This window comes from Streptomyces sp. SP18BB07 (assembly GCF_036322545.1).
Taxonomy (GTDB): Bacteria; Actinomycetota; Actinomycetes; order Streptomycetales; family Streptomycetaceae; genus Streptomyces; species Streptomyces deccanensis.
In genome coordinates this window covers 1-55,904 of sequence record NZ_JAQYWT010000297.1, presented here as the reverse complement: position 1 = coordinate 55,904, position 55,904 = coordinate 1, and the positions used below count along the sequence as shown (strand labels likewise).

At 72.1% G+C, this 55,904-nt stretch carries 51 protein-coding genes, 2 pseudogenes and 1 riboswitch; of the genes and pseudogenes, 25 read left to right on the top strand and 28 right to left on the bottom strand.

The features are described 5' to 3' along the window. From PUR53_RS18645 to PUR53_RS18635, 3 genes are all read left to right on the top strand, one after another. Positions 1-414 (top strand): hypothetical protein (locus PUR53_RS18645; protein ID WP_329908966.1); only part of this gene is annotated, 414 nt, incomplete at its 5' end. 159 nt (positions 415-573) lie between these two features. Then, the gene (locus PUR53_RS18640) at positions 574-1,230 is read left to right on the top strand and encodes a M15 family metallopeptidase (protein WP_329901050.1); all 657 of its coding nucleotides are present in this window, start codon (positions 574-576) and stop codon (positions 1,228-1,230) included. Positions 1,231-1,366: 136 nt separating this feature from the next. After that, positions 1,367-4,915 (top strand): AfsR/SARP family transcriptional regulator, encoded by a 3,549-nt coding sequence (locus PUR53_RS18635; RefSeq protein ID WP_329908965.1) that lies wholly within the window; start codon positions 1,367-1,369, stop codon positions 4,913-4,915. 17 nt (positions 4,916-4,932) lie between these two features. Here PUR53_RS18635 and PUR53_RS18630 read toward each other — a convergent pair whose 3' ends face one another. Together PUR53_RS18630 and PUR53_RS18625 are read right to left on the bottom strand one after the other, a co-directional pair. After that, positions 4,933-5,904 carry an alpha/beta fold hydrolase gene (locus PUR53_RS18630; protein WP_329901048.1) on the bottom strand — a complete coding sequence of 324 codons (972 nt, stop codon included), beginning with the start codon at positions 5,902-5,904 and terminating at the stop codon, positions 4,933-4,935. 66 nt (positions 5,905-5,970) lie between these two features. After that, complete coding sequence (locus tag PUR53_RS18625) at positions 5,971-6,468, bottom strand: PaaI family thioesterase (RefSeq protein WP_329908964.1); 498 nt, start codon at positions 6,466-6,468, stop codon at positions 5,971-5,973. 89 nt (positions 6,469-6,557) lie between these two features. Here PUR53_RS18625 and PUR53_RS18620 point away from each other — a divergent pair, with 89 nt between their 5' ends. Next, a complete protein-coding gene (locus PUR53_RS18620; protein WP_329901046.1) occupies positions 6,558-7,043 on the top strand; it encodes a winged helix-turn-helix transcriptional regulator in 486 nt (161 codons plus the stop codon). A gap of 51 nt (positions 7,044-7,094) precedes the next feature. On the opposite strand, the gene PUR53_RS18615 is transcribed toward PUR53_RS18620, so the two are convergent. From PUR53_RS18615 to PUR53_RS18570, 10 genes are all read right to left on the bottom strand, one after another. Next, positions 7,095-7,883 (bottom strand): class I SAM-dependent methyltransferase, encoded by a 789-nt coding sequence (locus PUR53_RS18615; RefSeq protein WP_329908963.1) that lies wholly within the window; start codon positions 7,881-7,883, stop codon positions 7,095-7,097. Next, entirely contained in the window at positions 7,880-8,071 is a 192-nt protein-coding gene (locus PUR53_RS18610) for a hypothetical protein (protein WP_329901044.1), read from the bottom strand. Before PUR53_RS18610 ends, PUR53_RS18615 begins: the two co-directional genes overlap by 4 nt. 38 nt (positions 8,072-8,109) lie before the next feature. Further along, positions 8,110-9,945 (bottom strand): ABC transporter ATP-binding protein, encoded by a 1,836-nt coding sequence (locus PUR53_RS18605; protein ID WP_329908962.1) that lies wholly within the window; start codon positions 9,943-9,945, stop codon positions 8,110-8,112. Further along, positions 9,942-10,067, bottom strand: coding sequence for a hypothetical protein (locus PUR53_RS18600; RefSeq protein WP_329901042.1), 126 nt, complete (start codon positions 10,065-10,067; stop codon positions 9,942-9,944). Before PUR53_RS18600 ends, PUR53_RS18605 begins: the two co-directional genes overlap by 4 nt. A gap of 2 nt (positions 10,068-10,069) precedes the next feature. After that, positions 10,070-10,699, bottom strand: coding sequence for a hypothetical protein (locus PUR53_RS18595; protein WP_329901041.1), 630 nt, complete (start codon positions 10,697-10,699; stop codon positions 10,070-10,072). Next, complete coding sequence (locus tag PUR53_RS18590) at positions 10,696-12,588, bottom strand: alpha/beta fold hydrolase (protein ID WP_329908960.1); 1,893 nt, start codon at positions 12,586-12,588, stop codon at positions 10,696-10,698. The genes PUR53_RS18595 and PUR53_RS18590 overlap by 4 nt, the downstream gene beginning before the upstream one ends. A 154-nt stretch (positions 12,589-12,742) precedes the next feature. Then, the gene (locus tag PUR53_RS18585; RefSeq protein ID WP_329901039.1) at positions 12,743-13,030 is read right to left on the bottom strand and encodes a hypothetical protein; all 288 of its coding nucleotides are present in this window, start codon (positions 13,028-13,030) and stop codon (positions 12,743-12,745) included. Positions 13,031-13,232: 202 nt separating this feature from the next. Further along, positions 13,233-14,657, bottom strand: a complete 1,425-nt coding sequence (locus PUR53_RS18580; protein WP_329908959.1) for a phytoene desaturase family protein — start codon at positions 14,655-14,657, stop codon at positions 13,233-13,235. 226 nt (positions 14,658-14,883) lie between these two features. Continuing rightward, a complete protein-coding gene (locus PUR53_RS18575; protein ID WP_329908958.1) occupies positions 14,884-16,236 on the bottom strand; it encodes a sensor histidine kinase in 1,353 nt (450 codons plus the stop codon). 99 nt (positions 16,237-16,335) lie between these two features. Beyond that, positions 16,336-17,025, bottom strand: a complete 690-nt coding sequence (locus PUR53_RS18570; protein ID WP_329901036.1) for a response regulator transcription factor — start codon at positions 17,023-17,025, stop codon at positions 16,336-16,338. A 254-nt stretch (positions 17,026-17,279) separates the two neighbouring features. Between PUR53_RS18570 and PUR53_RS18565 the strand changes: the two genes are divergently transcribed. Then, positions 17,280-17,615, top strand: coding sequence for a response regulator transcription factor (locus tag PUR53_RS18565; RefSeq protein WP_329908957.1), 336 nt, complete (start codon positions 17,280-17,282; stop codon positions 17,613-17,615). Between the two features lie 49 nt (positions 17,616-17,664). Here the strand turns inward: PUR53_RS18565 and PUR53_RS18560 are convergent, their stop codons facing one another. The 4 genes from PUR53_RS18560 to PUR53_RS18545 all read right to left on the bottom strand — a co-directional run bounded on the left by PUR53_RS18560 (position 17,665) and on the right by PUR53_RS18545 (position 21,549). Next, the gene (locus PUR53_RS18560; RefSeq protein WP_329908955.1) at positions 17,665-19,017 is read right to left on the bottom strand and encodes an outer membrane protein assembly factor BamB family protein; all 1,353 of its coding nucleotides are present in this window, start codon (positions 19,015-19,017) and stop codon (positions 17,665-17,667) included. Further along, positions 19,014-19,592: a SigE family RNA polymerase sigma factor gene (locus PUR53_RS18555; RefSeq protein ID WP_329908954.1), complete on the bottom strand. Its 579-nt coding sequence runs from the start codon at positions 19,590-19,592 to the stop codon at positions 19,014-19,016. Before PUR53_RS18555 ends, PUR53_RS18560 begins: the two co-directional genes overlap by 4 nt. A gap of 161 nt (positions 19,593-19,753) precedes the next feature. Continuing rightward, positions 19,754-20,875: a sensor histidine kinase gene (locus PUR53_RS18550; protein WP_329908953.1), complete on the bottom strand. Its 1,122-nt coding sequence runs from the start codon at positions 20,873-20,875 to the stop codon at positions 19,754-19,756. Beyond that, the gene (locus PUR53_RS18545; RefSeq protein WP_329908952.1) at positions 20,872-21,549 is read right to left on the bottom strand and encodes a response regulator transcription factor; all 678 of its coding nucleotides are present in this window, start codon (positions 21,547-21,549) and stop codon (positions 20,872-20,874) included. The genes PUR53_RS18550 and PUR53_RS18545 overlap by 4 nt, the downstream gene beginning before the upstream one ends. 191 nt (positions 21,550-21,740) lie before the next feature. Between PUR53_RS18545 and PUR53_RS18540 the strand changes: the two genes are divergently transcribed. Both PUR53_RS18540 and PUR53_RS18535 read left to right on the top strand, forming a co-directional pair. Beyond that, the gene (locus PUR53_RS18540) at positions 21,741-23,015 is read left to right on the top strand and encodes a DUF418 domain-containing protein (protein WP_329908951.1); all 1,275 of its coding nucleotides are present in this window, start codon (positions 21,741-21,743) and stop codon (positions 23,013-23,015) included. A 231-nt stretch (positions 23,016-23,246) separates the two neighbouring features. Continuing rightward, positions 23,247-24,563: a phytase gene (locus PUR53_RS18535; RefSeq protein WP_443078291.1), complete on the top strand. Its 1,317-nt coding sequence runs from the start codon at positions 23,247-23,249 to the stop codon at positions 24,561-24,563. An 8-nt stretch (positions 24,564-24,571) separates the two neighbouring features. Here PUR53_RS18535 and PUR53_RS18530 read toward each other — a convergent pair whose 3' ends face one another. From PUR53_RS18530 to PUR53_RS18515, 4 genes are all read right to left on the bottom strand, one after another. After that, positions 24,572-25,276 (bottom strand): FadR/GntR family transcriptional regulator, encoded by a 705-nt coding sequence (locus PUR53_RS18530; protein ID WP_329901030.1) that lies wholly within the window; start codon positions 25,274-25,276, stop codon positions 24,572-24,574. 22 nt (positions 25,277-25,298) lie between these two features. Continuing rightward, on the bottom strand, positions 25,299-26,339 hold the full coding sequence (locus tag PUR53_RS18525; protein WP_329901029.1) for an ABC transporter permease: 1,041 nt from the start codon (positions 26,337-26,339) through the stop codon (positions 25,299-25,301). Positions 26,340-26,341: 2 nt separating this feature from the next. Beyond that, positions 26,342-27,982 carry a sugar ABC transporter ATP-binding protein gene (locus tag PUR53_RS18520; protein ID WP_329901028.1) on the bottom strand — a complete coding sequence of 547 codons (1,641 nt, stop codon included), beginning with the start codon at positions 27,980-27,982 and terminating at the stop codon, positions 26,342-26,344. 142 nt (positions 27,983-28,124) lie between these two features. Continuing rightward, a complete protein-coding gene (locus PUR53_RS18515) occupies positions 28,125-29,174 on the bottom strand; it encodes a sugar ABC transporter substrate-binding protein (RefSeq protein WP_329901027.1) in 1,050 nt (349 codons plus the stop codon). 431 nt (positions 29,175-29,605) lie between these two features. On the opposite strand from PUR53_RS18515, the gene PUR53_RS18510 reads away from it, so the two are divergent. The 6 genes from PUR53_RS18510 to PUR53_RS18485 are packed head-to-tail and all read left to right on the top strand — an operon-like array spanning position 29,606 to position 34,742. Next, the gene (locus tag PUR53_RS18510; protein ID WP_329901026.1) at positions 29,606-30,457 is read left to right on the top strand and encodes a fumarylacetoacetate hydrolase family protein; all 852 of its coding nucleotides are present in this window, start codon (positions 29,606-29,608) and stop codon (positions 30,455-30,457) included. Between the two features lie 11 nt (positions 30,458-30,468). Beyond that, positions 30,469-31,806, top strand: a complete 1,338-nt coding sequence (locus PUR53_RS18505; RefSeq protein WP_329901025.1) for an L-fuconate dehydratase — start codon at positions 30,469-30,471, stop codon at positions 31,804-31,806. Then, complete coding sequence (locus PUR53_RS18500) at positions 31,803-32,570, top strand: SDR family NAD(P)-dependent oxidoreductase (protein ID WP_329908950.1); 768 nt, start codon at positions 31,803-31,805, stop codon at positions 32,568-32,570. The genes PUR53_RS18505 and PUR53_RS18500 overlap by 4 nt, the downstream gene beginning before the upstream one ends. After that, entirely contained in the window at positions 32,567-33,565 is a 999-nt protein-coding gene (locus tag PUR53_RS18495) for an aldo/keto reductase (RefSeq protein WP_329908949.1), read from the top strand. The genes PUR53_RS18500 and PUR53_RS18495 overlap by 4 nt, the downstream gene beginning before the upstream one ends. Further along, positions 33,562-33,873 (top strand): L-rhamnose mutarotase, encoded by a 312-nt coding sequence (locus tag PUR53_RS18490; RefSeq protein WP_329901022.1) that lies wholly within the window; start codon positions 33,562-33,564, stop codon positions 33,871-33,873. Before PUR53_RS18495 ends, PUR53_RS18490 begins: the two co-directional genes overlap by 4 nt. Next, a complete protein-coding gene (locus PUR53_RS18485; protein ID WP_329901021.1) occupies positions 33,870-34,742 on the top strand; it encodes an amidohydrolase family protein in 873 nt (290 codons plus the stop codon). Before PUR53_RS18490 ends, PUR53_RS18485 begins: the two co-directional genes overlap by 4 nt. Here the strand turns inward: PUR53_RS18485 and PUR53_RS18480 are convergent. The 4 genes from PUR53_RS18480 to PUR53_RS18465 are packed head-to-tail and all read right to left on the bottom strand — an operon-like array spanning position 34,724 to position 37,543. Next, positions 34,724-35,605 (bottom strand): energy-coupling factor ABC transporter ATP-binding protein, encoded by an 882-nt coding sequence (locus tag PUR53_RS18480; protein WP_329901020.1) that lies wholly within the window; start codon positions 35,603-35,605, stop codon positions 34,724-34,726. The two genes, PUR53_RS18485 and PUR53_RS18480, sit on opposite strands and share 19 nt — an antisense overlap. Further along, the gene (gene cbiQ / locus PUR53_RS18475) at positions 35,602-36,351 is read right to left on the bottom strand and encodes a cobalt ECF transporter T component CbiQ (protein ID WP_329901019.1); all 750 of its coding nucleotides are present in this window, start codon (positions 36,349-36,351) and stop codon (positions 35,602-35,604) included. The genes PUR53_RS18480 and cbiQ overlap by 4 nt, the downstream gene beginning before the upstream one ends. Positions 36,352-36,356: 5 nt before the next feature. Then, positions 36,357-36,827, bottom strand: coding sequence for an energy-coupling factor ABC transporter substrate-binding protein (locus tag PUR53_RS18470; protein ID WP_329908947.1), 471 nt, complete (start codon positions 36,825-36,827; stop codon positions 36,357-36,359). Further along, positions 36,824-37,543, bottom strand: a complete 720-nt coding sequence (locus PUR53_RS18465; RefSeq protein ID WP_329901017.1) for an energy-coupling factor ABC transporter permease — start codon at positions 37,541-37,543, stop codon at positions 36,824-36,826. The genes PUR53_RS18470 and PUR53_RS18465 overlap by 4 nt, the downstream gene beginning before the upstream one ends. Positions 37,544-37,573: 30 nt before the next feature. Further along, positions 37,574-37,756: riboswitch (cobalamin riboswitch) on the bottom strand. 222 nt (positions 37,757-37,978) lie between these two features. Here PUR53_RS18465 and PUR53_RS18460 point away from each other — a divergent pair. Beyond that, on the top strand, positions 37,979-39,103 hold the full coding sequence (locus PUR53_RS18460; RefSeq protein ID WP_329908945.1) for a HoxN/HupN/NixA family nickel/cobalt transporter: 1,125 nt from the start codon (positions 37,979-37,981) through the stop codon (positions 39,101-39,103). On the opposite strand, the gene PUR53_RS18455 is transcribed toward PUR53_RS18460, so the two are convergent. Then, positions 39,100-40,440 (bottom strand): MFS transporter, encoded by a 1,341-nt coding sequence (locus tag PUR53_RS18455; protein ID WP_329908943.1) that lies wholly within the window; start codon positions 40,438-40,440, stop codon positions 39,100-39,102. The two genes, PUR53_RS18460 and PUR53_RS18455, sit on opposite strands and share 4 nt — an antisense overlap. Positions 40,441-40,565: 125 nt before the next feature. Between PUR53_RS18455 and PUR53_RS18450 the strand changes: the two genes are divergently transcribed. Next, positions 40,566-40,925: an ArsR/SmtB family transcription factor gene (locus PUR53_RS18450; protein ID WP_329901014.1), complete on the top strand. Its 360-nt coding sequence runs from the start codon at positions 40,566-40,568 to the stop codon at positions 40,923-40,925. 75 nt (positions 40,926-41,000) lie between these two features. Beyond that, positions 41,001-41,936: an endonuclease/exonuclease/phosphatase family protein gene (locus tag PUR53_RS18445; RefSeq protein WP_443080322.1), complete on the top strand. Its 936-nt coding sequence runs from the start codon at positions 41,001-41,003 to the stop codon at positions 41,934-41,936. On the opposite strand, the gene PUR53_RS18440 is transcribed toward PUR53_RS18445, so the two are convergent. After that, entirely contained in the window at positions 41,923-44,028 is a 2,106-nt protein-coding gene (locus tag PUR53_RS18440; protein WP_329908941.1) for a family 43 glycosylhydrolase, read from the bottom strand. The genes PUR53_RS18445 and PUR53_RS18440 overlap by 14 nt on opposite strands. A gap of 143 nt (positions 44,029-44,171) precedes the next feature. Then, complete coding sequence (locus PUR53_RS18435; protein WP_329908939.1) at positions 44,172-45,017, bottom strand: (2Fe-2S)-binding protein; 846 nt, start codon at positions 45,015-45,017, stop codon at positions 44,172-44,174. A 444-nt stretch (positions 45,018-45,461) separates the two neighbouring features. On the opposite strand from PUR53_RS18435, the gene PUR53_RS18430 reads away from it, so the two are divergent. The 6 genes and pseudogenes from PUR53_RS18430 to PUR53_RS18405 all read left to right on the top strand — a co-directional run bounded on the left by PUR53_RS18430 (position 45,462) and on the right by PUR53_RS18405 (position 53,204). Continuing rightward, positions 45,462-46,661 (top strand): ATP-grasp domain-containing protein, encoded by a 1,200-nt coding sequence (locus PUR53_RS18430; RefSeq protein ID WP_329908938.1) that lies wholly within the window; start codon positions 45,462-45,464, stop codon positions 46,659-46,661. Between the two features lie 5 nt (positions 46,662-46,666). Beyond that, a complete protein-coding gene (locus tag PUR53_RS18425) occupies positions 46,667-48,457 on the top strand; it encodes an IucA/IucC family protein (protein WP_443080323.1) in 1,791 nt (596 codons plus the stop codon). Continuing rightward, positions 48,454-48,726, top strand: a pseudogene (locus PUR53_RS18420) (MFS transporter); the annotation flags it as partial. The gene PUR53_RS18425 and the pseudogene PUR53_RS18420, both read left to right, overlap by 4 nt. A 170-nt stretch (positions 48,727-48,896) precedes the next feature. Then, positions 48,897-50,621, top strand: coding sequence for an IucA/IucC family protein (locus PUR53_RS18415; protein WP_329908937.1), 1,725 nt, complete (start codon positions 48,897-48,899; stop codon positions 50,619-50,621). A gap of 50 nt (positions 50,622-50,671) precedes the next feature. Beyond that, positions 50,672-51,886: a type III PLP-dependent enzyme gene (locus PUR53_RS18410; protein ID WP_329908967.1), complete on the top strand. Its 1,215-nt coding sequence runs from the start codon at positions 50,672-50,674 to the stop codon at positions 51,884-51,886. A gap of 118 nt (positions 51,887-52,004) precedes the next feature. Beyond that, positions 52,005-53,204 (top strand): 4-hydroxybenzoate 3-monooxygenase, encoded by a 1,200-nt coding sequence (locus PUR53_RS18405; protein WP_329908936.1) that lies wholly within the window; start codon positions 52,005-52,007, stop codon positions 53,202-53,204. 70 nt (positions 53,205-53,274) lie between these two features. On the opposite strand, the gene PUR53_RS18400 is transcribed toward PUR53_RS18405, so the two are convergent. Then, positions 53,275-53,637, bottom strand: coding sequence for a DUF6479 family protein (locus PUR53_RS18400; protein WP_045555694.1), 363 nt, complete (start codon positions 53,635-53,637; stop codon positions 53,275-53,277). A 202-nt stretch (positions 53,638-53,839) separates the two neighbouring features. On the opposite strand from PUR53_RS18400, the gene PUR53_RS18395 reads away from it, so the two are divergent. The 3 genes and pseudogenes from PUR53_RS18395 to PUR53_RS18385 all read left to right on the top strand — a co-directional run. After that, positions 53,840-54,217, top strand: coding sequence for a ferredoxin (locus PUR53_RS18395; protein ID WP_329908934.1), 378 nt, complete (start codon positions 53,840-53,842; stop codon positions 54,215-54,217). A 116-nt stretch (positions 54,218-54,333) separates the two neighbouring features. Beyond that, complete coding sequence (locus PUR53_RS18390) at positions 54,334-55,512, top strand: acyl-CoA dehydrogenase family protein (protein WP_329908933.1); 1,179 nt, start codon at positions 54,334-54,336, stop codon at positions 55,510-55,512. Positions 55,513-55,643: 131 nt separating this feature from the next. Next, positions 55,644-55,751: pseudogene (locus tag PUR53_RS18385) on the top strand (IS5/IS1182 family transposase); the annotation flags it as partial. Positions 55,752-55,904 lie beyond the last annotated feature (153 nt).

Genomic DNA, 55,904 nt, shown 5'->3' with positions numbered 1-55,904 from the left:
CGGGTGTACCACAACCTCCGTGCGGCGGACGGTTCGTGGAGTGGTGCGCGGCAGGCGGACGGGAACGGGAGCATCGCGAAGGTGGCTGCCGCGACGACGCCGAACGGTGATCTGCATGTGGCGACGTTGCTGAGTGGCCGGATGTTCCACAACATCCGTCATGCGGACGGTTCGTGGACGGGTGCGGTGCAGGTGGACGGCAACGGTGCGATCGGTGATGTCGCCGTGGCCGGTGGCCCGCGTGGTGAGCTGCACCTGGTGACGCTGTTGAACGGGCGGGTGTACCACAACCTCCGTGCGGCGGACGGTTCTTGGGGCGGGGCCCGAATGTCCGACGGTCACGGCGGCATCATCGGCGTCGCCGCCTCCACCACGCCCGACGGCGGCCTGCACCAGGCCACCCTCACCCCCTGACCCTCGACCCGACACCGGCTTCTCGACCACCCCATGGCGGCGGGCCCTCCCGGAGGGCCCGCCGCCCGTGTCACCTGCTGCAGCGGAACTGAAGCGATCGTGAAGCGTCGCACGCCACCGTGTACCGAGTACGTCAAGACGCGTGAGGAGAGGACGGCCGTGAGCACCCTGGTGCTGATCGACGACGAGCGGATCGCGACCATGCCGGTCAAGGACTGCGGTGAGCCCCTGGTGGACCTGCGCCCGGTGCCCTGGCTGGAGGTGGACGGCCGGCAGGCCGACGCCGGCGGTCACTACGCCCGCGTGCGCACCGGGGTGCGCGAGCGGCTGCGGACCGCGACCCGCGCCCTGCCCGCCGGATACCGGCTGGTGGTCGTGGAGGGATACCGCTCGCCGGAGCTCCAGCGACGGTACTTCGACGAGCACACCGCCCTCCTCGGGGCCCGCCGTCCGACCTGGTCGGCACGGCAGGTCCACGACGCGGCCGTCCGCTACGTGTCCCCGCCCGAGGTCGCCCCCCACACCACCGGCGGCGCCGTCGACGTCACCCTGCGCGGCCCCGACGGCGACCTGTGCTGGATGGGCACCGAGGTGTACGCCTCCCCGGAGGAGAGCGACGGCGCCTGCTACACCGACGCGGGGAACGTGCACGACGAGGGACGCGCGCACCGGCGGGTCCTGGTGGACGCCCTGACCACCGCGGGGTTCGTCAACTACCCCACCGAGTGGTGGCACTGGTCGTACGGCGACCGGTACTGGGCGGTCGTCACGGGCGCCGCGTACGCCGTCAACGGGCCTCTGCCGCACGCGACTTGACGGACGCATCCGACGTACCGGCCACGAACGTCCCGACCGACGTTCCGACACTCCCCGAACGCCTTGCCAACCACCGGGCACTTCCGGAAACTGGTTTCCCACCTCTGCTCGGCATGGTGCGCTCACGGGGGACGCAGTGGAGTTCCGATTACTCGGCACGCCGGAAGTGTGGCTCGACGGCCGACAGCTCCGCCTCACGGCGGGCAAACCGATGTCCCTGCTTGTCGCCGGGCTGCTGCGGGCGGGCCGGGTCGTGTCGGCGGCGAACCTGGTGGACGCCGTCTGGGGCGAGGATCCGCCGACGACCGCCTCCGGACTCCTCCAGACGTACGTCTCCAACCTCCGCCGCGCCCTGCACGTGGACGGCCGGCAGCTCATCGTCACCCGTGCCCCCGGCTATCTCGTCGACGTCGCGCCCGGGGACATCGACCTCGGCCGGTTCGAGGCGCTCGCCGCCGAGGGACGCGCGGCGGCGACGGCGGGTGAGCACGCCCGGGCGGCCGAGACCCTGGGGGCCGCGCTGGCCATCTGGCGAGGGCCCGCGCTGGACGGCCTGGACACCCCCGTGCTCCGGCGGTCCGCCGACAGCCTCGAAGAACACCGGCTCACCGTTCTGGAGGAGCGGATCAGCGCCGAGCTGCGGCTCAACCGGATCGGGCGGCTCGCCGCCGAACTGGCCGAGCTCGTCGCCGCCCACCCGCTGCGCGAGACACTGCGCGCCCACCAGATGCTCGTCCTGTACCGGCTGGGCCGCCAGGCGGACGCGCTGGAGGCGTTCCGCCAGGCCCGCCAGGTGCTCCGCTCCGACCTCGGTGTCGACCCCGGCCCGGAGCTCCGCCGTATGCACCAGGCCATTCTGAACGCCGATCCGGTCCTCGACCCCCCACCGAGCCCGATCCTGACCGCATCCTCCTGGACCGGACCGACGACCCCCGAGGACCCGGCGCCGCGCGGGGACCGGGGCGCGACGACGAACGCGGCCATGGCCGGAGCCAGGGAGCAGGAGGGAACCGGAGGCGGACACGGCACCCCGGGCAGCCTCGACGGGGCGGACCGGGCGGACCGGGCGGACCGGGCGGACCGTGCGGACCGTGCGGACCGTGCGGACCAGGGTGCGCTCGGTGGCTGGGCCGAGGGACGGCCCGGCACCGGGCGGAACGGAGCGGGTGCGGGCGGAGGCGGTGTCGGCACCGGCGGTCGCCCTGGGGACGCGAGCGGTGTCGGCGGTCGTCCACGGGACCTGAGCGGCGTCGGCGTCGATGGCCGTTCCGGGGACGTCGGCGGTCTCGGTGCCGGTGGTCGTTCCGAGGACGTGGGCGCGGGCGGGGGCCGGGCCGATGGCGGTTCGCGGGCCGTACCGTCGGACGGCGCGCCCCGCCAACTGCCCCCGAGGATCGGCGAGCTCATCGGACGTGACGAGGAGACGGCGGAGCTCCGCCTCGCCCTGGAGACCGCCCGCAGGGCGGACCGCGCCGTGGCCTGCCTCGTCACCGGCAAGGCGGGCAGCGGCAAGACGGCCCTGGCCAACGTCGTCGCCCACGCCGTCCGCGACGACTTCCCCGACGGCCAGCTCTACGCCGCCTTCCGCGGCAAGGGCGCCGGAGCCGACACGGCGGAGACCCACGACATCCTCGGCGCGTTCCTGCGGGCCCTCGGCGAGCCCGCCTCCCGGCTCCCGGACACCCTGGAGGAGCGCAGCAACCTGCTGCGCAGCCGGCTCACCGGCCGCCGCGTCCTGATGGTCCTGGACAACGCTGCCACGGAGGCCCAGGTACGGCCCCTGCTGCCGGCCCACGGCGGCGGCGCGGCCCTGGTGACCAGCCGTACCGCCCTGGTGGGCCTGGAGTCCCAGTGCAATCTGGGGCTCGACGTCCTCGAACCCGACGACGCGACCCGGCTGCTGGCCCGGCTCGTCGGCGGCGATCGGGTGGCCGACGAGCCCGCTGCCACCGCCGAGATCGTCGACCTGTGCGGCGGACTGCCCCTGGCCCTGCGCACGGTGGGTGCCCGCCTCGCCGCCCGCCAGCGCTGGCCGCTCAGCGTGCTCGCCGTACGGCTGCGCGACGAGCACCGCCGCCTCGACGAACTCGTCGCCGGCGACCTGGAGGTCCGGGCGAGCCTCCAGCTGAGCTACTCCCGGCTGCCCGACCCCATCCGCCTCGTCTTCCGTCGCCTCGGCGTGGTCGGCCCCGCACAGTTCTCGCCCTGGCTGCTCGCCTCGCTCCTCGACGTCACGGACGCGAAGGCCGACTACTACGCCGAGCAACTCGCCGACGCCCAACTCGTGGACCCCGTCGGCATCAGCCCCGACGGCCAGGTCCGCTACGGCATGCACAACCTCATCCAGCTCTTCGCCCGGGAACGCGCCCGGGCGGAGGAACCACCGGACGACCAGCGGCACACCGTGGAGCGGCTCGGCCGCCACCTGCTGACCGCCATCGCCGCCCTGCGCCCGGCCACCCGGGGCGCCACCGACCCGAACGGTGCCACGCCCGGCCGCACCGCGCCCGCTCCCGTCCTCTCGTCGCCCACCGTCGACGCCCACGCCTGGCTGGACCAGGAGCAGTGGCTCCTCGTGCAGACCGTCGAACGCGCCGCCGACCTGGGCCTGCACGCCCTCGCACGCGAGCTGACCACGGCCCTGTTCGACTGGTTCCGGCTCCGCAACACCTTCGACGCGTGGTGGCGCACCCATGAGTGCGCGCTCCGCGCCGCCCGGGCGGCCGGCGACCGCCCCGGTGAAGCGACCCTGCTGCGCGGTCTCGGCCAACTCCGTTACAACCAGGACCGGTTGGACGACGCGGCCGAGTTCTACCACGCCGCGCTGGAGGTCTTCCGCGACCTGGACGAGCCCCGCGGTCAGGCCGACTGTCTGATCGGCGAGGCATCCGCCCGCCGAGAACAGGGCCGTTTCCCCGAGGCGTTGAAGCTCCTCGAAGAGGCCGACACGATCTGTACCCGCCTCGACGACACCGCCGGGCTCGCCGAATGCGCCTACGGCATCGGCTACATCCACCGCGAGGTCGGCGCGCTCACCGAGGCCGAGGACGCCCTGCGAACCGCCCTGGCCGCCTACCGTGGGGCCGGTGACCGGCGTGGCGAGGGCAAGACGCTGCGCTCGCTCGCCATGGTGCACCGGGCCGGCGGCGCGCTCGCCGAGGCGGAAGGGCTGGCCCACGAGTCGGTCGCCGTCTTCCGCGCCGACGGCGACCGTCTGTTCCTCGCCTACGGCCTGCAGTGCCTGGGCAAGATCCGGATCCGTCAGCACCGGTACGACGAGGCCGCCGACCTGCTCCAGGAGGCCCTCGGTGTGTGCACCGCCTTCGGTGACCGCTTCGGTGCCGCCCTGGTGACCCGCACGATCGGCGAACTGCACCTGGCGGCCGACCGGTTGGACGAGGCGCTGGCCCACCTCACCGCCGCCCGCGACCAGTGGTCCGCGCTGCGGCTGGACCTGTTCCGTGCCCGCACCGACCGCGACCTCGCGGACCTGTACCGCCGTCGGGGCGACACCACGGCCGCCGAGACCGCCCGCACCGAGGCCCTGGAGACCTTCCTCCGCTTCGGCACCCGCGAGTACACGGAACTGACCGACCCGCGGCGGCAGGCGGGCGGCCCCGTCGGCGTGGCCCGAGGGGAGACCCTTCAACTGGTCCGCCACGTCGTCGAAGAAGGCGGCCGGTGAGCGGTGTTCGTCCTCGCTCAGGCAGGGCGGGGACAGTTCGTCAGGAAGTCGATGAGTGCCGTGTTCACCTCGTCCGGGCGTTCCTGCTGTGTCCAGTGTCCGCAGCCGGGCAACCGGACGGGCGCGCTGTGCAGGTTGGGCATCAGGTCCGGCAGGGCCGCGATGAGTTCGGGCGTGCCGGGGAACGCGGGGACCAGATCACGGTCGCCGTAGACGTACAGCGCGGGCGGGGTCACGACGGCGTGGTGCCAGGGCGCCGTCAGCTCCCAGTTGCGGTCGAGGTTGCGGTACCAGTTGAGGGCTCCGGTGAAGCCCGGGGAGAAACCCTCGGTGAGGACGTCGAGGTCGTCCTCGCCGAACCACTCCGGCAGCACCTCGGGGTCCGGCAGGGTCGCGAGCCAGCCCCGCTCGGGGTCGACCAGGGGCTGCCTGTCCTCGGCCGTGACGGGAGCCTCACCGGAGGCCCAGTAGAAGATCTTCCGCAGGGTGGTGCGGGTGTCCTCGGCGAACTCGGCGTCGGCGACACCCGGGCGGTTGAAGTAGTTCCAGTAGAAGCGGCCGCCGAACCTCTCCTCCGCGGTCACCAGCGGAGGCTGCTTCCCCCGGAAGGGCGGCGGCACGCTCAGGCCGGCCACCCCGAGCACCATGTCCGGCCGCAGCAGGGCGGTGTGCCAGGCGACCGGCGCGCCCCAGTCGTGCCCCACGACGTACGCGCTCTCCTCGCCGAGGGCCCGGATCAGCGCGACGACGTCGCCGACCAGATGGAGGATGGTATAGGCGTCGACGGCGTCGGGCCGGTCGCTGCGTCCGTATCCGCGCTGGTCGGGGGCGACGACGCGGAAGCCCGCCGCGGCGAGCGGCTCGAACTGGTGGCGCCAGGAGTGCCAGGACTCGGGAAAGCCGTGCAGGAGCACCACGAGGGGACCGGTGCCGTGCTCGGCGATGTGCAGTCGTACTCCGTTCGCTTCGATCATCCGATGCGCAACCATGCGAACGAGCGTACGCGCAGCGGGATTCGGGGCCCGACGGGGCCTGTGCGGGGGGTGCGCCGTGGGTCAGGTGGGGGACGGGACGGCGAAGAGCATGCAGCTGCTGGTGGCGTGGGCCAGCAGCCGGTCCTCGGAGTCACGGAGCTCCGCCTGGGCCAGGGCGGTACGGCGGCCGCTGTTGAGGACGGTGCCGATCGCGCGGACCTTGCCGGTGTCGACGGTGATCGGGCGCAGGAACTTCAGGTTCAGGTCGATCGAGGTGTATCCCATGCCCTGCGGCAGCGTGGACTGCACCGCGCAGCCGGCCGCCGAGTCGAGGAGCGTGGCGTACACACCGCCGTGCACGCTGCCGATCGGGTTGTAGTGCTCCTCGCCCGGCACCAGGACGAAGACGGCCCGGCCGTGCTCGACCTCCTCCAGGGTGAATCCCAGGGCGGCGGCCACCGGCGGCCCGGGCAGCCGCCCGGCCTGCATCTCCCGGAAGAACCCCAGACCGCTGTGCTCACCGACGGCTCGGGCGGAACGGGTGGGGTCCTCCCACTCGTACGTACGTGACCTGCGCATGCGCACTCCCGGGATAGCTGGCTTCTCTCGGTGAAGCTAGCCGCGCGCCCATCTGGCTGTCAATGACGAAGCCAGCCTAGGATGGGCCCATGAGGTGGCTGGAGACGAGCGCGGAGAACTGCACGGTCCACCGGACACTGGACCTGGTCGGCGAGAAATGGTCGCTGCTGCTGGTGCGGGACGCCATGAACGGCGTCCGGCGTTTCGACGACTTCCGGCGGCACGTCGGGCTGTCCGAGGCCGTGCTGGCGGACCGGCTGCGCAAGCTGGTCGCGGCCGGGATCCTGGAGACCGTCGCCTACCGTGAGCCCGGCAGCCGCACCCGGCACGAATACCGGCTCACCCGCAAGGGCTGGGACCTCTGGCCCGCGATGATCGCCCTCAAACAGTGGGGCGACCAGTACACCGCCGACCCCGAGGGGCCGCCCCTGGAGGTGCACCACGCCGACTGCGGCGACGCCCTGCGGGCGGTGGTCGTCTGCGAGGAGGGGCACGGGCCGTTGACGCCTCGGGAGGCCCGCACCCGCCCGGGACCCTCGGCGCGGTCCCTCGCCCCACGGTCCGTACCGGAGTGACGAGGCCCGGCTCCGGGAAGGTCCCGGCCCGGAGTGACGGGCCCCGCCCCGCTACGGGCCGGGCTTGACGTAGATGCAGATGGCCAGCGGCGAGTCCGGGCCGTACGCGGCCGCGTCGGCGGGCCAGTCTCCCAGGCGGTGCTCGGGTTCCAGGCCGGCGTCACGGGCGTAGGCGTCGAACTCCTCCGGGGCGGTCAGCCGGGAGACCTCGGTGCCGACCCGGGTGGTGCCGTCGGACTCGTACCAGACGTGGGAGAGGTGCCAGAGCGACCCCTCGGGGAGGAGCAGCGAATGGCTCTGCAGACCGGTGCCGGGCTCGGGGTAGGGCGTGAAGTACGTGGCACGGGCGCGGCCCTCGTGCAGTGCAAGGACGGCCGGCTTGTTGTGGGTCTCCACGACCAGTCGGCCGCCAGGGGTGAGCAGGTCGGCCGCGCGCCGCACGGCCTGCCGCTGTTCCTCGGGGGTCAGCAGCATGGAGAGCGTGGCGCAGATCGCGTACACCAGCCCCACGGTGCCGTCGGCGGTGTAGGTGCGGATGTCGGCGTGCACGGGCTGAACGGCAGTGTCCTCGGCGAGGTCCCGGCGCAACAGGTCGAGCATCTCCGGTGAGGAGTCGACGCCGGTGATCGGGCCCACCCGGCGGGACAGCGGGAGGGCGACGCGTCCGTTGCCGACACCGAACTCGACCGTCCCCGAGGCGGGGTCGGGGTGGAGCGAGGCGAGCAGGTCCACCTCGGCGACGACCGACGCGTCGTCGGGAAAGAGGCGGTGGTACCAGCCGTCGAACTGCCGGCCGTAACCGATGTCGTCGACGATGCCGGACGTGGTGGATGTGCTCATGGGTGGTTCCTCCGCTTCTTGGGTGTCGTGGTCCTCGGATGGGCGTTCCGTCTGGCCTGAGAACAGGCACCGAGCAGCACCACAAGGGCGACGCCGAGGACGGCGGGGGTGCTGACGGCCCGGGTGGCGATCAGGAAGCCGACGATGCCGAGGGCTACCACGGACGGGATGAGCAGAAAGTCGTTCATGAACTTCTCCTGTCGGGATGTCTGCTCCTGTCGGGGTGTCAGAACGCCACGTCGCTGAGCGCCTGGAGCCGGGCGAGCCGGCGGTAGAGGTCGCTGTGGCGGTGGAGTTCGTCGTGGGTGCCGACGGCGTGCACCCGGCCCCCGTCCAGTACGACGATCTGCTGGGCCTCGGTGACGGTGGACAGCCGGTGGGCGATGGCGATGACCGCGCAGAAGTCGGAGATCATGGCGATGCTGTCGCGCAGCGCGTTCTCCGACTCGCTGTCGAGGTTGGCGGTGGCCTCGTCCAGCAGCAGGATCCGGGGCGCCTGCAGCAACGTACGGGCGATGGCCAGGCGTTGGCGCTGACCGCCCGACAACCCCGCGCCCCGGTCGCCGAGTTCGGTGTCGAGGCCGTGCGGCAGCGCGGCGATCACCTCGGTCAGGTTGGCCATGCGCAGCGCCTCGGCGATGTCCTTCTCGCCGGCGTCCGGGGCGCTGTAGGTGAGGTTCTCCCGGACGGTGCCGCGCAGCAGGGTGTGGTCCTGGTCGACGTAGCCGACGACGGACCGGAGCTGGTTCAGCGGCAGGTCGGTGATGTCGGTGCCGTCGATGCGGATCGCCCCGGACACCGGGTCGAAGAGCCGCTCGATGAGCTGGAAGACGGTGGACTTGCCGGCGCCGGACGGACCGACGACCGCGGTGAGGCCGGTCGCGGGGACCCGGAAGGAGACGCCGTCGAGGACCACCTTGTCGCTGCCGGGGTAGGCGAAGCTCACCTGGTCGAAGGCGAGACCGCCGTCGTACGAGACCCTGGGGGCACGGGTGGCGCGCTTCCGCTCGGCCGGGCGCTCCGTCGGCCGGTCGCCCTCCACCTCGATCTTCCCGAGCTCGGCCAGGCGGTCGATGGAGGCCCGCCCGACCTGGAACTGCGCGATGGACGTGAACAGCGTCAGCAGCGGGGCCACCAGATAGAACAGATAGAGGATGAACGCCGTCAGGTCGGCGGCGCTCATCTCGCCCGTCGCGCTACGGGCCGCGCCCAGGGCGATGACGACGGTCAGGGCGAGCTGGGTGCCGATGCTCATCGTGGGATCGAGAAGCGAGGAGAGCACCGTCACCTTGATGCCGGACTTGCGGGCCTGTTTGGCGATGTCCGCGATGCCCTCCGCCTCCCGGGCCTCGGCGCGGGACGCCTTCACGGTCGGCATCGCGCCGAGCACCCGCATCAGCGCGGAGCCGAAGTTGCCGGTGTCGGTCTGGTTGGTGATCGACACCTTCCGCACCCCGCGGGCCAGCCACAGCGAGATGACGCTGGTGATGCCGAGACAGCCCAGCGTGGCGAGGAGCAGTACCTCGTCGACCCACGCCATCAGCGAGATACCGCCGACGACCAGGAAGCCGTTCTGGATGATGCTGTCGATCGCGTGCGTCATCGTGGTGCGGGCGAGAAGCGTGTCGCTGACCATCCGGGCGAACACGTCGCCCTGCTTCCAGCCGCTGTACGCGCGGAACCGGGAGCGCAGCAGCCGGGCGGCGAGGTTGCTGCGGATGTCGTAGACGATGTTCTCCCCGGCCAGCCCGATCACGTACGAGTGGAGGGCACCGAGGACGGCGTCGGCGAGGAACAGGGCCGCCGCGATCAGGATGGGCTCGGTCACCGGCTGCCCCTGCTCGACGGAGGCGACCAGGGCGCCGATGACCGCCGGCTGGGCCAGCGAGGCCGCGGCGCCCAACAGACCCAGCAGGATGCCGAGTCCGATGAGGCCGCGGTGCCGGCCGAGCGCCCGCCACGGCTTGGCGCCCTTGCCCCACAGCAGATGCAGATGCAGCTGGGGAACCGCCCGGTGCCCGGCCCGCGGCCTGGACGGGGACCGCGTGCCGGCGGGGCTCACTCGGCGTCACTCCCGTCCTGCTTGCGCTCCCGCACGCCCTGGACGTAGAGGAGCGCCGCCCGGAGGAAACCGAGTCCGACCAGCACGAGGCCACCGAGGAAGAAGGGGTTGTCGAGGCTCATGGTCAGGCCCTCACTTCGGTCTTGGCGGAGGCGGCCGGGGCGGACGGGGCGAGCGGGGTGCTCGGGGCGTGCGGGTCCAGCGGTACGAACGGCGAGACGAACATCAGCCGGGGACCCTGGCGCATGTCGTAACCCGTGCCGGAGGCCAGCGCGAACTGGAAGCCCCTGATGTCGTCGGCCGGGGTGTCCTCGGCCGCGATACGGGTGCGGACGTGCTCGGTGATCAGACGGCAGCCGGGGGTGTTGGCGGCGGCCGCGAAGCCCTGTTCGAGGCGGGGCAGGATCTCCTGGCACGCGTCGAAGACGGCCTTGTCGGCGCGGCGCGTCGGGAACCACACCAGGTGCAGGGGCTTGCGGTCGACGATGCCGCTGGCGTCGCGCCAGGTGGAGGCCGACCCGTCACCGCTCACCGTGCGGTACAGGAAGTGGTAGTCGAACATGGCCGGATGCGGGGCGAAGAACCGCCAGTTCGGCAGGAGCGAGAAGTGGTCCCGGGAGCGGACCCGGCTGAAGTCGTGGTGGGGATGCTGGCCGGCGAGGGTGAGCAGGAGCATCGCGGCTCCGGCGATCCGCCAGGGGGCGCCCTCTCCGGTGAGGACGTTCTTCAGACGCGTACGGGGCAGCGAACTCATCGAGCGGTCTCCTTCCGGGTGACGGGACGGGAGGGACGGCCCCCGGGACCTGAGGGGGCGGCCGGCGCGGCGGAACCGGTGGGGGAGTGGCGCTCGACGCCGGCGAAGAACGCGACGATGCGGTCCGTGACCTGGTGCGCGTGGCGGCTGCTGATCAGCATGCTCTCGTGGGTGGCGCCCTCGACGACCACCGTCTCGGTGGGTGCGCCGACATGGGCCTCGGCCAGTTCCCTGTGCAGCAGCAGCTGTTCGGGGTTGCGGTCCACCGTACGCTGGGCGGAGACCACCAGCGCGGGGACGCCCTCGATCCGGGCGAGCGCTCCGGTGAAGGACCCGAAGTCGGCCCGGATCGCCTTCCATTCGCGGCGCGCAGCCTCCCACATGCGGGCGTCCGCGTACTGCGCGAACACCTTCTTCCGGTAGGCGTACGGCAGTTCGCTGATCCATATCGGGCGGGTGAGGAGGAGGCCCGAGCCCAGCCGCAGCGCCCGGCTGACGGAGGCGAAGTTGCCGGCGAGCCCGCGCTCGATCGTGCCCAGCCCGCTGGTGAACTGACCGGGGTGGGAGGAGTCGAGGTAGACGATCCCCTGGAGCCGGTCGCCCAGCTGCCGGGCGGCGCGGCGGGCGAGCTCGCCGCCGATGGAGTGACCGACGAGGATCACCTTGCGGTGTGGGGCGACGGCGCCGTTCACCAGGTCGACGAGGTCCTGCACGGACTCCGAGAGCTGGAAGCCGGTCGTGGCCCGCCGCCGGCTGCCGGCGTATCCGGCGCGGGCGTAGGCGACGACCCCGTACCGGGTCTCGTGGGCCAGGCGTTCGGCGATCCACGCGTAGTGCTCGCTGGTCGACAGCAGCCCGCTCGCCAGCACGACGACCGGCCGGTCGGGAGCGCCGGGCGAGTACTCCTCGTACTGGAGCAGGTTGCCGTGCCGGGTGGTCAGGGTGCGGGAGGTGTGCCAGCCCTCGGTCGTGCGCATGCGCTGCCGTACGGCGGTGACGGCGGCCGTCGCGGCGCCGCCCGCGAGAGCGACGGCGGCGACGGTCCGGGCCCGGTCGTCGCGGGCGGCGCCGACGGGGTGGGACCGGGGGGTGGTGGTGTAGGCGACCAGGGGGTGGAACGCGGGGAAGGCGGGCACGAAGCGGCTGAGGCCCATGAAGTAGCCGTTTGCCACATGGAAGGCGGCCGCGCTCGTGATCATGGAGCGGGTGAGCTTGCCGCCCCGGGCGTAGACCAGCGGGAAGAGGCACTCCAGAGCCAGCACGCTGTGGGTGAGCACCTTGGCGGTCCTCGGGTGCTCCACGGTCCAGCGGTGCATGCCCTCGTGCCCGTACGTACGGGTGCGCATCACTCCGCCGAGCGCGGTCGCGTCCCGCCAGGGCTTGCCGAACAGCTTGACCCAGCCGGAGACCGCGTAGGCCATGTTGGCCTGCAGCGCGGCGTACCAGAGCAGCGCGTCCTTGGCGGCGGGGGAGGGCACCACCCGGGCGGCGCCGGTGGCCAGTTGCACCAGCGTGGCGACCTGGTCGGAGCCGTCACCGCCGTAGTGGTGGCGGGGGGAGAGCAGCGCGGACGAGGCACCGAGGAACAGGTTGCCCGCGCCCCGCCAGCGGGAGTCGCCGGGCAGCAGCATGCCGAGGGCCACGGCGGAGCGGGCGACATGCAGGGCGGTCGTGGTCCGCACGCCGCTGACACCGTCGACCAGACGGCGCGTCAGGGGACCGGCCGCGGCGAGGTTCTGCCGGGCGACCTCCCAGTCGTTCATGCCCCCCTTCTCGATGTCCTTGCGCTGGGTCAGATACTCCAGGGAGGACTGCAGGCTGGACACGGCGGCCAATCGCTCGGACAGGCCGATGGCGCGATCCCGACCGACCGGAGCCGGTCCGAACACCGCGCCGGTGATCCTTTCCGGAATGACCGCGGGAATTTTTCCGCTGAATTTCACGGGTCCCTCTTTCGTGGTAACCTCGATCAGACGCTTTGTTGCCTTCGAGCGCACTGCCGGGCCAGAACTCGACTCTGGCCCGGCAGTTTCACGCAGCTGATCAGACGGTGCCGCCGGCGGCCGCCGCCTGGGCGTTCGCGGCGTTCGCGACGGCCTGGTTGGCCTCCGCGGCGGCGTTGTTCGCCTCCACCGCGCTGGCGGCGCCGACCACCGACGCGACACCGCCCGCGGCCTGGGCCAGGTCCGCCAGACCGGCCAGCCCGTTGAGGGCGTTGGCACCGCTCACCCGGCCGATGCGCGGGGTGCCCAGGGTGGGACGGGCGGACGCGAGGATGACGCCCTCCACCGGGAGATCCATGCGGTCCATCGCCTTCGCAATGCTGCTCATTCGAATTTCCCTTTCGTTTCGAGGGCTTCGGATCACTTTTTTCCGTGCCCTTCGAGAAAGAACACTACGGCGGCGCACAGGCGCTTCACATCCAGAAAATTACCGAATTCGCGAGTGACCGGCTTCACATGGTCCGGGCGGCACGAAAAAGGCCCGGACCGCGCGGTCCGGGCCTTTATGGAAAAGGGGTCGACGAAAGGGGTCAACGGTCGCGTCGGCGAATTCGGCGCAAGGCCGAGGCCGCCGCGTTCGCGCCGCACATGCCGTGGGCGCCGGCCCCCGGTGGCGTGGCCGCCGAGCAGATGTACATGCCGGGCACGCCGGTGCTGTAGGGGTCGAGCGCCGCGCGGGGGCGCATGACGAGCTGGAAGGCGGTGTTCGCCCCGGCGACGATGTCACCGCCGACGTAGTTCGGGTTGTACTCCTCGAAGCCGGCCGCCGGACGGACGGCCATGTCCAGGACCCGCTCGCGGAATCCGGGGGCGAAGCGCTCGATCTGCGCGACGATCGCCTCCGTGGCGTCGCCGTCGTAGCCGTGCGGCACGTGCGCGTACGTCCACACCGGGTGGACGTCGCCGTTCGAGCGCCGGGGGTCGGCCAGGTACTGCTGCCCGACCAGGACGAACGGCCGGTCCGGCATCCGGCCGGCGTGGACGTCCCGCTCGGTGGCGGCCACCTCCGCGTAGGCCCCGCCGAGGTGGACGGTGCCCGCCCGGCGGGCCGCCGCGTTGGTCCAGGGCACACCGCCCTGGACGGCGAAGTCCACCTTGAAAGCGCCGGGGCCGTGGCGGTAGCGCCGATAGGCCCGGGCCACCCGGCCCGGCAGCAGATCGCCGAGGATGTCGGCCACCGCACCGGGGGCCAGGTCGAAGAGGACCAGGTCGGCCGGGGGGAGATCGGCCCGGGAGCGGACCCGTGTCCCGGTCTCGATCCGGCCGCCGCACTCCGTGAGCCGGGCCGCCAGCGCGTCGCTGATCGCCCGGGAGCCGCCCGCGGCCACCGGCCAGCCGTGCCGGTGGCCGGCGGCGATGATGGTCAGGCCGATCGCGGCGCTCGCGGGCCGGTCGAACGGGCGGAAGGCGTGGGCGGCCACCCCGGCGAAGAGGGCGCGGGCGGTCTCGGACCGCCAGCGCCGGGCCACCGCGGCGGTCGGCAGCAGGGCCCGCGGTCCGAAGGCCGCGAGCCGCAGGGGATGGCGCGGCACATGCGCGAGCGGCCGCATGAGGTCCTCGGCGAGCGCGTCGTAGCCGTCCACGAGCGGCCCGAAGGCACGCCGCCACCTGCGGCCGTCGCCCTCGGGGAGGCCGTCGGCCGTCTCCTCGACCGACCGGTGCAGGACCCCGGCCTCGCCGGAGTCCAGGGGGTGCACGCAGTCGATCTCCGGCAGACACCAGGTGAGTCCGTGGCGCGCGAGGTCGAGGCCGCGCAGGAACGGGGAGCCGACGGCCATGGGGTGCGTGGCGGAGCAGTGGTCGTGCAGCAGACCCGGCGTCAGTTCACTGGTGCGGGTGCCCCCTCCGATGGTGTCGGCGGCTTCGAGGACGGTGACCTCGACGCCCTCCCGGGCGAGGAACACGGCCGCGGCGAGACCGTTCGGACCGCTGCCCACCACGACGGCCGTAGTCATACGTCTCCTGCGTCTGCTCGACGATCGGCGCCGGTCCGCCCGGCTCGCGCGAGGGCGGACGGGAAGGTGGTGGAGCGGGCCCTCGGGAAGGGCCCGTCCGGCCGATTCACCACTCTGCGGGACGTCTGGAAGGTCGTCCCGGCGCCTTTTGGCTCTCAAACGATAGAGCGATCGGCGGCCCCGGCGCGATTCGCAGAATTGCCTAATTCACGGCCCCCCGGATCGCCTAACTCGCGTCCCAACTCATGTCCGGTTCGGGCTCGGTGTGCGTGTGCGGCTTCGCATGGCGTCCGGACGGCCGACGGGAGACCGGCCCCGAGGCGGAGTCCGTTTCGGCGCCGTTCTCGGTCTCCTCGGGCGGGCTTTCCGGGAGCACCGGGAAGTGGGCGATGAGCCACCAGCCGCCGTCGTCGGCCGGGCCCGCCGTCAGGGAGCCGCCGACCGCCTCCGTCCGCTCGCGCAGCCCGATCAGGCCGTAGCCGCCGCGACCCCCCGTGGGACGGGAGAGCCGCCCCCGGGGCCCCTCGTTGTACACGTCGACCCGCAGCAGGTCGTCGCGGGTGCGGTGGACGCGCACCAGGGCCTGGGTGCCCGGTGCGTGCCGCCGTACGTTGGTCAGCGCCTCCTGCACCACGCGATGGACGGCCGAGCCCACCTCGGGCAGCAGACCGCTCCTGCGGGCGGCTCCGGTGATCTCCAGCTGGGCGGTCGAACCGTCGCCCTGGCCGCTGAACTCCGATACCAATTTGGTGAGTTCGGCGTACGGCTCCTCGGGGCGCTCCAGGGAGACCTGCTCGCCGTCCTCGCGCAGCACCCGGATCAGGCGGCGCATGGAGTCCATGGTCCGCTGCCCGGCCTCGGCGATGTTGCCCAGGATCGGGCCGACCTGGTGCGGCGCGCTCTCGTGGATCACGCCGGCGGCGTGCGCCTGGGCGATGATGCCCGTCACATGGTGGGCGACGAAGTCATGCAGTTCCCGGGCGAGTTGGATCCGCTCGGCGAGCCGTACGGAGGCGATGGTGCGACGACGCCGGGCGTCCAGGGTGCGCAGGTAGCACCCCGCGCCGACGGCGCCGCCGACCGCGAACGTCAGCAGGAACGGGTAGGTGAGGGTGATTCCCGTGCCCCCGGTGCGCAGGGGTTCGTCGATGACGCTGGCCCCCATCGCGGCGGCCAGCGCGAGCGCGACCCGGGGCCGGGCCACGTTGCGGCAGGTGCGGGCGAGCAGGACCAGCATGCACGCGGTCTCCAGCAGCCCCCACTCGGGCATGGCCCAGCCCATCAGGGAGGTGCCCAGGGTCACCGTCGTCGACAGGGCCGCGCAGATCCCCGTACGCCAGGTGATGCTCAGCCGCGCTTCGGGCACGAGCACCAGGGCCAGGGCCACGGGGCCCGTCACCAGCGGCAACCAGTCGAGGGGGCCCCGTTGCTGCGACACGATGATGCCCACGTCGAGCAGCCACAGCAGACCCAGCGCCGGGTACAGGGCGCGGTGGTCCAGCCGCCGCGCGGGTAACCGAGGACGGCCGTGGTGCGGCTGGGTCGCTCGTGCGGAGAGTGCCGCGAGTGACGAAGTCATACAACCGGAGGCTAGGCATGCACATGCGTCCCCGGCAGGGGGTGGATCGATGTGTGGGCAGCGTCATAGATCGATTACAGGGTGTTCACGGAATCCCCGTCATCGCCCGGTCCGTACCGTCCCGTTGGCCCAGGCCCACGCGGCCACCTCGACGCGGTTGCGTACGCCGAGCTTGTGGTGGATGTGGCCCAGATGCGTCTTCACGGTGGACAGTGACAGACACAGCTCGTCGCTGATCTCCTGGTTGGTCCGGCCCACCGCGACCAGCCGCGCCACCTCCAACTCGCGTGCGCTGAGCGAGGATTCGGGCACCCCGGCGCCGTCCACGGCGCGCGCGGTCCGCTCTTCCAGCTGCTTCAGCAGCCGGACCGTCACCGCGGGCGAGACCAGCGCGTCACCGCGTGCCGCCGCCCGCACCGCCTCGATCAGCAGCGCGGGCGCCGCGTCCTTCAGGAGGAAGCCGCACGCTCCGTTGCGCAGCGCGATGTTGAGGTAGTCGTCCTGGTCGAAGCTGGTGACCACCACGACCTGGATCGGGTGCGTGGCGCCCGGTCCGGCCAGCAGCCGGGTCACCTCCAGTCCGTCCAGCTTCGGCATCCGGACGTCCACCAGACACACGTCCGGCCGCAACGCGCGCGCCGACTCCACGCACGCGAGCCCGTCGGCGGCCTCGCCGATCACCTCGATGCCCTCCTGGGCGTCGAGGATGAGACGGAAACCGGCCCGGATCAGATCCTGGTCGTCGGCGATCATCACACGTGTGGGGGTGCTGCTCACGCGGCCGAGCATGCCATGGATCGTCCGGCCGGTCCGGCGGTCCGGGGAAGCCGGCCGGACGAACACCCCCGCCGAATCGGGCGGTTGGCCCTTACCCGGCGAAAGTCCCGCCCCGAGCGGGGGACCGGGGCCGATCGGCCGATGACTACTGCCGGGTATCGGTCGAACGGTCGATGGCTGGTGCCCGGGTGTCACGGAAGAGTCACAGCGCAGCACACGGACGACACGCGGGTCCCCGACCCCCACTTTGAACAAGGCAGGCACCCATGACAGTGGACAGCTCCGGCCGGCTCAGCGCCCGGGAAATGGAGATCCTTCTTCTGGCGGCCCACGGCATGTCGGACGCGGACATGTCCCGTCAGCTCTCGATCTCACCCCGCACGGTGGCTTCCCATATGCGCAGCATCCGGGAGAAGTTGTGCGCGAAGAACCGTACGCATCTGGTCGTGACCGCGTTGCGCGCGGGAATCCTGGCACTGCGAACGGACCGGACGGACCGGACGGACCGAACAGATCGGTCGGACCGGGCGGACCGCATGGACGAAACGTTCCGCTTGACGGGCCGGAGCGGGGTCCGGGCGCAGCACCTCGGAGTCGCGTAGCGGACGCCGACTGCGCCCCGGGCCGAACTGCGGCCCGGGGCGCAGCGCGTCAGTCGCCGAGCCGCGGCAGCAGGGAGACAAGCTTGCTGCCCCGCTGGGCGACCAACACGTCCTCATAGGCCAGGAGTCGGGGCGAGGAGTTGTAGTCAGGACCCGGACCCGTCCTTGTGTCGACGTGATCGCGCCAGATCTGTTCGCCGGTGCGCAGATCGAGGCCGGACAGATCCCCGGTCGGACTGAGGAAGTACACGACTTGCTGCCGCTCCGACACCAGAGGGGGCGCGAGGCCGGGCATCGTGTTCCTGCCGGGCATCTCGACGCCGACCGGGGCCGTCCACAGGACGTCGCCCGTGGTCAGCGAGTAGGCCGACGCCTCCCCCTTCCAGGACACGGAGATCAGGCGGTCACCGGCGACGTCCAGTTCGGCGAGCTCCCCCTCGATCGGATACAACAGCGAGGTCCGCTCGCCGGAACCGCTCAGCAGGGTCACCGGCATCTTCCCACCGGCCCTGTCCTTCGGCGCGAACAGGACCATCCGGTCCCCCGAGATCCCGGCGAGCAGTTGCGCGCCGGGGACGGTCGCGACCTTCCGGGCCTGTCCGGTGGCGGGATCCAGGCGGAACACCTCGGTGGCGCCGGGCTCGTCGGCGTCCTCCATGCACAGGAGGTACGGCACACCACCCAGTACCGTCCGCTGGCAGGCGATGCCCTTGTCCCAGGTGTGGCGCCACTTCTCCTCGCCGGTCAGCGGGTCCAGCGCCGACATCGTGCGCAGCGTCGGGGTGTTGGCCAGCACCGCGCCGTCGATGAGCATGGCGGCCTGGTCGGAGCGATCGTCCTGCGGCATCTCCACCTTCCACAGCAGCTCACCGGTGTCGGCGCCCACGGCCATCAGATCGGTCCCGCCGACGTAGTCCCCGTTCGGCTGCTTCTGCGCGGTGTGGTTGCGGAAGGCGTAGACCACGCCGTCGCGCACGGCGAACGGGTGGTCGGGCCCGTCGCCCTCGCGGTTGACCTCGACGGTCCACAGCCGCTCACCGGTACGGGCGTCGAACTTCGCGACGTCGTACTCGGACCCGGCGCAGTACAACGCCGCCCCGTCCACCAGGCACCCCCGATCGGTCGCGTCCGGGTCGTCGCTCTGCCACGGCTTCCAGCCCTGCGGGGCGACCGCCGGGCGCGCCGGCCGGTCCGGGTCGACCGCGCTGCCGCCCCCGAGCCCGAACACCGCGCCCACGGTGATCGCGGCGACGGCCACCGCCGCCCCCGTGGCCTGCGCGAGCCGGCGCCGAGCGCGCCGCCGTACCACCTGCTCGGCCAGGTCACCGGGCGCCCGCACCCGGTCCAGAGCGACCGCGTGCAGTGTCTCCCGGACCTTCTCCTCCACCCGCTCCGTCGTCATCCCCGTACCCCCTTGGTCGTGTAGGTGAGCGGCCGCACCTGCCCGTCGGAACCCCCGGTGGCCTCGTGGCCCTCGTGGCCTTCGGGTGCGAGCTCCGGCACCAGCGCCCGGAGTTTGGCGAGCGAGCGGTACGCCGTACTGCGCACCGTGCCGACCGGGCACCCCAGCAGCGCCGCGACCTCCGCCTCCGGCAGGTCCTCGAAGTAGCGCAGGACGACCACGGCCCGCTGCCGCTTGGTCAGCCGGCCGAGCGCCGCCCACAGCGCGATCCGCAGCTCGGTGTCCGGCTCGGCGCCCGTCTCCCCGGCGGGCTCGGGCAGTACGGGCACCGTCGTCTCGGCGCGGTGCCCGCGCAGCCGCCAGCGGTTGACCTGCTGTCGGTACAGGACCTGACGCACATACGCCTCGGGCTGCTCGATCTGCGACCAGCGCCCGTAGGCTTTCATCAGGGCGATCTGCAGCAGATCCTCCGCGGCGTGCCGGTCCCCGCCGGTGAGCAGCACCGCGAGCCGCAGCAGCGCGGTGGAGCGCATCGCTACGAACTCCCGGAACTCGTCGTGACTCGACGCCTTCATCAACCCTCCCCTTCTTGGCAGTCATCACGACGCGGTGGCATGTCCGTGGCTATCCCTCGACGCCGGAATTCCGTGATCACCGATGACCTCGGCAGCCGGGAGAGCGTACGGGGCGGTCGGCGTCGCGCAGGTGCGGGAGGGGGGTGGAGCTGTCCGGGGGCTCATGGCGTGCCGTCGGCCGGCAGTTCCAGACGCAGTTCGTAACCCCCGTCCCGCAGATGTCCGGACGTGACCGTCCCGCCCAGGAGTTCGGCCCGCTGGCGCAGACCGATCAGGCCGTGGTGGGCGCCCGGGAGGGACAGGGCCGGGCGGTCGGGCGCGGTGTTGGTGACGGTCGCGCGGAGGGTGCCGTCGTGCTGCTGGACCCGGATGCGGGCCGTGGCACCGGGAGCGTGCTTGCGGATGTTGGTGAGGGCTTCCTGGACGGTGCGATAGACGGCGCGCTGGACGGGCGGCGGCAGGTCGGCCGGCAGTTCCGTCCGCAGGTCGGTCTCGATGCCGCTGCCGGCCACCAGCCGGTCGAGGTCGGCGAGGGAGGGCTGCGGGGTCAGTTCGGTGGGGCGGCTGCCGGAGGCCCGCAGTATGCCGACCATGTGCCGCAGCTCGTCCAGGGTCTGCACGCTCAGGCGCCGTATCGTGGCCGCGGCCTCCTTCGCCTCCGGGTCCCGGCTGCCGACCTGGAGGGCTCCGGCGCGCACGGCGATCAGACTGACCTGGTGGGAGACGGCGTCGTGCATCTCCCGGGCGAGCTGGGCGCGTTCCTTCGCCAGGACGCTCTGCGCGATCAGCAGCCGTTCGTGCTCGCGTGCCTCGGAGACCTCGACGAGACGCAGCGACAGCTCCCGGCGGGCCTGGACGAGCTGCCCGAGGAACACGGGCGCGGTCGCCTGCGCCACGCTGTAGGAGAGCGGGATCAGGGCCTGACGGTCGTCGAGGTCGGTGAACTCCGGTGACGGCCACGACCACCAGGTCAGGTCGCAGACCGTGAACCCCAGCGCGCACACGGCCAGCGGCACCCGGTGGTGGGTCCGCGAGGCCAGGGTGTACAGCGCCACCAGCGTGGCGAACACCGCGTCCGTGAACAGGGCGGTCGGCAGGGTGAGCAGAAAGGTCGGCAGCGGCAGCCCGCGGCGCATGAGGAGCGCGCCCGACGCGAGGAGGGCGACGGCCAACTCGTGGGGGTGGTGGGGGCCCACGTCGTGGATCCACACGTCCACCAGGGAGGCGGCGACGAGCACGGCGTCCGTCAGCCACGCGTGGAGGGCGCGGGAGGGGGCCCTCACCGGGCCTCCCGTCCGCCGCCCACGGAGCGCGGCCGCCTGAGCAGCCCCGCACGCTCGGCCAGCAGTGCCGCCTGCACCCGGCTGCCCACCTCCAACTTGGTGAGGAGCGCGCTCACATGGTCCTTGACCGTGCCCGTGCTCAGATGCATCCGGTCACCGATGTCGGTGTTGGACAGCCCCTCCGTGATGAGGACCAGGACGTCCCGCTCACGTTCGGTCAGCCGGTCCACGAGCCGGACGGCGGCCTCCCGGGGCCCGTTGTCCAGGTACCCGTCGACCACGGTCCGGGTCACCCGGGACGACAGGACGACCCCGCCGCCCGCCAAGGTCCGTACGAGATACGGAAGTTGTTTCGGGTCGGTGTCCTTGAGCAGGAAGCCCGCGGCTCCCGAGCGGAGGGCGGCCGCCACGTACTCGTCCATGTCGAAGGTGGTGAGCATGGCCACCACGGGAGGGCGGGGGAGTCGCCTGAGCTCGGCGAGGACGGTCAGCCCGTCCACGTCCGGCATACGGATGTCCAGCAGGACGACCTCGGGGCGCAGCTCCCGTACGGCGTGGACGGCCCGGCCGCCGGGGACCGCCGCGACCACGTCGATGTCGTCCGCGGAGTTGAGGATGTGCTCGAAGCCCGTACGGATCAGGGCTTCGTCGTCGACCACCAGTACCCGGATCACCTGTGTCCCGCTCGTCGTCGGACCACCACTGGACTTCTGCTGGAACCGCTACGACGTCCGAAGTCGCCGTCGGGTTCCCCTTCCTCCCCATTTCCGGTCACCTGGCGGGAGTGGCGCCGGCTGGTCGGCGGGGAACCTCCAGCCACCCGCCGGATGGGAACGCGCCCCTCGCGCCCCCGACGCTGAAGGCCATGACACCTGACACGTCATCGGACCTGTCGTCCAAGCCGGTCACCGCACGCCTGCCCGTCCCCGCTCTCGGTACCGCCCCCGGTGCCGCGCCCGCCTCCACCGGTGTCTCCGAGCGGCCGTCCACCGGGCGGCTGGTCGGTATCGATCTGGCCCGTGGGCTCGCGGTCTTCGGCATGTACGCCGCGCACGTCGGACCGGACCCGGCGGACGGCGGGCCGCTGGGTTTCGTGATGGAACTGGCGCGGGGCCGCTCCTCCGCGCTGTTCGCGCTGCTCGCCGGTTTCACCCTCGTCCTGATCACCGGCCGCCCGCACCCGCGCACCGGGCGCGCCGGACGGCAGGCGGTCGTCCGGATGGTCATCCGTTCCCTCGTCCTGATCGCCCTGGGGTTCGCCCTGACCGCGCTCGACACCGACATCGACGTGATCCTCGCCTTCTACGGGCTGATCTTCCTCGCCGTCCTCCCCTTCCACCGCCTGCGCGCCCGGACGCTCGCGCTCCTCGCGGCCGTCTGCACGCTCGTCATGCCCCAACTCCTCCACGTCATACGGCTGTCGATCGACGAGGGCGACTGGGCGGACACGATCATCGCGGCCGATCCGCTGGCCCGGATCAGTGACACGGACGGCCTGATGGAGCTGCTCTTCACGGGCGAGTACCCGGTGCTCACCTGGACGTCGTTCATGCTGGCCGGCATGGCGGTGGCCAAACTCGACCTCACCCGGACCACCGTCCGCGTCCGACTGGCCTGCGCCGGCGGCGCGTTCGCCCTGCTCGGCTACGGCGGATCCTGGCTGGCACTGCGCCTCGTACCGCACGCGCGGGCGACCGTGGCCGCCGCGACGGACGGTGACGCGGCCGTGTCCGCCTGGTGGTCCGACACCGTCGGCTACCTCGTCGACGGCGCCCCGACGGCCTGGCTGCTGGTGGGCGCGCCGCACAGCCAGACGACCTTCTCCGTCCTCGGCAACACCGGGGTCGCGCTGCTCGTGGTGGTGCTGTGTGTGACGGCCGTGGACCGGCTGCCGCGCTGCGCGCGCCTCGCGACCCCGGTGTGCGCCGTCGGCATGACGGCCCTGACGGCGTACGTCCTGCACATCCTCGCCGTCCGGGAGTTCGGCATGGAGGAGGAGACCGGCCCGGCCCTCGTCGACCTCCTCGCCCACATCCTGGTCGCCCTGCTGCTCGCCACCGCCTGGACCCGCTGGTTCCGCCGTGGACCGCTGGAGCATCTCCTCCACGTCAGTACGCTCCCGGCCCGCCTCGTGAAGTGACAGGGATCGGGCGACGGCAGGGCGAACTTCGGCCGACCCGGGGGAGTTTCACCGCGATGGCATGGACAGCTCACGTCCGTCTGCGCGCAAGCTTCTCTCCGCACCATCGACACGGCCCGACCCATCGACATGGCCGATCCACCGAGATGGCCCGACCCATCGAGATGGCGGGACCATCGACATGGCCTCCGATCAACGACGGCAGTCACGACGGTAAGGAAGCGAACGCCTGTGAGAACGCCCCGCACTGCTCGAAGAGTCGCCCTTCTCGCCTCGGGAACCGCCCTGACCACGTTCCTCGCGGCCTCGCCCGCCGGAGCGGGCACGGCCGCCCTCCCGACGGTGACCGCGACGAGCGAGTCGGCCGCGCTGTACGACGACGAGCCCGGCGGCAACGCCGACGCCGACGACCCGGCGATCTGGCGGAACCCCGCCGACCCGGACCGCAGCCTCGTCGTCGCCACCGCGAAGGAGGGCGGCCTGCGCGTCTACGACCTCGACGCCCGCCTCGTGCAGTCCCTGGCGGCGCCGAAGCCGCCGACGCAGGACGACGCGCCGGGCCGCTACAACAACGTCGACCTCGTCACCGGCCTGCGCACCTCTGCGGGCCGGGCCGATGTGGCCGTGGTCAGCGACCGGGGCAACGACCGGCTGCGGATCTACCGGATCGACCCCGCCCGCCCGAACGGCCCGCTGACCGACATCACCGACCCGGCCGCCGCCCCCGTGTTCTCCGCCGACCAGACCGAGATCAACGACCAGCGCACCGCGTACGGCCTCGCCACCTGGACGGACAGGGCCACCGGCCGGTCCTACGCCCTGGTCAGCCAGCGCGAGCGCACCCGGCTCACCCTCCTCGAACTCCTCCCGGCGGCGGGCGGCACGGTCGGCTACCGCAAGATCCGCACCCTCGACCTGCCCGCCTCCTTCCGGCTGCCCGACGGCACCCGATGGAGCCCCTGCGGCGAACCCGGTGAACTGCCGCAGGTCGAGGGCATGGTCGTCGACCCCGCCACCGGCACCCTCTACGCCGGTCAGGAGGACATCGGCATCTGGCGCCTGCGCGCCGACCTCACCGGAAAACCCGTCCTGGTCGACAGGACCAGGGAGTACGGCGTCCCCGGCACGTACGACGAGGAGACCGAGGAGTGCGTGCCGGGCGCCGACCCCGGCTACGGAGGGAAGCGGCTCTCGGCCGACGTCGAGGGACTGACGATCTATCAGGAGCCGGACGGGGACGGCTACTTGCTCGCCTCCAGCCAGGGCGACGACACCTTCGCCCTGTACGACCGCGAGGTGAACGAGGGCAACGAGTACGAGGGAGGCTTCCGCGTCGGGGCCGCGTCGGACACCCTCGACGGTGTGGAGGAGTGCGACGGCGCGGCCGTCCTCAACGCCCCGCTGGGCCGCCGCTATCCGCGCGGTCTGCTCGTGGTCCAGGACGGCCACGAGACGCCCGAGGTCCCGGACGGCGAGGGCGGCACGCGCACGGCGACCGGCTTCAAGTTCGTCGACCTCGGCGAACTGGCGGACGCCACCGACCTGTAGGGCGACGCTCAGCCCTCGGCCGCGCCGAGGGGATCCTCCTCGACCAGCCCGTTCGCCATCCACTGCTCCACGGCGGCGACATGGACCGTCGCCGCCGACACCGCCAGGGCGGCGTCACGGGCCCGCAGGGCGCGGAGGATCTCCTCGTGCTCGCGGTGGGCGTGCTCCACGGACCGCTCGGTGCGGGTGCCCCGGACGATCCGGGCCCGCTGGGTGCGGGTGGAGAGCACCCGCAGCAGCATCGACAGCACCGGGTTGCCCACCGCCTCGACGATCCGCAGATGGAACGCGATGTCGTGGCCGACGAACTCCTCCACCGTGGCGGCCGCCCGCGACCTCTCCAGGATCAGGCCCAGCTCGTCGAGGTCGTCGGCGGTGAGCAGCGCGGCGGCCGCCCCGGTCGCCTGGGGTTCGAGCAACCGCCGCACCTGGAGCAGTTGCAGAGCCGTCTGCCCCTGGGAGACGTCCGAGGCGAAGGAGAGCGACTCCAGCAGCAGATGCGGCTCCAGACTCGACACGTACGTACCGTCGCCCTGCCGGGTGACCAGGATCCGCATCGCGGTCAGCGCCCGTACCGCCTCCCGCAGCGAACTGCGGGACAGGCCGAGCTGGGCGGCGAGGATCTCCTCCTTGGGGAGGCGGGAGCCCGGCGCCAGCTCACCCGCCACGATCATCGCCTTGATCTTGTCCATCGCCTCGTCGGTGAGTGCCACGAGGTGCCTCCCTGTACCCGGACTACTCCTGCTTCTCGCCGGAGGCGAAGCGGGAGATGATCAGTGCGACGATGATGATCGCGCCGTTGAGGAACTGGTTCCACAGCGGCGGCACACCCGCCAAGGTCATGACGTTCACGACGAGTTGCAGGGTCAGCACACCGGTCAGGGCGCCGAAGATGGAGCCCTTGCCGCCGTTAAGGCTGACCCCGCCGATGACGGTCGCGGCGAAGACCTGGAAGATCCAGCCGCTGCCCTGGGTGGCGGAGATCGAGCCGTAGTGGCCGCTGTAGAGGATGCCGGCGAACGCGGCGAGCACGCTGCCGAGGATGAGGACGATCCACACGATCCGGTCGACGCGGATGCCGGCGGTGCGGGCCGCCTCGGCGTTGCCGCCGATCGCGTACAGCGCCCGGCCGTGCCGCAGCCAGGCCAGCGCACTGGCGCCGATCGCGAAGAGCACCACGCAGACCCAGATGGCGGCGGGTACGCCCAGCCAGGACGCCTTGCCCAGGTAGGTGAAGGAGGAGGGCAGCTCCACGATGGACTGGCCCTCGGAGAGGGCGACCTGGAGGCCGCGCAGCATGGTCAGCATGCCGAGGGTGACGATGAAGCCGTTGAGGCGCAGCTTGAGGATGAGGAAGCCGTTGACGGCACCGATCACGACGCCGACCAGGAGGCAGAGCGGGACGGCCGTCCACTCGGGGAAGATGCCGAGGCCGGTGAAGCGGGCGCCGCTGCTGGGCAGCACCAGCCAGACGGCGATGACGGGCGCCACGCCGATCGTGGACTCCAGCGACAGGTCCATCCGGCCGCAGATCAGGATCAGCGCGGTGGCGAGGACCAGCAGGCTCAGCTCGGTGGACTGCTGGGCGACGCCGATGAGGTTGTCGGCGGTCAGGAAGGCCGGCGAGACGATGAACCCGATCAGGCCCAGGACCAGGATGGCCGGGACGAGGGACAGTTCACGGAAGCGACCGAGGTCGAGCCCGCGGCGGGTGTCTCCGGCGGTCTCCCGCGCCACGCTCGTGGCGGGGTCCGTGACATCAGTGGTGGCGGACATGACTACCTTCCGTGCTCTTCGTCGGTCTCGGAGGTGGGATCGGCGGGGGCGGCAGGGGAGTGGGCGGCGGCTTCGGAGCCCTCCGCCCGGTCGGCCACGCCTTCCATGGCGGCGACCACGTGCTCGTCCTGCCAGCCGCGGTCGAACTCGGCGACGGCCCGCCCGTGGAACATCACCACGAGCCGGTCGCACACCTTCAGGTCGTCCAGCTCGTCGGAGACGATCAGCGCGGCCTTCCCGCCGTCGGCGATCTGCCGGATGCGGCGCAGCAGGAACTCCTTGGACTTGACGTCCACCCCGTTGGTGGGACGGATGGCCACCAGTACGTGCGGGTCGGTGGCCAGGGCGCGGGCGACGACGACCTTCTGCTGGTTGCCGCCGGAGAGCGCCGACACGGGCGTGCCGGCGCCCGGGGTCTTGATGTCGAGGTCCCGGATCATGCGCTGGGCGAAGCTCCTGGTCCGGGCGGGCAGGACGGTGCCGTACGGGCCGAGCTGGTCGGTGACGGTGAGCGTCGCGTTCTCCGCCACGCTGCGGTTGTTCACCAGGCCCTGGAGGTGCCGGTCCTCCGGGACCAGCCCGACGCCGACGGCCAGCGCGGACGGCACGCTGCCGCCGCGCACCCGCCGACCGCCGACCGAGATCGTGCCCTGTTCGGGGCGGTGCAGCCCGGCGACGGTCTCACCCACCCGCACATTGCCGCTGGCGGCCGCTCCGGCCAGCCCGACGACCTCGCCCGCCCGCACCGTGAGCGACAGGTCCTCGCAGGCGCCGGGCAGGGTGAGGCCCTCGACCGTGAGGAGTGCGGGGGCGTCGGCCCGCACCGGGGGGCGGTTCTCGACGGCGGCCGCCGCCGTGCGGGTGGTCTCGCCGGTCATGGCCTCCACCAGTGCCTGGTGGCCGAGTTCGGCGACGGGCGCGGTCAGGATGTGGGCCGCGTCGCGGTAGACCGTGACGGTGGTGCAGAGGTCGTACACCTCTTGCAGATGGTGGGAGATGAAGAGGAAGGCGACGCCCTGCCGCTGGAGGTCGCGGAGCTTGGCGAAGAGGCGGTCGATGCCGCGGGCGTCGAGCTTCGCGGTCGGCTCGTCGAGGATGATGAACCGCGCGCCGAAGGACAGCGCCCGGGCGATCTCGACGAACTGCCGCTGCTCGACGGTGAGGTCCTTCGCCCGTGCGTCGGCCCTGACGTCCACGCCGTAGCCGGCGAGCAGCTCCTCGGCGCGGGCGCGCAGTCGCTTCCAGCGGATGGGCCGCGTCGCGCCGTCGCTCTGCCGGTTCAGGAAGAGGTTCTCGGCGACGGTCAGATCCTGGATGATCGTGGACTTCTGGTAGACGCAGGCGACCCTGGAGCGCCAGGCGTCGATGTCCCCGACGGCGGGCGCGGGCCCGCCGGAGAAGCGCAGGGTGCCGGTGTCGGGCCGCTGGAGGCCGGTGAGGATGGACACCAGCGTGGACTTGCCGGCGCCGTTGCGTCCGACGAGCGCGTGCGACTCGCCCGGTGTGATGGTGATCCGGGCGTCACGCAGCGCGACGGTGGCGCCGAACCTCTTGCTGATGCCGGTGGCCTCGGCCACCGGGGCGTCGCTCCCGGCGGCGGGGTGGCCGCCGCCGGTCGCCGCGGCGGTCGCGGTGTCCGCCATGGTGGATACCGTCCTTCGTGGGGTGGATACGAGGGGGTGGGGGCCGGGGACCGGCGGAGGGGCGGGCCGCGCCCCTCCGCCGGTCGGTCGAGCCGGTGCCGCCGGTTCCCGGCCGAGCCGGTGCCGTCGGCCGTGTCCGTGGCTAGCCGACGTTGTTGCCCCACAGGGTCTTGTCGTCCACGTTGTCCTTGGTCACCAGCGGGGCGGGGAGCTGGTCCTCGAGGCCGTTCGGGATCTCGATGATCGTGGAGTCGTGGTCGGTCTTGCCCGGCTTGAAGGTCTTGCCCTCGGCTGCGGCCTTGGCGTAGTACAGCGCGTACTTGGCGTACAGGTCGGCCGGCTGGGAGACGGTGGCGTCGATCTGGCCCTTGCGGATGGCGTCGAACTCCTGCGGGATGCCGTCGTTGGAGATGATCGAGATGTGGCCCTTCTCCCCGGCGGGCTTCAGCAGGCCCTTCTGCTCCAGCAGCGCCAGGGTGGGCTGGAGGAAGACACCTCCGGCCTGCATGTAGATGCCGTTGAGGTCGGGGTGCTGGGCGAGCAGTGACTGCAGCTTGGCGGAGGCCACGTCGCCCTTCCAGTCGGTGGGCAGCTCGAAGACCTTGATCTTGGGGAACTTCGTCTTCATGCACTCGGCGAAGGCCTCGGAGCGGTCACGGCCGTTGATCGAGTCCAGCGCGCCCTGCAGCTCGGCGACCTTGCCCTTGCCGCCCAGCTGCTCGCCGAGGAACTCGCACGCCTTGGTGCCGTAGGCCCGGTTGTCGGCGCGCACCACCATGTAGACGTCGCCCTTGTCGGGGCGGGTGTCGACGCTGACGACGGGGATCTTCTTCGACGCGAGGGTGTCGAGGGTGGAGGCGATGGCGCCGGTGTCCTGCGGGGCCATGACGACGGCCTTGGCGCCCGTGTTCTGGAACACCTGGACGTTGGCGACCAGCTTGGTGATGTCGTTCTGCGAGTTGCTCAGCGGCAGCGCGTTGACGTCCTCGGACTTGATGTCCTTCTTCAGGTACTCGGCGTAGGAGTTCCAGAAGTCCGAGTCGGAGCGGGGCAGGTCGATCCCGATGGCGGGCTCGTCACCACCCGAGCCGGCGGACGCGGAGGAGCCGTCGCGGTTGCACGCGGTGAGGAGGGCGAGGGCCGCGACGGCGCAGGCCGCTGCGGCGGTGGAGCGGGTGCGAGCGAGCTTCATGGCCGGGTTCTCCTTAGCCAGGACAGGGGGGCCGCCCTCCGGGACACGCAGGCGCGGGCCGACGGAGGGGAGACGTAGAGGGGCAACCGGTGAACGAGCAGCGGAGTCTGAAGGGCCACTACCTCGCTGGGGGGCGGGTGGAGCGATTCCTCCGATGTATCTCGGACGTCGAGGACGTTACGACGGCATTGCCCGGGATGACAAGAGGTCGTTCGCGAGGAATTCGACAGTCCGTGCGTGGGGCGGCGTGGGGTACAGTCGGCGCTTCGTTCGATACGAAATCGTACATGCCGGATCTGTGAGCTGCGGAGAGCCTGGAGTCGCGTAAATACATCCGAGGAATACGTTGTCAGGGCGCCGAACTGCCCCTAAAGTCGCGGTGCGCCAATCCTCCGATGAATGAACGAACCCATGGCAAGGGAGCTGCCCCAGTGAAACTGCTACGCGTCGGCGCCCGGGGAGAGGAGCGGCCCGCCGTCCGAACCGACGACGGCAGGCTGCTCGATCTGTCCTCCGTGACCTCCGACATCGACGGCGCCTTCCTCGCCTCTGGGGGAGTCGACCGGGCCCGCGCGGCGGTCGAGTCCGGCGCCCTGCCCGAGCTCGACACCGACGACCCGCGCGTCGGCGCCCCCGTGGCCCGCCCCGGCAAGGTCATCTGCGTCGGGCTCAACTACCGCGACCACGCCGCCGAGACCGGCGCCGCGATCCCGCCCCGACCCGTGGTCTTCATGAAGGACCCGAGCACGGTCGTCGGCCCGTACGACGAGGTGCTGATCCCGCGCGGCTCGGTCAAGACCGACTGGGAGGTCGAGCTGGGGGTCGTCATCGGTCGGCGGGCCCGCTATCTGGCGGGCCCCGAGGAGGCCGCGGAGGTGATCGCCGGGTACGTGGTCAGCCACGACGTCTCCGAGCGCGAGTTCCAGCTCGAGTACTCCTCGCAGTGGGACCTCGGCAAGTCCTGCGAGACCTTCAACCCGATGGGCCCCTGGCTGGTCACCGCCGACGAGGTCGGCGATCCGCAGGACCTCGGGCTGCACCTGAGCGTCAACGGCGTGAAGCGGCAGGACGGCCACACCAGCGACATGATCTTCCCGGTCGACCACATCGTGGCGTACCTCAGCCAGTACATGGTCCTGGAGCCGGGCGACGTGATCAACACCGGGACGCCCGCCGGCGTGGCCCTGGGCCTTCCCGGTACGCCCTACCTCCGCCCCGGTGACACCGTCGAGCTTTCGATCGACGGGCTCGGGAGCCAGCGCCAGACCTTCGGCCAAGCGTGAAAGGCACCCTCGTGACTGCAACCCCCGCCCGGATCACCGCGGTCGACACCTATGACGTCCGGTTCCCCACCTCGCGGGAGCTGGACGGGTCGGACGCCATGAACCCGGACCCCGACTACTCCGCCGCCTACGTCGTGCTGCGCACCGACGCCGGCGACAGCCTTGAAGGCCACGGCTTCACGTTCACCATCGGCCGCGGCAACGACGTCCAGGTCGCCGCCATCGGCGCCCTGCGGCCGCACCTCGTGGGCCGCTCGGTCGAGGAGCTGTGCGCGGACCCAGGCTCCGTCAACCGCGACCTGATCGGCGACAGCCAGCTGCGCTGGCTCGGCCCCGAGAAGGGCGTGATGCACATGGCCATCGGCGCCGTCGTCAACGCCGTCTGGGACCTGACCGCCAAGCGCGCCGGGCAGCCCCTGTGGCGACTGCTCGCGCACGCCGACCCCGAGTGGCTGGTCTCCCAGGTCGACTTCCGCTACATCGCAGACGCCCTGACCCCGGAGGAGGCCGTGGGGCTGCTGCGCGAGGGCCGTGCGGGGCTCGCCGAACGCGAGGCCACCCTGCTGGAGCGCGGCTACCCCGGCTACACCACCTCCCCGGGCTGGCTCGGCTACTCCGACGAGAAGCTCACCCGGCTGGCCAAGCAGGCCGTCGCCGACGGCTTCACCCAGATCAAGCTGAAGGTCGGCGCCGACCTCGACGACGACGTCCGCCGGATGCGCACCGCCCGCGCCGCCGTCGGCGACGGGATCCGCATCGCCATCGACGCCAACCAGCGCTGGAACATCGACGAGGCGATCCAGTGGACCCGGGCCCTCGCCGACTTCGACCCGTACTGGATCGAGGAGCCCACCAGCCCCGACGACATCCTCGGCCACGCCGCCGTCCGCCGGGGCGTCGCCCCGGTCAAGGTCGCCACCGGCGAACACGTGCAGAACCGCATCGTCTTCAAGCAGCTCCTCCAGGCCGGCGCCCTCGACGTCCTCCAGATCGACGCCGCCCGCGTCGGCGGAGTCAACGAGAACCTCGCGATCCTGCTGCTCGCCGCGAAGTTCGGGGTGCCCGTCTGCCCGCACGCCGGCGGCGTCGGCCTGTGCGAACTGGTCCAGCACCTGTCGATGTTCGACTACCTGGCGCTGTCCGGCAGCACCGACGACCGGGTCATCGAGTACGTCGACCACCTCCACGAGCACTTCACCGACCCCGTGGTGATGCGCGAGGGCCACTACGTCGCCCCCCTGACCCCCGGTTTCTCCGCGACCATGCATCCCGGGTCGCTCGCCGAATACCGTTACCCGGACGGCGCGTTCTGGGTCGCCGACCTCGCTGGACGGGAGGAAGTCGCATGACCGGGAAGACAGGTGAGCTGACGGGTCTCCGCGCGATCGTCACCGGGGGCGCGTCCGGGATCGGGCTGGCCACCGCCCGGCTGCTGGCCGCACGGGGCGCCTCGGTGGCCGCCCTCGACCTCGACCCGGCCGGGGCCTCGGCGCCCCTGCTCGGCCTCAAGGCCGATGTCACCGACGACGCCTCCGTACGGGAGGGCGTCGCGGAGGCCGCCCGACGGCTCGGCGGCCTCGACATCCTCGTCAACAACGCCGGCATCGGCGCGCAGGGCACCGTCGAGGACAACCCCGACGAGCAGTGGCAGCGGGTCCTCGACGTCAACGTCCTCGGCATGGTCCGCACCAGCCGTGCGGCCCTGCCCCACCTGCGCGAGTCCTCCCACGCGAGCATCGTCAACACCTGCTCCATCGCCGCCACCGCCGGCCTGCCGCAGCGCGCCCTGTACTCCGCCAGCAAGGGCGCCGTTCTCTCCCTGACCCTCGCCATGGCCGCCGACCACGTCCGCGAGGGCATCCGGGTCAACTGCGTCAACCCCGGCACCGCCGACACCCCGTGGGTCGGCCGGCTCCTCGACGCCGCCGACGACCCGGAGGCCGAGCGCGCCGCCCTCAACGCCCGCCAGCCCATGGGGCGCCTGGTCACCGCCGACGAGGTCGCCGCCGCCATCGTCTACCTCGCGAGCCCCGCCGCGGCGTCCGTCACCGGCACCGCCCTCGCCGTCGACGGCGGTATGCAGGGCCTGCGGCTCCGCCCGGCGGGCTCATGAGGACCAGGACCCTCGGCCGCACCGAGGTCCGCGTCACCGAACTCGCCTACGGCGCCGCCGGCATCGGCAACCTCTTCCGCCCGGTGACCGACGAGGAGGCGGCCGCCGCGATCGACGCGGCCTGGGACGCCGGGATCCGCACCTTCGACACCGCGCCCCACTACGGCCTCGGCCTCTCCGAACGCCGCCTCGGCGCCGCGCTCCGGGACCGCCCCCGGGAGTCGTACACGGTCTCCACCAAGGTCGGCCGACTGCTGGTGGAGAACGGGACCACCGAGGGCGACGACCTCGCCGACGGCTTCGCCGTCCCCGCGACCCACCGCCGCGTCTGGGACTTCACCGCCGACGGCGTCCTGCGCTCCCTGGAGGCCAGCCTGGCACGGCTCGGCCTGGACCGCGTGGACGTGGTCCTCCTCCACGACCCCGACGACCACGTCGAGCAGGCCCTGCGCGAGGCCTACCCGGCGCTGGAACGGCTGCGCGCCGAAGGCGTCGTGGGCGCCATCGGCGTCGGCATGAACCAGTGCGCCGCACCGACCCGCTTCCTGCGCGAGACCGACATCGACGTGGTGCTGCTCGCAGGCCGTTACACCCTCCTCGAACAGGAGGGCCTGGAGGACCTGCTGCCCGAGGCCACCGCCCGGGGACGCAGTGTGCTGATCGGCGGCGCCTTCAACTCCGGTCTGCTGATCGACCCGAAGCCGGGCGCCACGTACGACTACGCCCCCGCGCCGGGGCCCGTGCTCGACCGCGCCCTGCGCCTGAGGACCGTCACCGAACGCCATGGTGTACCGCTGCGCGCGGCGGCCCTGGCGTTCCCCTCCGCCCACCCGGCGGTGGCGGCCGTGCTGACGGGCGCCCGCTCGGCCGCCGAGGTACGAGACACGGTCGACCTGCTGAGCCGCCCGATCCCGGCCGCCCTCTGGGACGACCTGCGCGCCGAGGGGCTGCTGAGCCCGAACATCCCCGTCCCGCAGCCGAAGGAGCCGTCGTGAGGGTCGCCCTGCACACCAAGGTCCGCGCCGACCGGGTAGAGGAGTACGAGGCCGCCCACCGCGAGGTCCCCGGGGAACTGACCGCCGCCATCCGCGCCGCCGGGGTGAGCGAGTGGACGATCTGGCGCAGCGGCACCGACCTCTTCCACCTGCTGGAGGTCGAGGACTACCCGGCGATGATCGCCGAACTGGAGAAACTGCCGGTCAACATCGCCTGGCAGGCCCGGATGGCCGAACTCCTCGACGTCGTCCACGACTACTCGGCCGAGGGCTCCGACGCCGGACTGCCCGTGGTGTGGCACCTGTGACCGGCACAGACGACACCGACGCCTGGAAGGTCGACGCCCACCACCACGTCTGGGACCTCTCCGTCCGCGACCAGGACTGGATCACCGGTCCCGAACTCGCCCCGCTGCGCCGCGACTTCACCCTCAGTGAGCTGGAGTCCGCCGCAGGCGCCGCCCGTGTCACCGCCTCGGTCCTGGTCCAGACGATCACCGTGCCCGAGGAGACCCCCGAGTTCCTGGCCCTCGCCGCCGGCAGCGACATGGTCGCCGGTGTCGTCGGCTGGACCGACCTCACCTCTCCCGCCGTCGCCGACACCCTGGCCGAACTGCGCGAAGCCCCGGGCGGGCAGTACCTGGTGGGCATCCGCCACCAGGTACAGGGCGAACCCGACCCCCGCTGGCTGACCCGCCCCGACGTGCTGCGGGGCCTCGCCGCGGTCGCCGACGCGGGGCTCGTCTACGACCTGCTGGTCCAGCCCCACCAGCTGCCGGCCGCCGTGGAGGCGGCGGCCCGCCTCCCCGAACTCACCTTCGTCCTCGACCACGCCGGCAAGCCGCCCATCGCCTCCGGTGAACTGGAGCCGTGGGCGGGGGAGATCCGGCGGCTGGCGGCCCTGCCGAACACCGTGTGCAAGCTCTCCGGCCTGGTCACGGAGGCCGACTGGCACTCCTGGCGGGTCGCGGACCTCGTCCCGTACGCCGACACCGTGCTCGACGCCTTCGGCCCCGGGCGGCTGATGTACGGCTCCGACTGGCCGGTCTGCCGACTCGCCTCCGACTACGCCGAAGTCCTGGACGTGGCGCACGCGTTGACGTCCGGACTCGGCGAGGCCGAACACCGGGAGGTCTTCGCGGGCACCGCCGTCCGGGTCTACGGTCTGCGGATCTGAGGCTGCGGCAGGCACGACGCCGGACCGGCGTCCGCCCCCGCCATGGCCGCCAGCTCGTCCGGTGTGCGCGGTCCGGTCTCCTCCTCGGCCAACAGCCCCTGTCCACGCAGGAGTCGAGCGACGGCGACCCCCCAGGGAAGCCGAAGCCCCGCCTGGTGGAGGAGATCCGTGCGGGCGAGCATCTCGGCCACCGGGCCGGTGCGCGCGCCGGACGGGGTGAGCAGCGCCGCGTCGTCGGCCCAGCGCAGCGCGAGGTCGACGTCGTGGGTGGCCATCACGACGGTGGTGCCGGACCGGCGCAACTCGTCCAGGGTGGCGAGGAGGCGCTCCTGCCCGTCGGGGTCGAGCCCGGCGGTCGGCTCGTCGAGGATCAGGACCCGGGGCCGCATCGCGATGGCCCCGGCGATGGCGGTCCGCTTGCGCTGGCCGTAGGAGAGCAGATGGGTGGGCCGGTCGGCGAGGGCGGTGATGCCGAGCGCGCCGAGCGCCTCGTCGACCCGGGCCCGTACCTGCGCGTCGGACAGCCCGAGGTTCAGCGGGCCGAACGACACGTCCTGCGCGACGGACGCCGCGAAGAGCTGGTCGTCCGGGTCCTGCACGACCAGCTGGACCGTCGTCCGCAGCCGGGTGAGACCCTTGCGGTCGTACGTCACCGGCCGCCCCTCGACCGCCAACTCGCCCGTACGCGGCCGCAGTCCGCCGCTGAGCAGTCGCATCAGCGTGGTCTTTCCGCTGCCGTTGCGGCCGAGCAGGGCGAGCGCGCGTCCCTCGCGCACGTCGAAGTCGAGGTCGCTGAGCACGGTCGGTCCGTCCTCGTACGCGAAGGAGGCGCCCCGCAGGGCGACGAGCACGGGCTCGCTCATGTCAGCGGCCTTTCCAGGACGAGGGTGAGGGCGGCCACGGCCGCGAGGAGCACCACACTGGCCGCGGTGAAGCGCACGGAGACCCGGGCCTCGGGCACCAGGACGCGCAGGGTGCCGTCGTATCCGCGTCCGGCGAGCCCGGTCTGCAGCCGTGCCGCCCGGTCGAAGGCCCGGACGAACGCGGTGGCGCCGAGCCCGGCGAGGGAACGCCAGCTGGCCGCCCGGGTGGTGTGCCCCAGCCGGGCCGCCTGCGCCTCCCGGATCCGGCGCACGGAGTCCAGGAGCAGAAAGCTCATCCGGTAGGTGACCAGGGCCACGTCCACGACCGGCGCGGGCACCCCGGCCCGCACCAGCCGGGGCAGCAGGTCCGACATGGGGGTGGTGAAGGCGAACAGGAGGACGCCGAGGGAGGCGGCCGAGGTGCGCAGCAACAACTCCCCGGCGCGGACCGGTCCGCCGTCGGCGGGGGTGAGGAACCCGTCCGGACCGCCCACCTGGACGAGCAGCGGCAGCGCGCCGGTCACACAGAAGCCCAACGGCACCCGGTAGGCCCGCCACAGCCGACGGCCGGGCACGCCCGCGGGGCCCAGCAGCACCACGAGCGCGGTCAGCAGGACCAGGGCCGCGCCGGGCCAGGGCGGCAGGGAGATCGCGAGCACGGTGAGGCCGAGCCCGAGCACGGCCTTGTCCACGGGATGGCGGCGGCGCCAGCGACTGCTGTGCGCCGCCACGTCGATCGGCAGCACCTGGGTCAGCCCCGCCCGGCGGGGGGCTCCCCGGAGCGACCCGCCGAGCTGTCGTCGCCGGACGCCGTCGCCGTGGAGGCCGCGACCGCGTCCACCGGCGTCGCCGCGACCGCCGTGTCCACCGGCCGCGCCGGAGCCGTGTCGGCGGCCCCTGACGCGTCCAGCAGGGCTCGGGCCCGGGCCTCGCCCTGGCGCCGGCCCCGGTGGATGCCGAAGTAGTAGGCGAGGACCCCCGCGCCGAGGGCGGCCTGGAGGGCGAAGAGCGCCGACTCGATCTCACCGGACGGCGGTTCGTAGAGGGGGGAGAACCACGGCTCGTAGTCCGGCTCGATCTCCGTGATCGCCGTCTCCGCCTCGGCGTCGGCGCCCGTGAAGGGCTCCTCCTTGTGGTCGCCGAGGCCGAGGGCCAGCGGCAGGACGGCGAGCGCGGCGACGGCGAGCAGCAGCAGCGCGTTGATCTTCGTGTTCCGGTTCATCGGGCCACCGCCTCGGTCTCGTTCTCCGTCTCGGCCCCTACGCGGTTCCGCCGGTCGGTCAGGAGCACACCGAGCCGGGTCAGTTCGCCCTTGCTCGACTGCACCAGCAGACGCATCACCAGCACCGTGAGCAGACCCTCGCTGACCGCGAGCGGGATCTGGGTGACGGCGAAGATGGAGCCGAACTTGCCGAGCGCGCCCAGGAAACCACTGCTCGGGTCGGGGAACGCGAGCGCCAACTGCACGCTGGTGACGCAGTAGGTGACCAGGTCGGCGAAGAACGCGCCGAAGAACACCGTCACCATCAGCGGCACGTCGAAGCGTCGCAGCAGCCGGTAGACGCCGTACCCCGCCCAGGGACCGGCGATCGCCATCGAGAAGACGTTGGCGCCGAGCGTGGTCAGACCGCCGTGTGCGAGCAGCAGGGCCTGGAAGAGCAGGGTGATGGTGCCGAGAACCGCCATGATCGGCGGCCGGAACAGGATGGCACCGAGGCCGGTGCCGGTGGGGTGGGAGCAACTCCCGGTGACGGACGGGAGCTTCAGCGCGGACAGGACGAACGTGAAGGCCCCGGAGGCGCCGAGGAGCAGCGTGCTCTCGGGATGCTCCCTGACCTCACGGGTGAGTGCCCGGACTCCGTGGACGACGAACGGCGCGGACGCGACGCCCCAGGCGATCGCGTGCGCCGGAGGAAGGAAACCCTCGGCTATGTGCATGGCTCAGCAGACCCTCTCCAGCACCTCGTGGATGGTTGACGCGCCTTGGCCGGTCTCCTGGCTTACGGGTGACACCGCCCGTGCTCCGCCTTCCCGGGTCCGAAGACCCAGTGGCTGTCCGTGAGGACCGGAGCCGGACTTCCCGATCACAGTGGCGAGGGCCGCACCGGCATGACACCGGATTTCCCGTTCACCAAGGCGTGGTGACAGTAATGCCCGCATAAGGACGCTGACAAGCGGAGGCGAGGGGCGCGCGGGCGCCGTGCGACAGCTCACACCCCAGCGCACACTCCGGCGTACGCCCCACGTCACGCCGAGAGCCCCGACCTGACCGAAAGCAGACGGGAGCTTTACTGCGACATAGTTGCAGCTGCCATAACGGCGCACAACGCTGAGGGGGCCCGACCGCACGGACGAAGAGAAGGCCCACGCCCCATGACTCCTGGTACCGACACCGCCCCCTCGGCCACCGCCGGGACGGGCGGTTTCTCATGGCGGCGGATCCGCGCCTCGATGTCGCGCAAGGAGTGGGCGAGCCTGGGCGGGATGGCCGGATTCATCCTGGCGCTGCACCTCGTCGGCTGGTTCACCCTGGTGGTGATCGTCGCCCCCGAGCACTACAGCGTCGGGAGCAAGACCTTCGGAATCGGTATGGGGGTCACCGCCTACACCCTGGGCATGCGGCACGCCTTCGACGCCGACCACATCGCCGCCATCGACAACACCACCCGCAAACTGAGGGGGGAGGGGCAACGCCCGCTGTCGGTCGGTTTCTGGTTCTCCCTCGGCCACTCGTCGATCGTGCTCGTCCTCACGTTCCTCCTCACCCTCGGCGTCAAGGCGCTCGCCGGACCGGTCCGCGACGACGGCTCCGCGCTCCACGACGTGTCCGGCTGGATCGGCACCACCGTCTCCGGGACGTTCCTGTACGTGATCGGCGTCGTCAACCTGGTGATCATGGTGGGGATCTGGAAGGTGTTCCGCGAGATGCGCTCGGGCACCTTCGACGAGGCCGCGCTGGAGGAGCGGCTGAACAGCCGGGGCCTGATGAACCGGCTCCTCGGACGGTTGATGCGGTCCCTCACCAAGCCCTGGCAGATGTACCCCGTCGGCATGCTCTTCGGCCTCGGCTTCGACACGGCGACGGAGGTCGCGCTCCTGGTGCTCGCCGGCTCGGGCGCCGCCTCCGGGCTGCCCTGGTACGCGATCCTGTGCCTGCCCGTCCTGTTCGCCGCCGGGATGTCCCTCCTCGACACCGCGGACGGCACGTTCATGAACTTCGCCTACGGCTGGGCGTTCTCCCGGCCGGTCCGCAAGGTCTACTACAACCTCGTGATCACGGGTCTGTCCGTGGCCGTCGCCCTCGTCATCGGCACGGTCGAACTCCTCGGCCTGGTCGCCGAGAAGGCCCGTCTGCACGGCGCCTTCTGGGACGGCGTCTCCGGCCTCGACCTCAACACCGTCGGCTATGTCGTCGTCGGCCTCTTCTTCGCGACCTGGGCGGTCGCCCTGCTGGTCTGGCGATTCGCGCGGATCGAGGAGAAATGGACGGCACCCTAGGCGTGCAGCCCGTCCGCGAGGTGGCCGTGGCTGTGCCGCCAGCCGGTCGGGACGCGCCGGGCTCCCGCCAGATGGGGGTGACCGAAGGGGAGGTCGGCGTGCACATGGGCCGCGTGCGTGTCGGCCGTCGACCGCGCCGGCCACAGTCGTACGGCCAGCAGCGCCGCGCCGAGGGTGAGCGCACCCAGGGCGAGCACCGCCCAGTTCAGCCCGGCCGCCGCCCCCAGCCACCCGGCCAGCGGATACGTCAGCAGCCAGCAGCCGTGCGAGAGGGAGAACTGCGCGGCGAACGCGGCCGTCCGCGCACCGGGCTCCACCGAGCGGCGGACGAGCCGCCCGGCCGGAGTGAGCACCGCCGAGCACGCGGCCCCGAACGCGGCCCAGAGCACCAGCAGCCCGGGCAGCCGCCAACTTCCGCCCTGCGCGCCCGTGACGGCCCCGAGCCCGGCGAAGACGACGGCCAGCGACAGCGCGCCCGGCAGCATCACGGTCCGGTCCGGCACCTTGTCCAGCACCCGGGGCAGCACCAGCGCCACGGTCATCGATCCCGCCCCGTAGGCCCCGAGCGCCAGCGCCACGGCACCCGCCGACAGGCCCAGCACATCGCGGACGTAGACGACGGAGTTCACCGTCACCATCGCCCCGGCCGCCGCGACCGCGAGGTTCAGCGCGAGCAGAGCCCGCAGTTCGGGCACGCTCAGGAAGAGGCGCGTGCCGGCGGTGGCCCTGGCGTACGCGCCGCCCGTGCGCGGGGTGGTGACGGGCGCCCGCTCGGGCAGGACGGTCGAGACGACAAGCGCGGCCGAGGCGAGGAAACCGATGACCGTGCCGCCGAACAGGCCGTCATAGGTCGTCACGGACAACAGCGCGGCCGCGAGGACGGGGGAGAAGAGGCTCTCCAGGTCGTACGCGAGCCGGGACATCGACAGGGCCCGCGTGTAGTCGCGTTCCTCGGGCAGCACGTCGGGGATCACGGCCTGGAACGTGGGCGTGAACACGGCCGACGCGGACTGCAGCAGGAACACCAGGACGTAGACCTGCCACACCTCGCCGACGAACGGCAGCGACACGGCGATCCCCGCGCGCACCACGTCCGCCGTCACCATGAGGGCGCGGCGCGGCAGCCGGTCGGCGACCGCGCCGACGACCGGGGCGATCACCACGTACGCCACCATCTTGATCGCGAGCGCCGTGCCGAGGACGGACCCGGCGTCGGCGCCCGCGAGGTCGTACGCCAGCAGCCCGAGCGCGACGGTCGCGAGCCCGGTGCCCACCAGGGCGACCACTTGGGCGGCGAAGAGCCGCCGGTAGGCGCGATGACGCAGAACGTCGAGCATGTGCGGGGGCTCCCCTCGGCGTGGCGTCACGGTCCGCACCACCGAGTGTAGCCATCATGTGCGCACCTGCGCACATGATGGCCGGAAAGGTGTCCTCCCCGGGCGGAGCGCCTACGCTGGGGCGCATGCCTGAACGCCATGCCGTGTCATCTGCGTCCGGTGCGCATCTGCGCGCCCCCGACAGCGCGCGGCTCATCGAGGCGACCGGGGTGTTCGCGATGCTCTCCGACGTGACGCGGCTGCATCTGCTGTGGCTGCTCGCGCAGGGCGAGTCGGACGTCGGTTCACTGGCCGACCGCTGTGAGGCGTCCCGCACGGCCGTCAGCCAGCACCTGGCGAAGCTGCGGCTCGCCGGACTCGTGGACACTCGCCGCGAAGGGCGTCACATCCACTACAGCCTCGCCGACGGGCATCTCAAGCGCCTGGTCGTGGAGGCGCTCAGCCACGCCGACCACCGGGTCAGCGGCCAGGCACCGCACGACTGAGGGACGTCCCATGACCGCCGAGGATCCGCCGTCCCGCCTCCGGCACCGGGGCGGCCCGCCCGGGAGGGTGAGCGCGTGAGGCCGGACCGCCCCGCTGTCGGTCGGGTGAGCGCCGTGGTGGCCGTGCTGACCGCCGGGCTCGTGCTGTTCCCCCGTGCGATCCCCAACTCCGTGGGCCGGCTGGGCAGTCTGCTGGAGGCGTTCCTGCCCTGGCTCGGCCTGGTGGCCGTGGTCCTGCTCGCCGTGGGCCTGCTGCACCGCTCGGCCGTCGCGCTGCTGGCCCTCCTGCTGCCGGTGGCGGCCTGGACGTACACCTTCGGCGGGCTGCTGCTGCCCGGGGCGCGGCCCGGTCCGGGCGAACTGGTCGTGGTGCAGCACAACGTCAGCGACGAGAACGCCGACCCGGCGGGGACCGCCCGCGCCCTCGCCGACGCCGGTCCCGACCTCATCGCGCTGGAGGAACTGGTGCCCACGGCACTGCCGGTCTACGAGAGGACATTCGCCCCCGAGTACCCGCACCACGCGGTCCGGGGCACCGTCGGACTCTGGTCGCGGCACCCGCTCACCGGGACGCGCCCGCTGGACATCAAGCCCGAGGGGATCCAGGAGGACTGGAGACGGGGGCTCAGGACCTCGGTACGCACCCCGCACGGCGACATCGCGGTGTACGTCGCCCACCTGCCGTCCGTCCGCGTCGGGGCGGGCGGACTCGCGTCGCGGTGGCGTGACGAGAGCGCCGGCCTGCTGGGCCGGGCCGTCGCAGCCGAGCCGCGGGACCCGGTGATCCTGCTGGGCGACCTCAACGGCACGGTCGACGACCGCGGCCTCGCGCCGCTCACCACACGGATGAACGTGGCGGAGCGCGGGTTCGCCTTCAGCTACCCCGCCGCCTTCCCGCTCACCCGGATCGACCAGGTCATGGCCCGCTCGGCGACCGTCGTCGACATCCGCGCCCTGCCCGCCACCGGCAGCGACCACCTGCCGGTCGCCGCCCGGATCACCCTGGGCTGACCACCGGACCGATGGACTCCAGCGTCGGCACGACCTCCTCGATCGAGCCGTCCGCCGCGAACACCAGGCGGTCCAGGGTGGATTCACGGCGGACACCGTCACCGCGCGGGGTGCCGGGGCCCGGGATCGCGAACCGGTGGTAGCAGATGAACCAGTCGTCGGTCCCGGGGACGTTCACCACCGTGTGGTGGCCGGTGGCGAGGATCCCGTACTCCGGGCGCTTGCGCAGGATCACCCCCTTCTCGGTCCACGGGCCGAGCGGCGTGGGACCGGTGGCGTAGGCGACGCGGTAGTCCTCGCTGCGGGTGTCGTCCTCCGACCACATGAAGTAGTAGACGCCCCGCCGCTTGACGACGAAGGCGCCCTCGCGGAAGTTCGCCGGGGTGAACCGCCGCACCCGCGCCGGGTCGAACGACACCATGTCCGCGTCGAGCGGGACGCCGTACGCCTCGGTGTTGCCCCAGTAGAGATACGTGGTGCCGTCGTCGTCCCGGAAGACGGCCGGGTCGATCATCTGGCCCGCGTAGTCGTCGCGCGCGATGAGCGGCCGGCCCAGGGCGTCCCGGAAGGGGCCGGTCGGGCTGTCGGCGACGGCAACACCGATCTGCTGGTCGGCGCAGAAGTAGAAGTAGTACGACCCGTCGCGTTCCCCGGCGGCCGGCGCCCAGGCGTGGCAGTCCGCCCAGCTCACGTCCGACTCCAGGTCGAGGACGACGCCGTGGTTCTCCCAGGTGACCAGGTCGTCGGAGGAGAACACCTCGAACCGGCTGCCGCCCCAGCCCTCGAAGCCGTCCGTGGTCGGATAGACGTAGTAACGGCCGTGGAACTCCTGGATGTTGGGGTCGGCGTACAGGCCCGGCAGCAACGGGCTGCGCATCGCCACCGCCTCCACCGTCCAGGTGCGGGCGGTCCCGTCGGCCGCTGTGACGGTGTAGCTCCGCGGGGTGCGGAAATCGCGCGGGGTGCCCGAAGCGGGCTCGATCCGGGAGTCCGCCGACAGATCGAACTCCGGGGCGAGGGAGCCGAGTTCGGTGTCCGGGTGCACAGGCAGGACGACCCGCGACGCGGCGTCGTCGACGAGCGCGTACGCCTTCAGGCCCTCCGGTAGGCGTGCGTCGACGACGGACGCCGGCGGCGCGAACCCGGCGAGGAGCCGCTCGTACTCGGCCCGCGTCACCGGCAGCACCGAGCCGTGCCGCGCGCCGGGCGGCAGCGCGAACTCCGCACACGGCGTCCACTCCCCGGAGTCCAGGTCGGTGGTCTCGAAGGGCACATAGCCGCGCCCGCTGAACTCGTCGACGAACAGGTACCACCGGCGGTCGTCCGCGTTCGACCGGAAGACGATCGGCCCCTCGCCCTGCTCGACGACCCCGAGACCGATCCGGTCGGCCACGAACTCGTACGCGGTGTCGCGCAGTTCCTTCGACTTCTCCACCGTGATGAATTTGCCGCCGGGTGCGGCGGGGGAGTTGCCGCGCTCGTCCTTGGTGAAGCGGTAGTAGGTGCCGTCGTGCCGGACGACGGTCGAGTCGATGACCGAGTGGCCGGGGTCGTTCCACACGCGGGGCTCGCTGAAGACGCGGAAGTCGCGGGTGGTCGCGTAGAGCATCCTGTGGTGGGTGTCGGCGGTGTGGTCCGGGTCGTCCTCCGCGTACAGTTTCGACGCCCAGAAGACGACGAACGCGCCGAGCTCCGGGTCGTAACAGGCCTCCGGCGCCCAGACGTTGCCGGCCGTGCCGGGGGCGACGCGCACCAGTCGGCGGTCGGTCCAGCGCACCAGATCGGTGCTCTCCCAGACCATGAGCGAGGTGGATCCGGTGCGCTGCACCCGCTCCCAGTCGCCGTCCGGCTCACCGTGCATCCTGAGGTCGGTGGCGATCAGATAGAACCGGTCGCCCTCGGGGGCGCGCACGAGGAACGGATCGCGCAGTCCGCCCGTCCCGAGGTCCGAGGTGAGCACCGGCGCGCCGCCGTTCAGCTCACGCCAGCGCAGCGGGTCGTCGCCCCGGCTGAGCGCGAAACGGATCCGCTCACCGTCCGGGCTGCCCTCGCCGGTGAAGTAGACGAAGACGTATCCGGCGTATTCCTGCAAGCCGACCTCCAGCGCTGCGACCTTTTGGCACTTCCTGTGGGAAAGCCCGTCGAAGAGTGTTGCTATCTGTGTCGAGCGGCGTCAATCGGCACAGGGGCCCGGGGCGGCAGCGAAAGTTTCGGCGAGGGTGGCCGCGCGTGCGGTCAGCCCTCCAGCCTGCGCAGTCGTTCCGCGTCGCAGGTGCGCGGGCAGGTGGAGCAGGCCTCGTTGGGGCGGATCGTGTAGTAGAGGCAGCAGCCCAGACGGGTGCGGGTCGGGTGCTCGCGGCCGTTGCTCGTGCGGAGGGACCGGAAGTCGGCGCCGCCGGGGAAGGGCGCGTGGGCGGTGGGCAGGACCGCGGAAGCGGCCCGGACGCCGGCGGCCTCGTCGCCACGCATCCGTCCGAGGTACCAGAGGCCGGAGACCAGATCGTCGGAGACCAGTCCCCACAGCGCGCGCGAGCCCCGGCGGACGTACGGTCCGAGCGCCTCCAGCACCGGACCCATGTGGTCCGCCACAGCGGTCCGCAACTCGGCGCGCAGCGCCTCCTGGTGGGCGACGGTCCGGGCGCCGGGCAGCAGCGCGGCCGGGTCGCCCGGGAGGCAGACGAGCTCGGTGCCGGGGGTGACCTCGAACGTGCCCGACGTGAGGTCGACCCGTATGTCGCCGGGGGCGATCCGGGGCACGCGACGCTCCAGGTACCAGACGCCGCTCATCAGCAGCCCCACCGACCACGCGTAGTCGTGCAGGGCGCGGGAGGCGGCGACATGTCGGGGCGCGGTGTGGTCGTGACGTTCCCGGATGCGGGCTGCCTCCGCCTCCACGAAGGCCTCGACGTCCTCCTGGCCGCCGGTCAGGCCGACGGTACGGGCGGGCGATCGGCCGGGCCCGCCGATCCGTACGGACAGTGCCTCGCACATCGCGTCGAGACGGCGGTAGGCCGCGGAGAGGAGCACCGGGACGGTCGTGGCGGTGTCGGCCTGGGCGGTCTCCAGGTGGGCCACGGTCATGGGTAACTCCAGAGCGTGAAGGGGTTTTGGCGAGATGGGGAGGTAAGCCTTACCTTAGCTGCAAGATCGCGTGTCGATGACCATGTGGGTGTGAAGTAGTCGTGCACGCCGTTGACCAGTGAAGTCACTTGCGAGTTGATCAAGGGCGTTGTGGATCACAGCGAGTCCCACAGCTTTTGAAAGTTAAAAAATGCCTCACCTGAGCTCACGTGTCGTGACTGCGTCCGAACGCGCCGCGCCGACCGGCGCGCCCCCGCGTGCCCCCGCGTGCCCTGGTGGTGACGGGACTTCAGCCGCCGTGCACGGTCATCGGCCTCGCGGTCGGTGCCGCCCTCGGCGTCGAGGGCGCCGTGCCCAGGGCGTCGCCCGCGATCCGCTCGCCTCGCCGACCACCCTGGGCATCAACCCACCCCCCACCCGCTAGCGGAAGCCGTGCACCACCCCATGCGCCTGTACCTGCTCGCCCTCAACCCCACCGACTCCGTCACCGAGGGCTTCCTTCCCGCCGCCGTCCGGCTGGGCCTCGACGTCACCCTCCTCACCGACCAGCCCGACGCGCACCGCGCGGCCTACCCGGAGCACCCCGGGATCGAGGTCCTCGGCTGCGACGTACGGGACCACCGCGCCGTCATCACCCGGATCTCCACCCACCACAGGCCCGACGCGATCTTCACCAACAGCGACCACCTCCAGACCCAGGCCGCCCTGGCCGCCCACTACTTCGACCTCCCCGGCAAGGACTGGCGGGCCGCGCTGCGCGCCAAGGACAAGGGCGAGATGCGCCGCCACCTCGCCGCGTCCGGCGTCGACACCGTATGGTCCGCCGAGATCACCGCCCCCGCCGACCTCACCGGCCCCCTCGTCGCCGACGCGCCCTACCCCTGTGTCGTCAAGCCCCGCGAGGGCGTCGCCAGCGAGGACGTCGTGCTCGTCGACACCCCCGAGGACCTCGGGGCGCGCGCCGAGGAGATCCTGGCCCGTCGGCCGGGCGCCACCCTGGTCGTCGAGGAGTACCTGCCAGGCGAGCTCCACACCCTGGAGACCCTCGGCGACGGCCGTGTCCGGCATGTGCTCGGCGGCTTCCGCACCGAGCTGTCCCCGCCGCCGTACTTCATCGAGGAGCGGCTCACCTTCGTCCCGGCCCACCCCGAACCGGTCGTCGCGCAGGTGCTCGCCCAACTCGACGCGCTGGGCGTCGGGTTCGGCGCCTGCCACACCGAGTTCGTCGTCCACGAGGGCCGGGCCCGCATCATCGAGGTCAACTACCGCGCCATCGGCGACCAGTGCGACCTGCTGCTCGCCCAGCTCCTCGACGTCCCGCTGTTCGAGCACATCCTCCGCACCCACCTCGGCGAGCCGCTCCCCGCCGACCTGGGCATCCGGCGCGACGGCGCGGCCCGCCTGGAGTACCCCTGCGCCGACCGGGCCGGCACCCTCGTCGCCGCTCCCGCCGCGACCGACGTCACCGTCGACGGGGTGCGACTGACCTACCGCCCGTTGCGCGCACCCGGCGAACACCACGAGCTGTACCGGACCAACCGCGACTACCTCGGCGTCCTCCGCGCCACCGGCACCGGCCAACGGCAGGTGGACCGGGCCGTGGCGGACTTCCTCGCCGACCGGCGCTGGGAGATCCAGCCGTGACCGCCGTGGCCCCGGAGGGCACCCCCGAGACCGCCGTGACCCCGGCCGGTTCCGCAGCCACAGCAGCCGACACCACCGAAGCCGAGCTGCTCACCCGCGTGCTCGGCGCCCTCCTCCGTGAGGACGTCGTGGGCCTGCGCACCCGCAGCACGCTCGTCGAGCACCCCGACGGCCCCTGGCTGCGCCTGCCCACCCCCGACGGCGCCGACGCCCTCCTCCTCCCGGTCACCGAGGACGGCTTCCAGCACGCCTTCACCGCCCGTCTGCCCCTGATCGTCCGCGAGGCGGACGGCACCCGTCTCTCCACCTGCGACACCGTCCTCGCCGCCCTGCGCACCCTCGCGGACCCCGTCGACCACGACGGCTTCGACGCGTTCGCCGAGGAGTGCCGCCAGACCCTCGCGACGATGCGGCTGCACGAGGCGACGGCGGAGGAGATCGCCGAGGGGCTCACCGACCTGTACGGCGCCGACCTCGCCGACTGGACGGGGCTGCGCGGCGGCCTGGCGTACGAGACACTCGCGGCGCGCCTCGACCACCCGGTCTACCCGACCGCACGCGGCCGCTCCGGCCTCGACGAGGCGCAACTGCGGGACTACGCACCCGAGTTCCACCCGACGTTCGCACTCCAGTGGCTCGCCCTGCCCAGGGAGGCCGTCACCGTCACCGGGGACCTCCCGGATGGCTGGCCCACCCCCTCGGGGCTCGGGCTCGCGGACCTCGACCACACCCATGTCGCCCTGCCCGTCCACCCGTTGACCGTGGGCCCGCCCCTGGACACGGCACTGCGCGAGGTGGGGCTCGCGGGCCATGCCGTCCTCGCCGACCGGACGTACCTCCCGGTCGTGCCCACCCTGTCGATGCGTACGGTCGCCCCCGCCGCCGCTCCCTCCCTGCACCTCAAACTGCCCCTGGCCACCGCCACCCTGGGCCTGCGCAACAAGCGGTCCATCAAGCCGGGGACCCTCGTCGACGGTGCCGCCGGACAGCGGCTGCTCGCGGAGGTGATCGACCGTGAGCCGCGCTTCCGGGGCCGGGTGCTGCACGCCGACGAGACGGTGTACGCGCACGCCGGACACGAACTCCTCGCCGTCCTGTGCCGCCGCTACCCGACGGACCTCGACGACTGCGCCGTCGTCCCCATGGCCGCCCTCCTCGCCGAGGCCCCCGGGGGACGTCTGGTCGTCGACCATCTCGCCGACCGCTTCCACGGCGGTGACCCGATCGCCCTGCTCGACGCCGTGCTCACCCTGCTGTTCGACTGGCAGACCACGCTCTTCGGCTACGGCATCGCCCTGGAATCGCATCAGCAGAACGTCTCCCTGGTGTTCGGACCCGGCCCCGGCGAGCTGCGGCTGCTGCTGAAGGACAACGACGGGCCCCGCGTGAACCCCGCCCGCCTGGCCGCCAAGCTGGGTGGGGACGGGGGAAGCCGGGGCTTCGACGACGCCCGTACCTTCACCACCGGCGACCGGGCGGTCGCCGACCTCTTCACCACCATCACCGTCCATCTGTGCGCCGGTGCCTACGCGTTCGGCCTGGCCCGCCACGGCCGTGCCCCGCTGGGCCGGCTGCTGCGTCTCGTCCGGGACCGCCTCACCGAGGCCGTCGACCGGCTCGGCGGGGACGCTGCGGACGTCCTGCGCGCGAGGGTGCTGAACGCGCCCGAGCTGCCGGTGAAGGCGATGGTGACCGCCGGAACCCTGCTCAGCAAGGCCCGGTCGGGCGCCGCCGACATCAACAAGCACTACACCACCGGGCCCAACTACCTTCTGGGGGAGGGTGGTTCGCCATGACCGCCGAGGCGCTCGCGGTGTCGCGCCCCGCGTTCGGCCGCCGACAGGTGCACGCCGTGGCCGCCTGCTACTCCGTTGCGGCGTTCGCCGCGCTGGGGCTGCCGCCGTACTTCACCGGGATACTGCCCGAACTGGGCGACGGCGCCGCCCGCTGGGCGGGGGTGCTGTACGTCGTGCCCACCGTGTTCAGCGCGCTCGCGGCACCCCTGTGGGGTCGGCTCGTCGACCGCTTCGGACGGAAACGGCTGCTGCTGCGGGCCCAGTTGGGCCCCTGGAGTTCTTCTCCAAGGCCGGCGCCGTCGCCGCCGGAGTGACCGCCGCCGTGGGCAGCGCCCGGTTCGGGCCCGCCGCCCCGGTGCTCATAGGCGGCGGCACAGCCGCCCTCACCGTCTTCGCGACCCTCCTTCCCCCACATCCGCGTACCCGCTGGAGCCACTGAATGCCCCCGCTCACCGACACGCTCGGTACCACCCTCCTGCCCACCGCCGACGACGCGGTGGCCCACACCCTCCTCAACTGCCTGCTGCGCGAGGTGTCCGGCCCCGAACACCAGACCGCCGTCATCGACGGCCACCTCCTGCTGAGTCTGCCCCGCCGGGGCCTCCTCCTCCGCGTCGCCCTGCGCCGCCGGTCCCTCCTGGGCGCCCACCGCTTCACCGGCCCCGTCCAGGAGCCGTCCGACACCGGCTGGACCGCACTCGACTGGCGCCGTCTCGCCGAGTACACCCACGACGAACTGTCCCTGCGCACCGGCGTCCGCAACGACGAGTTCCTGCACCAGATCGACTCCAGCCACCGCACCGTCGCCACCGCGCTCGCGGCCCGCGCGGCAGCCACAGGCCCGCACGGGAGCGCCCCCCACGGGCTGCCGGACTACCTCGCCTCCGAGCAGTCCCTGCTCTTCGGCCACCGCTTCCACCCCACCCCCAAGGCCCGCACGGGCGACGCGGAAGCCTGGCAGTCGTACGCCCCCGAGGCCGGCGCCACCTTCCCGCTGCGCAACCTCGCCGTACGCGAGCACCTGATCGCCGAGGAGACCGCCGAGGAGGGCGCCACGGCCGTGCTCGACCGGGAACGAGGTGACGTCCCCGAGGGCTATCGACTGCTGCCCGCCCACCCCTGGCAGTACGAGATGCTCCGCGAACACCGGCTGCTGCGGGAGGCGTTGGGCCGCGGCGACATCCTCGACCTGGGACCCGGCGGCCGGGAGTACGCGGCCACCGCCTCCGTCCGCACCCTCTTCGACGGCGACGCCTTCCTGAAGTTCAGCCTCAACGTCCGCATCACCAACTGCCTCCGCAAGAACGCCAGTTACGAACTCTCCGGCGCCGTCGCGCTCACGCGCCTGCTCGGCCCCGCCCTCACCGACCTCCAGACCCGCTTCCCCGGCAGCGCGATGCTCCGCGAACCCGCCTACCGCAGCCTCGCCGTCCCCGGCCCCGACGGCACCCCCGACCGGGCCCTCCTCGAAGGCTTCGGTGTCATCGTCCGCGAGGGCCTGTCCCGGCGGCTGCTGCCGGGCACGACCCCGCTGCTCGCGGCCGCCGTCGCCGACGAGTACCCGACCAGCGCCGCCCACGTCTCCCGCCTCCTCGACGGGGCCGGCCCGCGGACCGCCCTGCACTGGTGGCGGGCCTACCTGCGCCTGCTCGTCCCGCCCGTGCTCGCCGCCTACTTCGACCACGGCGTCGTCCTGGAACCCCACCTCCAGAACGTCCTGATCTGCGTCGACGGCGACGGGATGCCCGCCCAGGTCCTCTTCCGCGACCTGGAAGGCACCAAGCTCGTCCCCGACCACCACACCGACACCCTCGCCGCGCTCCCGCCCGAGGTCGCGGGCCCCCTGGCGTACGACGCCCGGCGCGGCTGGGACCGGGTCGTGTACTGCCTGCTCGTCAACCACGTCGCCGAACTGCTCGCCGCGCTCGCCGACCTGCACCCGGAGACCGAGGCCGACCTGTGGGCGGCGGTCCGGGCGACCGTCCGCGACTACGCCGACGACGAGGGCTGCCCGCCCCGCCTCGCCGCCCTCCTGGCGGGCGTCCCGCTCCCCGCCAAGACCAACCTCCTCACCCGCTGGGAACGCAAGGCCGACCGCGAGGCCGGTTACGTCCGCCTCCCCTCACCCCTCGCCGAGGACGTCCTGCCCTGGAGCCCACGGTGAACCACGAACCCCGGACGAGCCACCGACGCGTCATCAACCAGGAGTCCACGATGACCCTCCCCACCGCCGCCGTACACGACCGCGTCCTGACCCTGCGGCCCACCGAACTCCCCGCCTACATCTACGACTTGACAGCCCTGCGGGAGCATGCCGCGCACGTACGCGCCGCGCTCCCCGAGGGGGTCGAGCTGTACTACGCGGCCAAGGCCAACCCGGAGCCGGCGATCCTGGCGGCGCTCGGCCCGTACGTCGACGGCTACGAGGTCTCCTCCGGCGGCGAACTCGCCCACGTCGCCGAGGCGGTCCCGGGCCGCCCCCTGGCCTTCGGCGGGCCCGGCAAGACCCCCGACGAGATCCGGGCCGCCCTGGAGCGGGGAGTCCAACGCTTCCACATCGAGAGCGCCCACGACCTGCGTGTGCTCGCCGAGCTGACACGCCGGGCGGCGCCGGCCACCCGGGTCGGGGTGCTGCTCCGCTTCAACCTCGCGGTGACGGACGGCTCGCTGGCGGGCAGCTCCCTCGCGATGGGCGGACGGCCCACCCCGTTCGGCCTGGACCCCACCCAGGCACCGGACGTGCTCCGCCCCCTCACGGACGGCACCCACCCGCACCTCGAACTGCGCGGTGTACACGCCCACTTGGCCAGCGGACTCGACGCGCCCGAACAACTCTCCGTGGCCCGCTCGATCGTGGAGTGGGCCACGGGCCTGGGCGTACCGCTCTCCGAGGTGAACGTGGGCGGCGGCATGGCCGTCGACTACGCACACCCCGAGAGCCGCTTCGACTGGAAGACGTACGGCGCGGGGCTGGCCCAACTCGCCGACGAGCACCCGGAACTGACGCTGCGTATCGAACCCGGCCGCGCGCTCACCGCGTACTGCGGCTGGTACGCCACGGAGGTGCTGGACGTGAAGCACAGCCACGGCGAGGAGTTCGCCGTGGTCCGGGGCGGCACCCACCATCTGCGCACCCCGGCGACCAAAGGGCATGACCAGCCCTGCTCGGTGCTGCCGGTGGAGGAGTGGCCGTACCCCTGGCCGCGCCCGGCTGCCGAGGGGGATTACGTCAGCCTGACCGGACAGCTGTGCACTCCGAAGGACCTGCTCGCCCGGGACGCCCACGCCCCCGGGCTGCGCGCGGGGGACCGGGTGGCCTTCGCCCTCGCGGGCGCGTACGCCTGGAACATCTCGCACCACGACTTCCTGATGCACCCACGCCCCGGTTTCCACTTCCTGGACCCTTCGATGGGGGAGTGTGACCGTTGACAGTCGGACGGGTCGGGCGCAGACTCAACCCCAGAAAGTGAACTGAATTTCACTAGACGAACAACGTCGGGGCCCGGGGGGCGGGACGCGGCTCGTCCTCAACGACGAGGAGTACTCAATGCACACCACCGTCGGCATCATCGGCGGCGGCCCCGCGGGGCTGCTGCTGGCCCGCCTGCTGCACAACGCGGGAATCGACAGTGTGGTTCTGGAGCGCAAGGACCGCGCCTACGTCGAGCAGCGCCAGCGCGCCGGGATCCTGGAGCAGGCCACCGTCGACGTCCTGCGCTCCGCCGGGGCGGGCGCACGGCTGGACGCCGAGGGTATCCCGCACGAGGGCATCGAGCTGCGCTTCGACGGCCGCGCCCACCGCGTCGACTTCCCCGAGCTGACCGGCGGCCGCCGGGTCTGGGTCTACGCCCAGACCGAGGTCGTCAAGGACCTCATCGCCCTCCAGCTCACCGACGGCGGCCCCCTGCTGTTCGAGGCGGAGGTGCACGCGGTGGAGGGCGCCGACACCGACCGGCCCCTGATCCGGTACACCCATGAGGGCCGCGAACAGACGCTGACCTGCGACTACGTGGTCGGATGCGACGGCTTCCACGGTGTGGCCAGGGACGCGGTCCCGGACGGGGTGCGGACGACGTACGAGCGGACGTACCCCTATTCCTGGCTGGGCATTCTCGCCGACGCCCCGCCCGTCTACGAGGAGCTGATCTACGCCCACTCCGAGCGCGGCTTCGCGCTGGCGAGCATGCGGTCGCCGTCCGTGAGCCGTCTCTACCTCCAGGTCCCGAACGGCACCGACCCGGCCGACTGGTCCGACGAACGAATCTGGGACGAGCTGGACGCCCGGTTCGCGCTGACCGCCAACCCGGGCTGGCGGCTCAAGCGCGGGCCCGTCACCTCCAAGGCGGTCCTGCCGATGCGCAGCCATGTCACCGAGCCGATGCGTCACGGCCGGCTCTTCCTGGCCGGGGACGCCGCCCACATCGTGCCGCCCACCGGAGCCAAGGGCCTCAACCTGGCCGCCACCGACGTCATCGTGCTGGCCCGCGCCCTCGCCCGCCTCAAGGAGACCGGCTCGACCGACCTGCTCGACGCCTACTCCGACACCTGTCTGCGCCGGGTCTGGAGGGCCGAGCACTTCTCGTACTTCATGACCACGACCCTCCACGCCGACCCGGGACAGTCCCCGTTCGAGACCCGGCTCCAGCTCTCCCAGCTCGACCGCGTCGCCACCTCACGGCACGCGGCGGCCGAACTCGCCGAGAACTACACGGGCCTGCCGCTCGACGCCGGCCTCCGGTCGTCGTAGCCCCGGGGCCGCGCGCAGCTGTGGGCGCTCCCCCTGTGCGGCAGGGGGAGCGCCCGAAAAGCTGTCGGTGTCAGTGGGCGCCGAGGCCGCCGCTGCCGAAGCCGCCGCTGCTGTTCTTGCCCCAGCGCGGCCGCTTCTTGTCCGGGCTGGGCCGGGTCCCCTGGTTGCCGTGCACCTCGTACGGTGTCAGCCGGCGGTCGCTCTGGGGGATCTCGTCCGGTTCGCGGAGCAGTCGCTCCTCGTGAACAGGGCCTCCCTCGGGGATCCGGGGCTGCTCGTCGGGGCGCGGTCGGCGCGGCTCACGGGCGCGCACCCGGGCACCCAGCCAGAGCGCGCCGATCAGCATGGCCACCACCACGACGCCCGCCAGGAACGGCGCGATACCGCCCAGTACGCTGCGTTCTGCGGCTATATCAGTCCATTCCATGTTCATAAGGGATGAATACCCCCAATATGTCGAGTGAACCGGGCCCGTTTCGTACGAGTCGTACGAGCGGCCCGGGAGCGGACGGGTGCCCTGCCCCACCCGCCGGGAAACGGAATCCGGCGAAACGCGTGCGGGGCGGGCGTCGCACCCCGTGTTCGGTGGGAGCGTTGTCGTGTTTGGCGGGGGCGCCTCCGGCTACCCGCCCGTGGTGACCACGACGACGACATCCCACCAGGAACTCATCCGGTTCCTCGAGGACCGCTTCGCGTGTGCGCAGGCCTGCACCGAATGTGCGCGTGCGTGCGCGCTCAGGGCGAGCCTCGCCGATCCGGACGGCCCCGAGGGCCAGGAGAAGATGCGACGCAAGGGCATCATGTGCGCGGAGGTGTGCGACGCCACGTGCAGGATGCTCTCCGAGCAGACCAGCCTCGACGAGTCCGCCATCCGCCTCCAGGTGGAGTGGTGCCGCACCGTCGCCCTGGAATGCGCACGCGTCTTCGACGACACCCCCGGCGCCGAGGACGGCGCCAAGTCCTGCCGCGAGTGCGCCCAGGCATGCACGGACTTCCTCGCCATCCTCCGCTGAGCCGCTCCGCCGACCCCGCGTGCCGTGAAAGGGGAGCGCCCCCACCTGTTCCCAATTACTGAAACACGTTCTAGCGTGTGCGCCGTCAGGTCGGCCTTGGGGAGCCTGGAGGCGCCGTGCACCTCGAATACACGCCCGAGCAGCAGCGGCTGCGCACCGAACTGCGCGCCTACTTCGCCGAGTTGGTCCCGGACGGCGCGTACACCCGGCATACCGACCCGGCGGCCCAGAAGCGGTTCTACCGCGAGACCATCCGCCGCCTCGGCGCCGACGGCTGGCTGGGCGTCGGCTGGCCCGAGGAGTACGGCGGACGCGGCCTGACCGCCATCGAGCAGTTCATCTTCTTCGACGAGGCCGCCCAGGCCGGCGTCCCCCTGCCACTGATGGCGCTCAACACCGTCGGACCGACGATCATGCAGTACGGCACGGACGAACAGAAGTCCTACTTCCTGCCGCGCGTCCTCGCCGGCGAGATCGATTTCGCCATCGGCTACAGCGAGCCGGACGCCGGCACGGACCTGGCCTCCCTGAAGACCCGCGCGGTCCGGGACGGCGACGAGTACGTCGTCAACGGGCAGAAGATCTGGACCACCAACGGCGACACGGCCGACTGGGTCTGGCTGGCCACCCGCACCGACCCCGACGCCCCGCCCCACAAGGGCATCACCATGCTCCTCGTCCCGACCACCGAACCCGGCTACTCCTGCACCCTCATCAACACCCTCGCCTCCCACGACACCACCGCCAGCTACTACGAGAACATCCGCGTCCCCGTCTCCCGCCGCGTCGGCGAGGAGAACAGGGGCTGGCGGCTGATCACCAACCAGCTCAACCACGAACGCGTCACCCTCGCCGCCCACGGCACCATGGCCATCCGCTCCCTGCACAACGTCCAGCGCTGGGCCATGGAGACCAAACTCGCCGACGGCCGCCGCGTCATCGACGTGCCCTGGGTCCGCCGCCGCCTCGCCCGGACCCACACGAGGCTCGACGCCCTCAAACTCCTCAACTGGCGCATGGTCAGCGCCCTCCAGGAGGGCACCCTCACCCCCCAGGACGCCTCCGCCGTCAAGGTCTACGGCTCCGAGGCCCGCCGCGACGCCTACGCCTGGCTCATGGAGATCGTCGCCGCCGCGGGCGCCCTCAAGGAGGGCTCCACCGGCGCGGTCCTCCACGGCGAACTCGAACGCGGCTACCGCTCGGCCGTCATCTTCACCTTCGGCGGCGGCAACAACGAGATCCAACGCGAGATCATCTCGTGGATCGGCCTGGGAATGCCCCGGGTACGGCGGTAGCCCGATGTGACCACAGACGCTACTTGTCACATACCGGGGTTAGTTGGCACCAGGATTCTAAGAAGTTGAGATGACGGCTGGACCGGGACACGACATCTGACGCCTCGCGAGGAGGACTGCTAGGGCGAGTATTCGGTCGTGATCAAGCCCGCTGGGAGAGACGCGACGACATCCACGAAGCCTTCCTCGGCCTCGCCACCTGCCTCATCACCCACCGCCACGTCCAATGCCTTTGTTAGGACCTCTAAGAGCAATGCCGTTGCTTTTACCGTGGGAGTAGGCTGGTTGGCAGTGGGTCCCGGGGGTGGTTGGGGTGGCTGCGAGTGCGTCTGACTTATCGGGTCTTGGTCTTCTGACCTGGGTGTATCCGCCGGGGTTGGTGGACCGGGTGG

What these genes read in the sequence shown, in the direction of transcription:
- PUR53_RS18555 (WP_329908954.1), bottom strand. Translation starts at nt 19,592, where the DNA reads ATGAAGGCGTCGAGTCACGACGAGTTCCGGGAGTTCGTAGCGATGCGC.
- PUR53_RS18560 (WP_329908955.1), bottom strand. Translation starts at nt 19,017, where the DNA reads ATGACGACGGAGCGGGTGGAGGAGAAGGTCCGGGAGACACTGCACGCG.
- PUR53_RS18515 (WP_329901027.1), bottom strand. Translation starts at nt 29,174, where the DNA reads ATGAAGCTCGCTCGCACCCGCTCCACCGCCGCAGCGGCCTGCGCCGTC.
- PUR53_RS18580 (WP_329908959.1), bottom strand. Translation starts at nt 14,657, where the DNA reads ATGACTACGGCCGTCGTGGTGGGCAGCGGTCCGAACGGTCTCGCCGCG.
- PUR53_RS18455 (WP_329908943.1), bottom strand. Translation starts at nt 40,440, where the DNA reads ATGCTCGACGTTCTGCGTCATCGCGCCTACCGGCGGCTCTTCGCCGCC.
- PUR53_RS18520 (WP_329901028.1), bottom strand. Translation starts at nt 27,982, where the DNA reads ATGGCGGACACCGCGACCGCCGCGGCGACCGGCGGCGGCCACCCCGCC.
- PUR53_RS18500 (WP_329908950.1), top strand. Translation starts at nt 31,803, where the DNA reads ATGACCGGGAAGACAGGTGAGCTGACGGGTCTCCGCGCGATCGTCACC.
- PUR53_RS18615 (WP_329908963.1), bottom strand. Translation starts at nt 7,883, where the DNA reads ATGAGCACATCCACCACGTCCGGCATCGTCGACGACATCGGTTACGGC.
- PUR53_RS18405 (WP_329908936.1), top strand. Translation starts at nt 52,005, where the DNA reads ATGCACACCACCGTCGGCATCATCGGCGGCGGCCCCGCGGGGCTGCTG.
- PUR53_RS18625 (WP_329908964.1), bottom strand. Translation starts at nt 6,468, where the DNA reads ATGCGCAGGTCACGTACGTACGAGTGGGAGGACCCCACCCGTTCCGCC.
- PUR53_RS18470 (WP_329908947.1), bottom strand. Translation starts at nt 36,827, where the DNA reads ATGAACCGGAACACGAAGATCAACGCGCTGCTGCTGCTCGCCGTCGCC.
- PUR53_RS18570 (WP_329901036.1), bottom strand. Translation starts at nt 17,025, where the DNA reads ATGCTCGGCCGCGTGAGCAGCACCCCCACACGTGTGATGATCGCCGAC.
- PUR53_RS18400 (WP_045555694.1), bottom strand. Translation starts at nt 53,637, where the DNA reads ATGAACATGGAATGGACTGATATAGCCGCAGAACGCAGCGTACTGGGC.
- PUR53_RS18630 (WP_329901048.1), bottom strand. Translation starts at nt 5,904, where the DNA reads ATGGTTGCGCATCGGATGATCGAAGCGAACGGAGTACGACTGCACATC.
- PUR53_RS18595 (WP_329901041.1), bottom strand. Translation starts at nt 10,699, where the DNA reads ATGAGTTCGCTGCCCCGTACGCGTCTGAAGAACGTCCTCACCGGAGAG.
- PUR53_RS18410 (WP_329908967.1), top strand. Translation starts at nt 50,672, where the DNA reads ATGACCCTCCCCACCGCCGCCGTACACGACCGCGTCCTGACCCTGCGG.
- PUR53_RS18540 (WP_329908951.1), top strand. Translation starts at nt 21,741, where the DNA reads ATGACACCTGACACGTCATCGGACCTGTCGTCCAAGCCGGTCACCGCA.
- PUR53_RS18575 (WP_329908958.1), bottom strand. Translation starts at nt 16,236, where the DNA reads ATGACTTCGTCACTCGCGGCACTCTCCGCACGAGCGACCCAGCCGCAC.
- PUR53_RS18435 (WP_329908939.1), bottom strand. Translation starts at nt 45,017, where the DNA reads ATGACCGTGGCCCACCTGGAGACCGCCCAGGCCGACACCGCCACGACC.
- PUR53_RS18565 (WP_329908957.1), top strand. Translation starts at nt 17,280, where the DNA reads ATGACAGTGGACAGCTCCGGCCGGCTCAGCGCCCGGGAAATGGAGATC.
- PUR53_RS18480 (WP_329901020.1), bottom strand. Translation starts at nt 35,605, where the DNA reads ATGAGCGAGCCCGTGCTCGTCGCCCTGCGGGGCGCCTCCTTCGCGTAC.
- PUR53_RS18430 (WP_329908938.1), top strand. Translation starts at nt 45,462, where the DNA reads ATGCGCCTGTACCTGCTCGCCCTCAACCCCACCGACTCCGTCACCGAG.
- PUR53_RS18460 (WP_329908945.1), top strand. Translation starts at nt 37,979, where the DNA reads ATGACTCCTGGTACCGACACCGCCCCCTCGGCCACCGCCGGGACGGGC.
- PUR53_RS18525 (WP_329901029.1), bottom strand. Translation starts at nt 26,339, where the DNA reads ATGTCCGCCACCACTGATGTCACGGACCCCGCCACGAGCGTGGCGCGG.
- PUR53_RS18585 (WP_329901039.1), bottom strand. Translation starts at nt 13,030, where the DNA reads ATGAGCAGCATTGCGAAGGCGATGGACCGCATGGATCTCCCGGTGGAG.
- PUR53_RS18620 (WP_329901046.1), top strand. Translation starts at nt 6,558, where the DNA reads ATGAGGTGGCTGGAGACGAGCGCGGAGAACTGCACGGTCCACCGGACA.
- PUR53_RS18495 (WP_329908949.1), top strand. Translation starts at nt 32,567, where the DNA reads ATGAGGACCAGGACCCTCGGCCGCACCGAGGTCCGCGTCACCGAACTC.
- PUR53_RS18610 (WP_329901044.1), bottom strand. Translation starts at nt 8,071, where the DNA reads ATGAACGACTTTCTGCTCATCCCGTCCGTGGTAGCCCTCGGCATCGTC.
- PUR53_RS18450 (WP_329901014.1), top strand. Translation starts at nt 40,566, where the DNA reads ATGCCTGAACGCCATGCCGTGTCATCTGCGTCCGGTGCGCATCTGCGC.
- PUR53_RS18415 (WP_329908937.1), top strand. Translation starts at nt 48,897, where the DNA reads ATGCCCCCGCTCACCGACACGCTCGGTACCACCCTCCTGCCCACCGCC.
- PUR53_RS18600 (WP_329901042.1), bottom strand. Translation starts at nt 10,067, where the DNA reads ATGAGCCTCGACAACCCCTTCTTCCTCGGTGGCCTCGTGCTGGTCGGA.
- PUR53_RS18465 (WP_329901017.1), bottom strand. Translation starts at nt 37,543, where the DNA reads ATGCACATAGCCGAGGGTTTCCTTCCTCCGGCGCACGCGATCGCCTGG.